The 45,378-nt window shown below is 39.7% G+C and carries 32 protein-coding genes; 10 read left to right on the top strand and 22 right to left on the bottom strand.

Annotated features, from left to right (window positions below; translation table 11 throughout):
- Positions 1 to 728 precede the first annotated feature (728 nt).
- The 3 genes from CWD91_RS21930 to CWD91_RS21920 form a co-directional block, all read right to left on the bottom strand.
- Entirely contained in the window at positions 729 to 2,264 is a 1,536-nt protein-coding gene (locus tag CWD91_RS21930; protein WP_192877709.1) for a PAS domain-containing sensor histidine kinase, read from the bottom strand.
- Between the two features lie 173 nt (positions 2,265 to 2,437).
- Complete coding sequence (locus CWD91_RS21925; protein ID WP_103443118.1) at positions 2,438 to 2,956, bottom strand: RidA family protein; 519 nt, start codon at positions 2,954 to 2,956, stop codon at positions 2,438 to 2,440.
- A 184-nt stretch (positions 2,957 to 3,140) separates the two neighbouring features.
- Positions 3,141 to 3,566, bottom strand: coding sequence for a hypothetical protein (locus CWD91_RS21920; protein ID WP_103443117.1), 426 nt, complete (start codon positions 3,564 to 3,566; stop codon positions 3,141 to 3,143).
- Positions 3,567 to 3,999: 433 nt separating this feature from the next.
- Between CWD91_RS21920 and CWD91_RS21915 the strand changes: the two genes are divergently transcribed.
- Positions 4,000 to 5,781 (top strand): PQQ-dependent sugar dehydrogenase, encoded by a 1,782-nt coding sequence (locus tag CWD91_RS21915; protein WP_103443116.1) that lies wholly within the window; start codon positions 4,000 to 4,002, stop codon positions 5,779 to 5,781.
- Between the two features lie 24 nt (positions 5,782 to 5,805).
- On the opposite strand, the gene CWD91_RS21910 is transcribed toward CWD91_RS21915, so the two are convergent.
- From CWD91_RS21910 to CWD91_RS21890, 5 genes are all read right to left on the bottom strand, one after another.
- Complete coding sequence (locus tag CWD91_RS21910) at positions 5,806 to 7,095, bottom strand: Gfo/Idh/MocA family protein (protein ID WP_103443115.1); 1,290 nt, start codon at positions 7,093 to 7,095, stop codon at positions 5,806 to 5,808.
- A 20-nt stretch (positions 7,096 to 7,115) separates the two neighbouring features.
- Positions 7,116 to 8,450, bottom strand: a complete 1,335-nt coding sequence (locus CWD91_RS21905; protein ID WP_103443125.1) for an acetylxylan esterase — start codon at positions 8,448 to 8,450, stop codon at positions 7,116 to 7,118.
- A gap of 198 nt (positions 8,451 to 8,648) precedes the next feature.
- Positions 8,649 to 11,285, bottom strand: coding sequence for an MGH1-like glycoside hydrolase domain-containing protein (locus CWD91_RS21900; RefSeq protein ID WP_103443114.1), 2,637 nt, complete (start codon positions 11,283 to 11,285; stop codon positions 8,649 to 8,651).
- 366 nt (positions 11,286 to 11,651) lie between these two features.
- Positions 11,652 to 11,870, bottom strand: a complete 219-nt coding sequence (locus tag CWD91_RS21895; protein ID WP_103443113.1) for a hypothetical protein — start codon at positions 11,868 to 11,870, stop codon at positions 11,652 to 11,654.
- A gap of 20 nt (positions 11,871 to 11,890) precedes the next feature.
- On the bottom strand, positions 11,891 to 12,382 hold the full coding sequence (locus tag CWD91_RS21890) for a DinB family protein (RefSeq protein ID WP_103443112.1): 492 nt from the start codon (positions 12,380 to 12,382) through the stop codon (positions 11,891 to 11,893).
- A 314-nt stretch (positions 12,383 to 12,696) separates the two neighbouring features.
- On the opposite strand from CWD91_RS21890, the gene CWD91_RS21885 reads away from it, so the two are divergent.
- The gene (locus CWD91_RS21885; RefSeq protein ID WP_103443124.1) at positions 12,697 to 13,653 is read left to right on the top strand and encodes a helix-turn-helix transcriptional regulator; all 957 of its coding nucleotides are present in this window, start codon (positions 12,697 to 12,699) and stop codon (positions 13,651 to 13,653) included.
- Between the two features lie 198 nt (positions 13,654 to 13,851).
- On the opposite strand, the gene CWD91_RS21880 is transcribed toward CWD91_RS21885, so the two are convergent.
- The 4 genes from CWD91_RS21880 to CWD91_RS21865 all read right to left on the bottom strand — a co-directional run bounded on the left by CWD91_RS21880 (position 13,852) and on the right by CWD91_RS21865 (position 18,670).
- Positions 13,852 to 14,880, bottom strand: a complete 1,029-nt coding sequence (locus tag CWD91_RS21880) for an alpha/beta hydrolase family protein (RefSeq protein WP_103443111.1) — start codon at positions 14,878 to 14,880, stop codon at positions 13,852 to 13,854.
- A 249-nt stretch (positions 14,881 to 15,129) separates the two neighbouring features.
- Complete coding sequence (locus tag CWD91_RS23115) at positions 15,130 to 15,252, bottom strand: hypothetical protein (RefSeq protein WP_262509698.1); 123 nt, start codon at positions 15,250 to 15,252, stop codon at positions 15,130 to 15,132.
- A 209-nt stretch (positions 15,253 to 15,461) separates the two neighbouring features.
- Positions 15,462 to 16,946, bottom strand: a complete 1,485-nt coding sequence (locus CWD91_RS21870) for a mannitol dehydrogenase family protein (RefSeq protein ID WP_103443123.1) — start codon at positions 16,944 to 16,946, stop codon at positions 15,462 to 15,464.
- Positions 16,947 to 16,951: 5 nt separating this feature from the next.
- Positions 16,952 to 18,670 (bottom strand): purine-cytosine permease family protein, encoded by a 1,719-nt coding sequence (locus tag CWD91_RS21865; protein WP_103443110.1) that lies wholly within the window; start codon positions 18,668 to 18,670, stop codon positions 16,952 to 16,954.
- A 420-nt stretch (positions 18,671 to 19,090) separates the two neighbouring features.
- Between CWD91_RS21865 and CWD91_RS21860 the strand changes: the two genes are divergently transcribed.
- Positions 19,091 to 19,579 carry a YybH family protein gene (locus tag CWD91_RS21860; RefSeq protein WP_157943869.1) on the top strand — a complete coding sequence of 163 codons (489 nt, stop codon included), beginning with the start codon at positions 19,091 to 19,093 and terminating at the stop codon, positions 19,577 to 19,579.
- A 141-nt stretch (positions 19,580 to 19,720) separates the two neighbouring features.
- Here the strand turns inward: CWD91_RS21860 and CWD91_RS21855 are convergent, their stop codons facing one another.
- From CWD91_RS21855 to CWD91_RS21845, 3 genes are all read right to left on the bottom strand, one after another.
- Positions 19,721 to 21,370 (bottom strand): hypothetical protein, encoded by a 1,650-nt coding sequence (locus tag CWD91_RS21855; RefSeq protein WP_103443122.1) that lies wholly within the window; start codon positions 21,368 to 21,370, stop codon positions 19,721 to 19,723.
- A 149-nt stretch (positions 21,371 to 21,519) separates the two neighbouring features.
- A complete protein-coding gene (locus tag CWD91_RS21850) occupies positions 21,520 to 22,986 on the bottom strand; it encodes an alpha/beta hydrolase-fold protein (RefSeq protein WP_103443108.1) in 1,467 nt (488 codons plus the stop codon).
- 48 nt (positions 22,987 to 23,034) lie between these two features.
- A complete protein-coding gene (locus CWD91_RS21845; RefSeq protein ID WP_103443107.1) occupies positions 23,035 to 24,408 on the bottom strand; it encodes a Gfo/Idh/MocA family protein in 1,374 nt (457 codons plus the stop codon).
- Positions 24,409 to 24,836: 428 nt separating this feature from the next.
- On the opposite strand from CWD91_RS21845, the gene CWD91_RS21840 reads away from it, so the two are divergent.
- The 5 genes from CWD91_RS21840 to CWD91_RS21825 all read left to right on the top strand — a co-directional run bounded on the left by CWD91_RS21840 (position 24,837) and on the right by CWD91_RS21825 (position 33,830).
- Complete coding sequence (locus CWD91_RS21840; RefSeq protein ID WP_103443106.1) at positions 24,837 to 26,183, top strand: neutral/alkaline non-lysosomal ceramidase N-terminal domain-containing protein; 1,347 nt, start codon at positions 24,837 to 24,839, stop codon at positions 26,181 to 26,183.
- Positions 26,184 to 26,414: 231 nt separating this feature from the next.
- Positions 26,415 to 29,459: a PVC-type heme-binding CxxCH protein gene (locus tag CWD91_RS21835; protein WP_103443105.1), complete on the top strand. Its 3,045-nt coding sequence runs from the start codon at positions 26,415 to 26,417 to the stop codon at positions 29,457 to 29,459.
- 58 nt (positions 29,460 to 29,517) lie between these two features.
- Positions 29,518 to 31,341 carry a neutral/alkaline non-lysosomal ceramidase N-terminal domain-containing protein gene (locus tag CWD91_RS21830; protein WP_205164682.1) on the top strand — a complete coding sequence of 608 codons (1,824 nt, stop codon included), beginning with the start codon at positions 29,518 to 29,520 and terminating at the stop codon, positions 31,339 to 31,341.
- A 278-nt stretch (positions 31,342 to 31,619) separates the two neighbouring features.
- On the top strand, positions 31,620 to 31,802 hold the full coding sequence (locus tag CWD91_RS22740) for a hypothetical protein (protein ID WP_157943868.1): 183 nt from the start codon (positions 31,620 to 31,622) through the stop codon (positions 31,800 to 31,802).
- A 411-nt stretch (positions 31,803 to 32,213) separates the two neighbouring features.
- Positions 32,214 to 33,830 carry a sulfatase family protein gene (locus CWD91_RS21825; protein WP_103443104.1) on the top strand — a complete coding sequence of 539 codons (1,617 nt, stop codon included), beginning with the start codon at positions 32,214 to 32,216 and terminating at the stop codon, positions 33,828 to 33,830.
- Between the two features lie 214 nt (positions 33,831 to 34,044).
- Here the strand turns inward: CWD91_RS21825 and CWD91_RS21820 are convergent, their stop codons facing one another.
- Together CWD91_RS21820 and CWD91_RS21815 are read right to left on the bottom strand one after the other, a co-directional pair.
- The gene (locus tag CWD91_RS21820) at positions 34,045 to 34,455 is read right to left on the bottom strand and encodes a hypothetical protein (protein WP_103443103.1); all 411 of its coding nucleotides are present in this window, start codon (positions 34,453 to 34,455) and stop codon (positions 34,045 to 34,047) included.
- Between the two features lie 290 nt (positions 34,456 to 34,745).
- Positions 34,746 to 35,711: a tRNA dihydrouridine synthase gene (locus tag CWD91_RS21815; protein ID WP_103443102.1), complete on the bottom strand. Its 966-nt coding sequence runs from the start codon at positions 35,709 to 35,711 to the stop codon at positions 34,746 to 34,748.
- 250 nt (positions 35,712 to 35,961) lie between these two features.
- On the opposite strand from CWD91_RS21815, the gene CWD91_RS21810 reads away from it, so the two are divergent.
- Positions 35,962 to 36,495 carry a DOMON domain-containing protein gene (locus tag CWD91_RS21810; RefSeq protein ID WP_103443101.1) on the top strand — a complete coding sequence of 178 codons (534 nt, stop codon included), beginning with the start codon at positions 35,962 to 35,964 and terminating at the stop codon, positions 36,493 to 36,495.
- 330 nt (positions 36,496 to 36,825) lie between these two features.
- Here the strand turns inward: CWD91_RS21810 and CWD91_RS21805 are convergent, their stop codons facing one another.
- The 5 genes from CWD91_RS21805 to CWD91_RS21785 all read right to left on the bottom strand — a co-directional run bounded on the left by CWD91_RS21805 (position 36,826) and on the right by CWD91_RS21785 (position 43,343).
- A complete protein-coding gene (locus tag CWD91_RS21805; protein ID WP_103443100.1) occupies positions 36,826 to 38,676 on the bottom strand; it encodes a hypothetical protein in 1,851 nt (616 codons plus the stop codon).
- Positions 38,677 to 39,221: 545 nt separating this feature from the next.
- On the bottom strand, positions 39,222 to 40,604 hold the full coding sequence (locus tag CWD91_RS21800; RefSeq protein ID WP_103443099.1) for an FAD-binding oxidoreductase: 1,383 nt from the start codon (positions 40,602 to 40,604) through the stop codon (positions 39,222 to 39,224).
- Positions 40,605 to 41,024: 420 nt separating this feature from the next.
- Positions 41,025 to 42,434 (bottom strand): sensor histidine kinase, encoded by a 1,410-nt coding sequence (locus CWD91_RS21795; protein WP_192877708.1) that lies wholly within the window; start codon positions 42,432 to 42,434, stop codon positions 41,025 to 41,027.
- A 292-nt stretch (positions 42,435 to 42,726) separates the two neighbouring features.
- Entirely contained in the window at positions 42,727 to 43,041 is a 315-nt protein-coding gene (locus CWD91_RS21790; protein ID WP_103443097.1) for an HPF/RaiA family ribosome-associated protein, read from the bottom strand.
- A 116-nt stretch (positions 43,042 to 43,157) separates the two neighbouring features.
- Positions 43,158 to 43,343, bottom strand: coding sequence for a hypothetical protein (locus CWD91_RS21785; RefSeq protein ID WP_103443096.1), 186 nt, complete (start codon positions 43,341 to 43,343; stop codon positions 43,158 to 43,160).
- 367 nt (positions 43,344 to 43,710) lie between these two features.
- Here CWD91_RS21785 and CWD91_RS21780 point away from each other — a divergent pair, with 367 nt between their 5' ends.
- Entirely contained in the window at positions 43,711 to 45,030 is a 1,320-nt protein-coding gene (locus CWD91_RS21780) for a dienelactone hydrolase family protein (RefSeq protein ID WP_192877707.1), read from the top strand.
- Positions 45,031 to 45,378 lie beyond the last annotated feature (348 nt).

Raw genomic sequence — 45,378 nt, 5'->3', positions numbered from 1 at the left:
AATTTGGCTATTGCTATGATAGTCGTAAAATGTGAAGGGAAATTAGATCATTTTGAAACATAAAAAAATGGTCGGAATTTCTTCCGACCATGACTGGGCTTATTGGCCCTCTTTTTTTATTCGAAAAATCAGCCATTAAAGAGTTTTTTTCCGATTCCATTTTTCAAGTCCTTAATTAGTGGGCAATTTTCAATAAATTACAAAATATGCGCTGTTGGAATCGCTGGTTATTAAAACAAGGCTGTCCCCTTTAATTAAGTCCGGATTCAAAAAGCATTGGTCGCCAAAATCGCAATTATTAGCTTTTTTTTAATCCTATAAATGTTCTTTTGATTGTCAAAGCTTCAATCTTTGTTCCAGATCAATATATTTTTCAAAGATTCACTCCCAAATATAAAAAAGGTAAGGGGAATTGGAGATAAAGAAATGTTGCCATTGTGGTCGCATTAGTAGTTATAAATCCTTCAACCATCAACTGATTTTTACCCTTACGGGAAATGGGGCAACGTATCGTCTAAATGGCTAAGAGGTATTTCATTGGATGCACCATAAGGGACATGATTTGGAACTATTGCACTATCCGAAGCTATCCTTTGCGGAATGTTATCATTTTAAACTAAACTGGACTATATTCCTTGAGGTTCAAATAACTATATCAATAATTAATGATCCTGTCTTATAGCCAATTTATTTCCCTTCGTTGACCCATGGCCATTTAAATTGGAGTATTATTTAAAATGCTTTTCAATTAAAGCCAGCAATTCAGGTTTGTTAATTGGCTTTGAAATATAATCATTGCACCCCAGTTCTATTGCCTTTTCTTTATCTCCAGTCATTGCAAAAGCTGACTGGGCAATGATAACTAGGTGATTGTTGAATTTGCGAATTTGTTGGGTTGCTTCCAACCCATTCATGTTGGGCATCTGTATGTCCATTAATACCAAATCAAAATCTGTGTTTTTTTTGCAGGCTTCAACCGCTTCAAGACCAGAGCTGACCACTACTACCTCTTTGGTAAACTTCTTAATAAAATGGCAAATTAAGTGCTGTGATATTGCATCATCTTCAGCAACCAATATTTTGAGGCCTTCGCTTAAATTACCCTCATTTAATGTTGGGCTATCATTGCCAACAATGGTTTCCGGTTCATATACGGGATGATATAGAATAGTAAAATAAAATGTAGTTCCTTTCCCTTCATCACTCTCCAACCATATGCTCCCACCAAGCATCTCAATGTATGCTTTTGCAATTGCCAATCCAAGACCAACTCCTTGTCTCGCTTCAATATCACGAATATCAGCCTGCATAAACCTTTCAAATATGGCCTTTTGTTTATCTTTTGGGATTCCAATTCCGGAATCATTTACATAAAACTCAATGAAATCCCCTTTTATGTTATATCCAAATTCTACGGAACCGTAATCAGTGTATTTAATTGCGTTTTTTACCAGATTCGTAAGAATTCCATGCAATTTTCCATTATCAGTTTTAATCCTTACTTCTGTGTCCGGGAGACTGTTTTTAAAAGAGAGTTGTAGACCTTTTTGTTCAGAATCAAGTTTTAATAATTTATAAACGTATTCTATTATCCCATTAACATTTACTTCTTCAAAATTCACTTTAATTTGCCCTGCCTCAATTCTGGAAATATCAATAATCTCCTGAATAATATTAAGCATCCGTGCTCCACTTTTCTCAATCATAGCTACATACTCCTGCTGACTTTCGCCAGAAAGATTCGGTTCTTTTAATAGGCTTGAAAAGCCGAGAATACCGTTCATGGGTGTTCTTATCTCATGGCTCATATTTGCAAGAAAGGCCGATTTTAAAAGGTCGCTATCTTCTGCTTTTTCTTTGGCAATAATAAGCTCGGCATTTAAATTGGTCAACAGTATTTCATTGTTTTTACTTTCTGTTATATCATTAAAAAATATTGTTATACCTTCATTTGAAGGGTATATTTTGTTTGTAAACCATTTTCCCCATGCCTCATAATGTTCCTCTATATAAATAGGCTCCTGAGTTTCCATAGCTTTTTTATATGCTCTTGCAAATAAAGTATTATGGGCTTCAGGATATTCTTTGTAGTAGTTTTTCCCAATCAGATCTTCAATAGTCCTGCCCAATAATTGCGCTCCTGCCGGGTTTATATAAGTGTAGTTGAAATCTTTATCGAAAACAACAACCCCATCGCTAACTCTTTCCAATGAAGATTTTAAGGCTTCACTTACATTATGAGCTTCACTTATTGCTCTTTCCAACTCCTGATAGGACGGTTTATTCCTATTCATATCCATTTCTTTTTGGTTGGCCCTAACGGTTTTGTGTGTGATTTATAGGCGTGGTTAAGTACCTAGTTTAGCTAAACGAGTTGAATTTCCGATTAGAAAACTCAGTCATTATTGAACTAAGACGTTACTGTGAGGTCGTACTTCTATTCCGATTTATGAACTTCCAGTTCAATTTCAATCATAAAATCTGGAATAGCCAATTCCTTTACGCCAAGCCAAGAACCTGTGGGAAATTGTTTTTTGTAAATTTCATTTCGGTATCCTGCTTTTTCGAGAAATAGTGGCATATTGGTCGTAAAAATGTTTTCCACAACTACATCATCAAAGGTGCAACCATAATGTTTTAAAATCTTTTCCAAATCGGAATAACAGTTTTTCATTTGTTGTTCCAAGTCTCCAATAGCAGTTGGGTTTCCCTCATCGTCCATGCTTACTGCTCCAGAGATTTTAATGTCATTTCCGATTTTCACAGCGTGCGAATATCCATAGGCCTTTTCTACTTCTGGTCTTAGTAAAAAGTATTCAGGTTTCTCTGATTCAACCATCACTTCTTTTTCAACTTCTTTCGTTTCTTCTTTTTGTTTTTGTTCACAACTTTGGAATCCAAATGCTAAAGCAAAAAGAAATGTAAGTAAGGTAATTCGTTTGGTTAGTACTTTCATAATGCTGATTATTTAGTGCCTACTTATTCGGTTTTCGGCATTCCCGTTCTTATTATGGTTGTCGTTTTTAAGTTTTACACACAACGGTTGGTGTAGGATTGGTTGCAGACTTTTTCAACGGAAAGTGTTGGCCTGGCCATAAAGATAATTGATTGCCGGAATTTCCAAGAGGAAATTTTAGCAATCAATTATTAGTTATGTCCACAAACGGTGTTTTTTCAGGAGGCAGGTCCAACTTACCGAGTATTTCATTCAAATCAGAAAGGGATTTTTTATCAATTATCTGGGTGTTGATTGTCAATTCGGTTTGGTCAGTTTTTAAGATATAGTCCCCTGCAAATTTTTTGATGTACTTTATTTCTTCTAGTTTTATTTTATTTCCAAAGGGATAACTTTTAGAAATAATTCCTCTTTCTATTGTCAAATATTGGTGGGTGTATTCATAAAAATAAGTTCCCATTGAAAGTCCAGCTATAGCAAACCAAGCATAGTCAATACCATTTAAAGGGGTATCCGTAAGCATTTTCAATATTCCCAATATCAACCAAGCTATCCCAAAAAACAGGTTGTAATTGAGTCTCTTTCTAGTAAACCTTATTTTAGTTTTCATTTTTTTGCACTGATTGCTACCGTGACTGTATAGGATTGGTTCCGGTGATTAAGCAACTAATTTAACAAATTCAAACCGAACCTACCAGCTGGTAGGCAGGTAGAAAATTCAACTTGCAACACTTTTGGGCATGGGAGTATATTGGAAGTTGACGGGAACAAGCAGTCCTTCCGCACCAATAGGGTCGGTGACCGGAACGTCAAAGTCATAAACGAGGTCCAATGGCGATTTGGCTCTTCTTAATTGTTCTCTTTTAAATTCTTGTTGGCTGCCTCTATTTTGAACTATATTTTGATTTTTGGGCCGATCGGTAATTTTCTATTAGGGAATCAAATTTTTAAAATCAAATAATTAATACTAATTTTAGTAACGAAGCTTAAATGAATTATGAACTGATTTATTGATTTTTTATTCCTCACCTCAGTCTCGAAAAATGAAACATAAATTAGTGACAATTCCATCTGGCTCTAAAATAATCCCATATATTTTCCTAATTGCCGGTGTTTTGGCACAGTGCACTGAAGCCTTGCCTCCGGGCGACCCTGATAATGGGGGATTGGCACTACCCGAAGGTTTTGAGGCCGTTGTGGTGGTAGATAGTATTGGACCTGCCCGCCATCTTGCCGTAAATAAGAATGGGGATATTTATATTAAAATGCGGTTTGCCCATGAAGAGGGCGAAAATATTGGACTTCGCGATACCAATAATGATGGGAAAGCGGACGTCATAAAGCGGTTTGGGGTATTTGATCAACGCGGTTACTATGCCACTGGAATGCGCATTTATGAGGATTATTTGTATTACAGCACCGCCAGTACGGTGTATAGACAAAAACTGACGAGGGGTAAACTTATCCCGGAAAGTGAACCGGAAGTTATGCTCACGGATGATTATCAAAATTCCAAATATGGATATTCCCATATTGCAAAGCCGCTAACTTTTGATGATGACGGCCATATGTACGTGCCATTTGGATCTCCGGGCGATGTTTGTCAGTCCAAAGAGCAAAATCGAATGCCGGGCGCATTGGGTTTGGATCCATGTCCAGAGTTGGAATGGCATGGTGGCATTTGGCAATTTGATGCCAATAAACCCGGGCAGGTCCAAAAGGATGGCTACCGCTATGCTACCGGAATTAGAAGTGTTGTTGGAATGGACTGGAATCACCACGACAATACCTTGTATGCCCTGCAGCACGGAAGGGACAATATGAACCGCAATTGGCCGGAATACTATTCTCCGTGGCAAAGTGCCATGCTGCCTTCGGAAGAATTTCTTCGGATACAGGAAGGGACCGATGCTGGTTGGCCATATTATTACTACGATCATATGCAGGGTAAAAAATTACTGAATCCGGAATATGGCGGGGATGGTAAAAAGGAAGGCAAAGGTGCCGAATACGAGCAGCCCATAATTGGTTTTCCTGGGCACTGGGCTCCCAACGACCTTCATTTCTATCAAGGAAATCAATTTCCCGAACATTACAAAAATGGAGCCTTTATAGCTTTTCATGGGTCGACCATAAGAGCTCCTTTTCCACAAGCCGGCTATTTTATTGGTTTTGTACCATTTAAAAATGGAAGATTTGGCGATTGGGAAGTGTTTGCCGATGGTTTTACACAAGTGGATAAAATTGTTGATACGGATGATGCAGGATACAGACCAATGGGAATAGCCATGGGCCCTGATGGTTCTTTATATGTAAGCGAAAGTGAGAAAGGAAAGATATGGCGAGTCATGTATAAGGGGGATAAGAAGACTTTTGGCCCAGGGCGGCTTGTACAAATGGAAGAACACAAAAAATTGCCACATATAAAAACTCCCGATGAATTAAAAGACGATCTTACACCGATTAGGGCAGAGGCAGGAGCAATATTATATAATAAATATTGTGGTACATGTCATATGGGCAACGGCAAAGGTGATGGCAGTAGGTTTCCACCGATTGCTGGATCGGAATGGGTAAAAGGGGATCAACAAATTCTAATAGATGTTGTATTGAGTGGTTTAAGCGGACCTATAGAAGTAAATGGTAGATCTTTTGACGGAGTGATGCCACCGGTAGACTATTTGGAAGATGAAGAGATTGCCCAGATTCTGACCTATATAAGGAGGGAATTTGGAGATAATTCACCTCCTGTGGGGTCCTATTATGTAAAACAGGGCAGATACTTTGCAAAAAAGAAAAAAGAGGAACAAAATAAAGCCCTTTAAAAAGGGCTTTTATTATATGAACGGTTATTTTACCAATCTCCAGGGTTTACGAGGTTTTCTGGACAAAAGGGCATTGGCTTCCGAATCTCCGATAAATTTTTCCTTGTCCGAATCCCAATTTAGTTTCCTTCCCAATCTGTACGAAATTAATCCCAAATGCATGGGTAGGGTCATGGTACGGGCATAGGCCAGATTTGATTCGGGTTGGATTCTAGATTTTACAGAATCCACAAAGTTTTGCTGGTGCCCTGGAGAGCGGATAATGCTTTGTGGTATTTCGGGGATATCGGTCATGGTTTCACCGTTGATTGTTATTTCACGGGAATTGTAATCACAGATCAAACTCCCCTTGTCGCCTTCAAAATAGGCGCCAATTCCGCGCTCCGCAGCACCAGGTACATTTGGTGGTTCACTGGTCCAAAATAGTTTTAAACCGTCGAACTCATAATCGATTTCAATCCATTTTGGGGTGTCTGCTATACCTTCTGCCTTCTCCCCACGGGCAACAATACTTTTTAGGCCCTTGGGTTCCAAGGCCCAAAAGGCCACATCGGCAATATGGCACCAGAAATCGGCAAAGAAGCCTCCGGAATAATCCAAGAAATAGCGATAGGTAAAGTGGCATTTCTCAGGAATATAATCTACATAGGGTGCAGGTCCCAGCCACATATCCCAATTCAGGTTTTTGGGTATGGCCACACTTTTAGGATTGCCCAAATTTGGTGGAGCCCCAGTTTTCCATAAACGAACCGTATGTACATTACCAATAGCGCCAGACTTTATAATTTCAACGACACGGTGGTAATTGTCGGTAGCATGTATCTGTGTTCCCATTTGAAAAATACTATTGTGCTTTTCCAAATTTTGGAGCATCATTTGCCCTTCTTTAACATCATAGGACAGCGGTTTTTCGCCGTACACATCCTTTCCCGCCTGAAAAGCTAAAGTTGCGATCTGTGCATGCCAATGGTCCGGGGTGGCACAGGTGATGGCATCAATGTCCTTGCGGTCCAGAATATTTCGGAAATCACCATAGCCTTTCACTTTTTTTCCGGGCTGAAGGGTTTCCATTGTTTTTAAGCTGCTCGCCAGGTGCAATTCGTCTACATCGCAAAGTGCTACAACATCCACTTCCGGCAACCCACTGAACCATTTCATATGGCTGTTGCCCATTCCCCCAACGCCAATGTGGGCAATTCTTAGGCGATCGCTAGGAGCGATACTTCCGTATGCCGAAGGTAATAAGGTTAGCCCCAAAAGGCCTAAACCACTTTGTTTAATGAATTCTCTACGATGCTGGTCTTTTGACTTCATGTATTTTTGGTTTGGTTCAATTAAATATAGGAAAAGGTCTTGACATAATATATGGAGGCCGATCTATCTTTTTTCCTGAGTTTCGCGAATAACCATTCCTTTCTCAATTCCTGTTGTTCTGGGTAAGTCCAATGTTGCGTTTTTTGAAAAAGATGAAGCTCCTTTGGTGCGGTTAATACATTATAGGCGGAATAGGTAGAGGCAGGTGGGCATACATTGTCATTATAGCCCCAACTGTACCAGCCCGGTACTTTTACGAAGCGTGCAAAATTTACGACATCATAATATTTGGAAACTTCTATTTTCTCTGGTTTGTTGGAAAATTCGTCCACGAAAATCTGTGGCCAACCTCCGGCACGCCCATGTAAAAATCCTGTCATATCGGATAGGGCAGGGTAAAAGGCCGCCAAATAATCAATCCTATCATCCAAACTTGCGGTAACAATGGAAAGTGCACCCCCTTGGCTACCCCCGGTAACGGCAATATCTTCTCCATTAAAACCATCCACACTTTCTATAAAATCGACAGCCCTAACACAGCCCAGATATACACGGCGATAGTAGGCAGTATCCCTATCATCTAGATTGAAGGTCTGGTAACCGTTCAGGGCACCTCTTCCAAGATCATCATAAACACTTTGATCCAGGTTTAGGGGTATGCCATGAATACCAATGGTAAAAGAGATGAATCCTTCCGCAGCTTCGTCAATTTCCCCATAATAGGGCCGTATTCCAGCACCAGGAACGTGTAGTATGGCGGGGTATTTTCCAGGCTTTTTGGGTTTGGTAAGAATGCCATAGATTTTCCCTTTTATGTTGTCCAACTTCACATGGTAAACCTCTACCTTGTCGGTGCAACGCTCTGGCATCAAAGTGATTGTGGCGTTCATAGGTACTTGATCCAATTCTTCCTTGCCTTTTTTCCAAAACTCCTCAAAATCTTTGGGTAAGGTGGTCGTGGGCTGTATTTTATCAGGTGCAAAACCTACGGTGGTATAAGATGAATACTCCTTGCCATCTACCATAACTGTTGCGGTACAACGGAGAAATCCCGGTTCGGTGAATTTTTTAGTCTTAATTTTTGTGGTATTGTTTTTAAGGGTTCTCGTGCCCTCATCCCAAATTTCTATGGTTCGGTACCCGGGATCGGGTTGAACGATGTATTTAATTTCTATATCGTCCAAGAGAACATTGTTTCTAAAAACTGAAATTGAAAATTCGGCCTGTTCGCCAAGAGAGTAGGTCCAGTCGGTATGGTTGGGACTTACAATGACTTCCACGAGTTCTTGGCGGGGTTGTGCAATTAGAAAAGCACTAAAAAGGAGGAAGCATATAAACGATTGGAATATTTTCATTTTTGTCTTTTTGGATTGGTTTGCGTTCAAAATTGGAGCAATACGGGGGAGCATGCCTAGATTTTACGTGGAGGTAATTGGTAATGATTCCCTACCACTGTAGAAAGATAATAAATAAGGTTGGAATTTTGGTCCCTAAATGCAATAGACCCCACAAGGTGAGGTCTATATTTTATGGCTGTTTAGAAAATGTCCGGTTTAGGACCCGGATTCTTCCATTTCCATGATGAGATTGGCGATCAATGCCGTCCATCCTGTTTGATGCGAAGCACCTAGGCCTTTACCATTATCACCGTCAAAAAATTCATAAAAGAGATGTTGGTCCTTAAAATGCCCATCCTTTGAGAACAAGTTATTGGGGTCTTCTGCGTGATATTGAAATTTGCCTTCCGCGTTACGCTCAAAAAGTCTTATCAGCCTCTTGGTTAGCTCATTGGCTATTTCCTTTAAGTTTAGCTTTATACCAGATCCAGTGGGAAATTCATATTGATAGGTAGGACCGTAAAACTTATAATATTTTCGCAAAGATTGAATAATCATATAATTCAATGGCATCCAAATGGGCCCTCTCCAATTGGAGTTGCCCCCGAACATATTGGATCGACTCTCACCTGGCTCGTAGTGAATGCTATAATGACCATTGTGTTGAAATACAAAAGGATGATCCTTGTGGTATTTGGATAGGGATCTAATACCATAGTCCGAAAGAAATTCGTCTTCATCCAAGAGCCGTTTCAGGAGCTTTTCCAACCTATAGCCGCGCATGATCGAAAAAAGATAGTTACCATCCTTATTGGTCTCTTCTATATTGGAAATCAAGGAGGCTAGATCTGGACGTGTTCTAACAATATCGACAGCCCTTACTTTAAATTCCTTTAATTGTTCAAAGAGATCTTTATGTATGATCTCTACAGCAAATAAGGGTATAATACCTACTAAGGACCGCACTTTCAATCGGCTTGTTTCCCCTGAGGACAGTTCAACTACGTCGTAATAAAAATCGTCCTCATCATCCCAAAGTGAGATATCTTTTTTTCCTATGTGGTGCATAGCCCAGGCAATATTAAGAAAATGCCTGAAGAACTTGGCCGCAGATTCTTCATACACTTTATTGGTCTTCGCCAGTTCTAGCGACATACGCAGCATGTTTACCGTAAACATAGCCATCCAACTGGTGGCATCTGCCTGTTGCATTCTACTAACGCCATGTGGCATATGATTGCGATCGAACACCCCAATGTTATCGAGGCCTAAAAATCCACCTTCAAAAAGATCGGTACCGTGTTTGTCCTTTTGGTTCACCCACCACGTAAAATTGATCAGTAGTTTTTGGAAAGCATTTTCCAAAAACTTTGTATCGCCAGTGCCGTTCCTTTCTTTGTCCTTTTCATAAACATTCCAAACAGCCCATGAATGCACTGGAGGGTTCACATCACTAAAATTCCATTCGTATGCCGGAATTTGTCCATTGGGGTGCATATAGCTCTCCCTAAGTACCAGTAGCAATTGTTCTTTTGAAAAATAAGGATCTATCTCTGCAAAAGAAACCATGTGAAAAGCAAGGTCCCAAGCGGCATACCATGGATATTCCCATTTATCCGGCATAGAAATCACATGCCTGTTGGTAAGGTGTTGCCAACTAAAATTTCGCGGGTTGATTCTATCTGGCTGCGCTTCACCGGGTCCTCCAAAAAGCCATTTAAAAACATCATAGTAATAAAATTGCTTGGTCCATAACAGACCTGAGAATGCGCTCTTTGCAATATGCCGGTGGGCAATTGGCAAGTCTTTCTTTAATTTGCTTTCATAAAATTCGTCACATTCCCTTATTCTCTCCTCAAATATCGCATCAAAATCCGCCCAGGGATCTTTTATTTTATTTTTGCTAAGTCGCACCCTAATGCTCTTTTCCTCACCTGCCTTAAGCTTAAATTTGTGCCAGATGGCAGATTTGGAACCATTCTTTTCGGGATTTACGGTGCGCTTGCCGTTTACTACATGGTCGTTTATACCATCTTTAACGTACTCCACCTCATTGGGCACATTATAAATGCGCTTATTGTTGGTTTCATTTTCACAGAAAAGCTGTTTGCCATTTTCATGATAAAAATAATGTCGACCGTTTCTAATGCTTCTGGATTGCACACAGTTCTCGGCAACCGATTTAATTCTCGGGCGACTAAATAGTTTGTTGTGTTTCCAAAAATTTCTGAACCAAAGGTGTGGCAATACATGAATATTGGCCCTTTTGCGGCCTCTGTTTACGATGGTGATCTTCATGAGAATATCATCCACATCGGCTTTGGCATATTCTATAAAACAATCGAAATAGGCATTTTTCTTAAAACTAGGTGTGTCCAACAGCTCATATTCCGCTTCCTCCCGACTTCTTTTATTGTTTTTCACCAAGTCCACATACGGAAATTTCTTCTGTGGATACTTATACAAATATTTGCTGTAGGAGTGTGTAGGTGTGGATACTTGATGAAAATAGAGTTCCTTAACATCCTCCCCGTGATTACCTTGATTGTTGGTGAGACCAAATAATCGCTCTTTTAAAATATCATCCTTCCCATTCCAAAAAGCGGGTGCCAGGCATAATATCTCCTTTGAGTCGCAAAAGCCTCCAATACCTTCCTCTCCCCATCTATAGGCGTTACTACGTGCTCTATCGTGATCTACAAAATTCCATGCGTCTCCATGTGCACTATAATCTTCCCTTACTGTGCCCCATTGTCTTTCGGCCAAATAAGGTCCCCACTTTTTCCAATTTTTGTAGTTTTCGGGAACTGCCAGTCTTTCTTCCTCAGCAATTTTCGGGGTCAAATATGCCATTCAGATTTTATTAAATGTATTGCGATTGTTAAAACCATAGCATACAAAAGAATTTGGTTCCTTACAGTTCTATACAGTATAGAGATCGATCTTTTTTTGCCTGGTTGGACGCAAAAATAAACCTTATTTTGAACAGTGAGCAACTAAAGTGCCTAATATTATCTAATTGATACTACAGTTCATGATCTTTTACCAACCTGAAAATATAAGCTTCATTAATTGATGAAATCATATTTCATTTAAACAGGAAAAGGCATTCTGAATGGCATTAATTTAATCCACTAGTCTGCACCCAGCTACAGAATATGGTAAAATAGGGCAACAATACTATTGACTCTGGCTTAGCCAGAATCAATAGAGGTTTTTTTATACCAATTCCTCGCAATAAAAGCCGTGGTTTTTTAGTGCTCGAATTACCGAGTCTACCTGAACCAGTTGAGTTTCGACCCGAAGGATATTATCGCAATCCTCCAGGTCAAAATTCCAATAGTCATTTTTGGTAATTAATCTATTTAAAACGGGTTTTAGGGTTTTTACCTCCCGTTTTTTTGCTACGGATGTTTTAAATACCAATATGGTTTTCATAATCTTACCCAAATTTAATTTTAATGACGGTCATAAAATGCAGGTGGTTCTATGCCCAAGGAGCGTAAATAGACATATCCCTGTCCGCGATGGTGAATTTCATTATCTATAAAGTAGAAAACGGAAGACCAAACAGTGCCTTCATATTGTCCAAATAGCTTTATGGTTTGCTGAAATTGTTCTTCCTTAATTTGTGACCAATACGTGTTGATTTCGTCTGTGGCACTATCCCAAAGTTCAAGTATTTTAGCTTTTTGGTTTCCGTGTTCTATATTTTCATTGAGCGGAGCAGTTATTCCTGTGGCAATTTCCTTTAGACCGGGGGCAGCAATTCCCAGAAGTTCCATAACCATTTCAGAAAACGGACGCATACCGCCAATGGTATGGTTAAAGAAGGCTTTTTCAGGGAAAGCATCAATTGCTCGTCGTGTCAAGGCTCTATGACCTTGCCAATGCTTCAATAATTCTTCTGTTGAAATTACTTGGGTTGACTTGTTTAGTGTAGTTTCCATAATTGTACATTTTTAAGTGATTAATATTTCTGAATCAAAATTAATCCTGGGCAGTGACAGCCCTATGTCAGTAGCAAAAAAATGAATTGTAAATAAATTCCAAATGACTTAAAATGAAGTGATTAATAATTGTTTTTGGTACTGTTGACAATGGGTTGTCACTTGTTGGTCTTTAATTTGTGTACTGACTTTAGGAGCATTGGTTTTTGAATGTCTTTTGTTGCAAATGATGAACCGTTATGTATAAATCGAAGGTAAATTTTGGATTATACTTTTATTTGAAGTCCTATCTTTGGGAGATATGTTATGCAATTATGGGTATGGATACCGTTAACAGATTTGATCGTATTGTGGCCATTTTGGTACAGCTGCAGTCGAAACGTATAGTAAAGGCACAGGAGTTGGCGGATCGTTTCCAGGTAAGCCTCCGTACCATTTATAGGGATATAAGAACCCTGGAAGCCTCTGGTGTGCCCATAGTAAGTGAGGCCGGAGTTGGCTATTCCATTATGGAAGGTTATCGTTTACCACCGGTTATGTTTACTAGAGAGGAAGCGGGAAGCTTTGTTGCTGCCGAAAAATTAATGCAAAAGTTTGTGGACAAATCGCTTGGCAACTATCATCAGTCGGCCATGTTTAAGGTTAAGTCGGTTTTGAGAGGTAGTGAAAAGGATTGGATTTCGGCCTTGGAATCACAGATAACGGTAGATCCTTCACAACAATTGTTCAATGAAAATATACCCGATGCCCTTGAGATTCTCTTTGAAAGTATTGCTGAAAAAAAGCAGGTATTCCTCAAGTACCACTCAATGCAAAGTGAGAATCCTACGGAAAGATATATTGAAGCCGTAGGACTTTTTCATGAAAATAATTTTTGGTATGTGTTGGGGTTCTGCCATTATAGGAATGATTATCGGCAGTTTAGAACAGACAGAATGTTGGCCATTAAAAGAACAGCACATCCCTTTAGCCAGGAGCATGGCAGTTTGGATGACCATTTAAGTAAAGAAGTAAATAGGGAAAAAGTAAGGATTAAAATATTGGTGGATAAAGGAGTAGCGAGGTATATTGGTAGCAGTAAAAAGCAATATGGCTTTATTTCGGAGAAAATAAAGGATAACAAGGTGGAGATGACATTTATGTCATCAGATTTGGAGCATGGTTTTCCAAGATGGTATCTAATGTTCGGGGATTATGCCGAAATATTGGAGCCGGAAAGTTTAAAACTTAGGGTAAAGAACATTTTGGAAAAGGCTATTTCCAAGCTATAGCCGTTAGTGGTACACCACTGAAAATATAAATAGGATCCTTTAGGTACCTATGACAGCGCATTACCAGGTAATAATAATCAGTCCCTTATGTGGTTGTTGTATTCAGATTTCCCAATTATAGGATAGGGGACCTACTTGTTTTGTGGATGGACTATTCGTTTTTACTAATATCAACACTTGGTTATTGGCTGCATAATGTTAATCTTCAAGTAAATCATTTAATGCAAATTCGGTCAGCATTTCGTGATTGCCTTCAAATATGGTCAAACTTATATTTTCAAATTTCTTTCTTAAAAAAATTTTTCTATTCCCAATAGTGCCAAAATCACCCAGTGCCTCTCGTTTTTCAAGTAAGTTCAATTTTTCAGAAAGTGATACATATTGTAAAGTATCGGACACTGACATATCGGTCAATAACTTATTATAGAAATTGATTGAATGGGTAATAGGTACACTTCCTTGTATTCCGTCATATATACCGGCATAAATAGATAGTTCGGAATTTTTTAATTTTTCTGTTGGTGTATTCCAATAAATAGGTGATTTCTGTTTCGCACTTTCAATATTAAGAACATATTCAGAACCAGTGCAATCAAGAATATTTGCTGCATAGTTATTGTCCCTTATTATACTTTCCTTATACCATGCAATTAAATCACTAATCGATGCCCAAGCTGAAAATTTTCTAATCTTATGTTTCGATTTCATAAAAGTACTCAGTGTCGCATAGCCACCGCCACTAACACCAACAACGTATATTTTAGAGGTGTCAACGTTGGAATTTTCAATCGCATAAGTTATTGCATCGTCAATGTCCGTTAATGCCAATTCACTGGCACAGGCATTTATTGTTAGGTTTGCGCCTCGAAAATCTGGATGGATATAATTCAGATTTTTTTGCTTGCACATTTCTGCCAAATCATCATTTTGGTCATAATAACCACTCCAAGTGTGTAGGCTTACAATTAAAGGTTTGGGCTTGTTGGATGGTGATTTAAAGAAATAGGATTTTTGAAAACTATTATCCTTAGAGGATTTAATTTTAACAATTCTAAAATCTTTGCCCCATCCTATCTTTCGCGTATCGTCAAACTTTAAAAAGGCTTCTTCGTAGGGTTTTTTAATCAACGACCAAGTCGATTCATTTTTACTTAGAAATATACCCAATGCTATCCCAATTAATAAAATCAAGATAAAAGTTACCAATTTAAGAAGCCTATTTTTCAAAGTTTGTCTTTTACAATTACCGCTAAGGTCTAGGCTTTGATTTGCTATTTGGGATTTAATCCAAATAAAATCTAGCAGAGTATCGGGGCCGGTTAAATTTACAAAAACTTTTGAATTGAAGTAAGTAAGGCAAACAATACCAAGGACGGTGATTTTTTACTAAATGGATTCTTAAGAATAACTATTTATGTGGTGCATATATTGGAACGGACTAAAATTTTAGGTGTAATATCCAATTAGCTATTTGGATTATACCAAATCACCATTGGCACCTATGACTAGACCTGAAATCCATTTGGAATCGTGGTTTGCCAAAAACAGCACTACCCGGGCAATATCAATTGGTTTTGCCAATCTGTTAAAAGCATTCATGGCACTTGGCCTATCTATGGTTTCTTGCTTTTTCCCTTTAAAAACAATTCAGTTTTCGTGGCCCCTGGAGCCAGGGCATTTACTGAAATTCCTCTACCGGCTACTTGTAGAAGCCCCAATTACCTACTTGCGCTTGGGCAAAGAGGCAAATTTGGGTATTTCAATTTATTAATTTTCATTATTTAATCCTGAAAAGGGAAAATTTCCTTTTAAAGCATATCCTGCATATACTTTTTGATATTGGCATCCTTATATATTTTCTGAACCATAACAGAGTATAAGTCCGTAAAGCGTTTATTTTTGGCAAGATTACCAAAAAGTGATTCCTGTTTGATAAACGCTAGTGGATCCGATGTGGTTTTAACCGCGGCTTCGTGAAGTTCGTTGCGCATGGCATCTATAATTTCCAGGGGTTGCCCATCTTTATCAGCTTGCTTGTCACTATAATGGCACCAGGCCGCAATAACAAGAGTTGCGTATTTAATGCTTCTTCCTGCAGCTAAATTTTCTTCAAGGGTAGCTATTAAAAATTTCGGCAGTTTGGCGGAGCTTTCCGAACAAATGCGGCTAACACTGTCCTTTATGTTAGGGTTGGCAAAGCGTGCCTGTAAACTGTCTTTGTATTCATTTAGGTCAATCCCCTTTACCTCATCCAAGACCGGAGTTGCTTCCTTGTCCATAAACGTTCTTAAATAACTAACGAAGGTATTGTCTTCCATACAGGCGTTAATGGTTTTGTGCCCATGTAGCGCTCCCAATAAACCCAACACTGAATGACCTGCATTTAATAATCGGAGTTTCATTTTTTCATAGGGCTTCACATCTGGAACAAATTGAACTCCTACCTTCTCCAGTTCGGGGCGCCCATCCGAAAAACTATCCTCAATTACCCATTGTAAAAATGGCTCACAGGTAACTGGCCACTCATCCTTTATTCCGTAAGTTTTTGCCAAGTAATCTATATCCGATTGGGTAGTTACCGGTGTTATGCGGTCTACCATACTATTCGGGAAGCACACCTCCCGTTCTATCCATTCTGCCAAGGCTGCATTTTGTTGCTTGGCAAATGAGAGGAGCATTTCCCGAGCTACATCACCATTGTGCTGAATGTTATCGCAAGACATAATTGTGAACGCTGGTAGTTTGGCCTCCTGACGCTTTTTTAAAGCTGCCGTTAAATACCCATAAACGGTTTTGGGGCTATGGGGATATTTTAATTCGTGTTGGATATCTGGATTATCAAAGTCAAATTCACCTGTGGAAGGATTAAAATTATAACCTCCTTCGGTTATGGTGAGCGAGACAATTTTGGTAGCAGGGTCTGCCATCCGCTCTATGACTAGCATGGGGTTATCAACTCCCAGTAGGAAATCGCTAATTGAACCTATCACCGTTGGTGCAATTTTTCCATCAGGATGCTTAACGATAAGGGTATAAAGACCGTCCTGCTTTTTTAGGACGTCATGTATTTTTCTATCACCTTCGCGCAAACCTATACCGCAAATGCCCCATTGAGGAGCATTGTATTTTTCCTGAAACTTATGTGTATAAAAAGCCTGATGTGCCCTATGAAAACCGCCAACACCAATATGGACCATTCCTGACTTAAGTACCTTTCTAGTATAAGTAGGACCTGGAATACGGTCTGTAATTTGAGATAAATTCTTTTGATTGAGTTGAATAGTAGTATCCATTACCTTTAGTTTTTTTGCTTTTGTTTTAAACGCTGAAATGCCCAATAAGCAGTAACAAAATAGAGTATAGTACAAATGAATGCGTATTGATAAAATTGTGCGCGATTTACGATATATACGCTTTCATCAGAACTGCCAAAAAGCACGATACAAGCCAATATCAAGGTTATGATAAGGGCAATTATCGAAATGATTTTTAAAATTCCTGAAAAAATGGAAGTATCTTTTATATGCTCTTTTTCCAGTTTTCCTTTTTGCTCCTGAAATTTTGCAATGTTGTCATTGCGGATTTCTTCCTGTTGCTCTGCTTCAGGATATGACTTCTTGGCACCATAACGTGAAGCCAGGAAAGTATAAACTAGGATTGTGAAAACCCAGGTGGGTATAAATAGATAGAAGAAGGACATTACATTAAGGGAGTTCAGCCCAAAACCAAAGAACAGGCCCAATGCCCATGAGGCCACGGCTGGAGTGCTAAAGGTTAATTCGCGGTAGGCCGACCAATACCTGGTAAATCCTATTCTTGGAAAAATCTGATGTTCGGCGAATACAATGGCGCCTACCGGAACCACAATCAGACCGGCATAGGTCAACAAGGGAAGTATTTGGGAAAAAACAAACGGAAAACATGCTATCACTATCGTTATCAACCCTACCACTATGGTAGTCTTTTTTCGGGAATGATTGTAGAAGATGGCTTGTGCTGCCAACCCGGCCCTATAAAGGTTGGTAATGGCCGTGGTCCATCCGGCCACTATGACAATGACAAACCCGGACCAACCCAAGGCGTAATAGGCAACATCCCCAGGGTCGAGTTCCACTATAGATTTCCCTAAGATTACTGCGGCTCCGGCTCCCATAATACCAGCGGCGATCCAGGCGACATAATGTCCAAACATCATCCCTGTACTTGTAGCCAGCCCATAAATTTTCTTTTTTGCGAAACGTAAAAGGGCCATGTCAATTAAACCAAAGTGGGTAATGGTATTGGCGGCCCAAGCGAAACCAATTACTTCTATCAAACCAATACCAGGCTCACCATCACTATCAATTCCCGTCCAAATAGATTGATTGCCCAAGGCTATAAAATCATCCCAGCCTGATGGTATGGTTTTCGCTAAGACATCTAGGGATAAGGCAGGCAAAAGTACCATGGCGCCGCTAGTGAACATTACGAATAGCCAAGGCGCACAGATTCCTGAGAATTCGGAAACAGCATTGAAACCGTACAGTGCAATGGATACCACTACAATACCTACCCCAAATACAATCAAAATAAACCAGAGATTGGTAGGGTACCAGTTAAGTTGTGCAGGGATATCAAAGGCAAAACGTACCGCTGTTGCCGATACCGTGATCATGGCGGCGGATATGACGGAAAAGATGATCACATTCGCCCAATTGTAAAGTTTGGTCATGGAATCGCCCGCAATCTTGTTAAGATAGGTATAGAGACTAAGACGGGTATCCACTGCAATTGGGGACGTTATAAAGGTCCAGCTGAGCACCGCTAAAATATTGCCAATCAACAGTCCCAATAAAATGTCCATTGTTTTGGCACCCAGCGCCACAAATGTTGCCCCAATAACAAATTCGGTAGCGGCTACATGCTCGGCAGCATATAGTCCTGCAAAATGGGTCCAATCATGTAATTTATGTTTGGGAACAGGTAGTTGTTCCTCTTCCAGGTTTTCAAATTGCTCAAAATCTTTGGTCGTGTCCATATTTTAAGGTGGTGTTGATATTTGGCTTCGTGCATAAAGTTGATATTGGAATCGGGGCAGTTGTAATAAATGATAAAGCTTAAGTTAGCAAAACGGGTCTGTGTTGGTATAAATTTCAGAAAAATGCTTGATTGATTCCTATAGCGACATCAAGGTAATAAAAAGGTGATAATTTTTGGTAATAAATTAAATCTTCATTGCAACTTCTTCATTAATATCATTTCCTTTTCGGACTTGGAATCAAGATTATGCACTAAAATTCCAACAAATTGGGCCATTTGTGAACAGAGTCCACCTTAAATTGACGGATACAGGGTGTTTTCAGCCTTATTCCATTTAATTCAGGTATATAGGTCAGATTAATCTAGTTATTATCATGCTTAAGTTGTACTTTCAATAACAAACCAAAACATGATAATTATGAAACAAAAAATTGGATTATTCGGATTTTTAGTAGGTATGGCTTTGACCTTTGTTGCCTGCGCACCTGCCGAAAAAAAGGAAACAGTTGATATGGAGAAAATAACGAGCGAAATTCAAGCTATGGAAGACGCGTATTCGGCAGGTGAAAAAGCCAAGGATGCCGATGCCGTTGTTGCCTATTACAGTGACGACGCCATCAGCTATAGCCGAAATAGACAGCCTATTGTGGGTAAGGCGGCAATAAGGGAATATATTGCAAATAATATTGCAAAGGATACAACTGGGAATTACAGCGTTTATAAAATTGTCGATCTATTCGTGGAAGGGGCTTCAGCGGTTGAGATAGGATCCTGGACCAATTTTGATCCTTCCGGCAAGCAGGTGGAAAATGGAAATTATATGTCCTATTTTCAGAAAAGGGATGGTAAATATATTTGTATCCGGGATATGAGCACGACTACTGCAGCAGTTAAATCAGGAATGTAATTCCGAAAAATCTCCTTCTATTTTTATTTATTTTGGAAGGTTTAATTTATGATTGGTGGCGGGCATTTCCAACGGAAATTGTCCGCCATATCTATTTAAATATATCAACTTCCAAGTAATCGGGCTCTTTATGGGTGCAGGTTAATAAATGGAGACTTTGACATCTTTGAACATGAATGGATTACTACTTATTATTAAATCTTTACCACTAGCGGTGGTAACATTCCTAAGAACGATCTCATTGGTTATGACATAGGGAAACTTCTCTTTATAGGAATCGTCGGTCATTTCCTCATTGAAATCTTCAAAAATGGCAGGACCTACATAATCTTCCGGATGATTGGAATCATCTATATGAAGATTTTCAATGGTAATTTGTTCAGGCATATAACAGGTGTAGCCAAAATCGTGCTGCCCGGAATTGGAACCGCCAATCAAGCTGGCACTGGTTGGCTTGCCACCTTCTGGGACGAAAATACAGTTTCGTATTACGATTTCTCCCTGCCAGGTACTACCATAATCAGATCGCAGATTAATTAGGTTATTTCCTCGGATGGTGGAATTCTCAACAGTTAGGGTTCCGCTACCAATGGCATTGATACCCATGTGTCCTAGGGTAGAGTTACGGATAGTAGTATTTACAACCCCCTTGTGGGCATCAAACCGGGAAAACGTACAATTGTCATAGACGAGATTTTTGGAATAGTTGGAACTCTGTATTCCCCAAAATGTTTTGTCGTTGATATCATTGGTCTGACTACAGTTCACAAATGATACATTTAGTGTACGGCTAATCGAAATATCATAAGTTCCCATGGAGACCGGCTTTCCCGCCGAACCTATGGTGCTATAGGTTTTGTGTCCGGTAAGGATGCAATTCTGCACCGTTATGTAGGCGCAGTCACGTGTGGTGATGAAGCCGCTATATGGGGCACCATGGTCTCCCTCACCTATGATACGGTGTTCCAGCCCATCCAATATTACATTGGAACGCCTGATTGCGATGTTACGGCTATAATAAGTGTACTTGGATTCAGCTTTATTGGCAATGGTGGTAAAACGCCCACCGTTGATATTAAGTGTTGTCTGGTCCATGGGTAAGGCAGTCACATCCGTAACCTGGTCGAAGTCCCAGATAATGGGAGCTTCCTGATCCACATTACCGTCTTTATCAACGACAAAAATATCTGTTTGCTGAGATCCATTATCTTGATTCAGTCCATATCGGATATAATGCTTTTGATGAGCATTGGTAACCGTAATCAGACAGGATGTTGGCAAGGAGACGTTGATTTTTTCCTGGTTCTTCCGAAGGGAAGAAATGCCTTCAAGTTTAAAGGGTTGTTGGCTGGAACCGACCATGAAAATAGAAGCACTGCGGTTTTGGACCTCGGTATCGTCGATGAGGAACTCTGCTGTGCCGAAATCGGTATCCGTTCGTATGATTGCGGTGCGCTCCTTTCCTCCAATGTAGTATGTGGCCCCCTCGTCTGCTTTCACCTTAAGGCCATGCAGATTGGCAAATGCATGGGCTGCGGCTATGGCATCTATATCATCGGTATTGCCATCTCCACTGGCTCCAAGATCACTATAGCGCACTAAACCGTTGTTTTTGAACTTGAGGGCATCTTTGGTGGATACATTTACATGCAATTCCCCCTTTTCATTTGTAGAAACATGGGTTTTTTTCTTCTTGATAGTGATCACTACATTTTCCAGTGGGCTTTCGGTCTGACCCTGTGCTGCAAATAATAAGGAAAAGAAGAAAAATATTAATAGGGAATATTTCATTTTGAACGCTTGAACTTGGATATGTTTATGCATTTGAATAGTTGCCGATTTGAGTGTTGGGATCTTACAAAGGAAAATCAGATTTAGCATATTGGCAACGACATTTTGAAAATCTAAACTAGCAATTATTTTTATACTGATCAGCTCGTTTATTTCTTTTCCTTCAACCATCTATTATAGCATTTCTCCAAAAAAGCAAGTCCCTCCTTATGATACTCTTCGGTAAATACAGTAAAATGATCGCCTGGATAATATTGAAACTCAATTCCGGCATTTCGTTTTTTCATTTCGCCTTCCAATAATGCAACGGATTGATTTAAATAGAAATTATCACTCGTACCTACAGAAATTCTTATCCTGTCATCAAGGTCATCCTTTAAAGAATCCCAATTTTCCCTTAATTTAATAGATAGGTCGTATCTTTTCCATAGAGGAAGTGCAGCTTGATTTACCTCTCCATCGGGAAGGTTGACCAATCTAATCCTAGTTCCGTTTTCATCATAACCTCCAAAAACTGCATCAAATGAATGCATCTGGGAGCCTCTATATATGACGTTCTCCGTCCTATAAAAATCTTTGGCGCTAACTATTGGAAATCTACCTGCTATAGTGACATCTGCCAATAAATTACCTTTATTATCATAAAACATATTTTTAGTTTCGTATATGTTTTTATTCTGGTAATTTCGAAAATCTACCTGGTCTGGAGAACTTGACCATGTACCGGAAAATACCTTGGGATAATTTATTTGTAACCATAAACTGGACCAACCACCACTGCTATGGCCAAATAAAAAGTTGGCACTATTGCTTTGGTACTTTTTATTAAGTGCTGGAATAAACTCCTCTACAAGTGCATCGCCCCAAGGACCATTTATATCACTATTGGCATAGGTCGAGTGCCCTTCAGGACAGTTCCCATCCAAATAGACAACAATAGCAGGTTGATCTCCTAGATTTGTAAATTTATATTTGCCCAAACCAGCATGTAATTTATAATTGGCACCAAATCCAAAAATGGAATAGATTACGGGATATTTATGATCGGGATTTTCATAATATCCTTCAGGCAATACTACAGCGGCTTTTACAAAAATATCCTTCTTATGGAAATCACTTAATAATTTTGATTTTACACTTAATTCTTTTAAAAACTCTGTTTCTTTAAATGGAATTGGGGGAACAATTTTTTCGGCCTCTAATCTAAATACCTCATCGAAGTTCTTTGTTAAGCTTACCCTAAGTGGGTCTGAATATAGGTTTCCCTCACTTGTGCCTATATTGAAATCACCCATGTTTCGATCAAACACCACTTGTGCGTAATAGGAGCATCTTTCGATATTTGAAAGTTCTACAGGATAGGAAATAGCCTTATCATTAAATGTGGCCACTTGATTTGCTTTTAAATTGTTTACCTCTATTCTATAAACAGGAATTAATTCCAGACCCACAAATACATCTTTCGGGTATTTGTTTTCTTTTGATAAATACAAAAGTATGTTTCCTGAAAAACTTTCTTTTAGTACATCTTGTTTAAAGCTGACATCAAATGTTTGTGCATTGATTTGAAACCCAAATGTTAAAAGTAGAAAAAGAATGATGGTTAGTTTTTTCATATTTAAATTTTTTTATTTCTTTTTAAAACCATCCATTTGTCAGACCCATTAAAACCCTGCTACACTCCAGCCTTTGCGATACTCACGCTGAAGATATTTATTGGCCTCTGGATGCTTAGGAAATAACATATTGGCCGCGTCCCATTCCAGGACCTTGTCCGGTATACGTATGGCAACCGTGCCCAATAGGATGGCTTCGGTCATGGGGCCAGATTGAGCGAAATGTGATTCTGTTTTCTCACCGCCCAAACAGGCATCCACAAAATGGTGGTAGTGATTACGGTCATCCAATTTTGGCATTTCGTAATCCGTATATTTATTTTCTGGCAATAGAACGGGCATATCGCCATGTGGTATGAGCAGGGCTCCTTCGGTTCCAATGAGGATGGCCGATTCTGCTGGATATGGTTTCCCATGAAACAAGGCTTGTATTTCCCAAGGCGGGTAAAACTCCCCGTCAAACCATTCCAAAGGTAGCACATCCGATTCTGTAAACTCGTTGCCAGGGAACATCCAAGTGATATGATCGCCCTGCGGCCATGTATCAACGTTTCTTTGCGAAGAAGTCTTCCAGGACTCCTGAACCTTGGCCACGACCGACATAGGTGCTTTTAAACCAAGGCCTTTCCAAACGGCATCAAAAATATGGCAACCTATATCTCCTGACCAACCTGTTCCAAAATCTTGCCACGCTCGCCATATGGCCGGATGGTAGATTTTGGGGGCATAGGGGCGCATCGGAGCAGTCCCCGTCCAAAGGTCCCAATTTAAATGGGAAGGCACATCCTGCCCTTGAGGTGGGCGCGGGCCTGGCAGCCTATAGGTCTCAATGGCTGCAGGACGGTTGGAGCAGAGGTAGGCGTGCTTTATTTTGCCTATAACACCATCCTTTATTATTTGAACCGCCGAACGATCGCCTTTGCCCGAGGCATGGTGGGTGCCAAGTTGGGTCATTACCCCAGCCTTTATTGAAGCTTCGGTAAGTTTGCGAACTTCAACCACATCATGACACAAAGGTTTTTGACAATAGACATGTTTTCCATTTTGAATCGCCTGATAGGCAATGGCGAAATGATTATGGTCCGGTACCGTGACATTGACCGAATCAATATTGTCGTGCTCTTTTTTAAGAAGTTTGCGCCAATCGGAATATGTTCTGGCATCTGGAAAAAGTTCCGCTGCCTTTTGCAGGTTTTTGGCGTCCACATCACATAGTGCTACAATCTGAACGTCAGGATGTTGCTTGAAATTTTGGAGGTCGTGCCACCCCATTCCACCGACACCTATACAGGCATGTTTTAGTTTGTCCTTGGGTGATGCCAAACTTATGGCTGAAGTTCCCAAAAAGGGTACAGCGAGTGCCGCTGTAGTAATCGAATCCAAGAATCTTCGTCGCGATACCGATTTTTGTTGCTTTTTCATTGAGATATAAATTTTAGGATCGAATTACTATAATCCCATGGTTGATTGGTCGAAAATTTATAAAAGGTAATAACTAAAATCTAATAGAGACCTATTAATTGCAGTTTTTTTGATTCTATTAGACAACAGTATTGGCACAATATTCATTTATTAAGTGCTGACCAAACTTGGTGCAATCGGAAAACATCTAAACTTTAGGTGATTATTATTGAATACAGTAACTTCTGAACAAAATTTGATTATTGTTGCCTGAAACAACTTTGGTTCTAATTGAATCAAAAGGGCTATGAAGGGCTATGAAAACCTTTTTGGTTTTACAGAAGTTGTCGAAGAAATGGCTATCTAAGTAATCTGAATAATAATACCCAAAAAATATGATTATTTTTAAAATACAATTTATTAGGTATATGACTAATATTAAATCCCACATGATATTGAAAAATCTTTTTGTTGTTTGTTTTCTTTTGTTTGCTGTTAAGATGGGTTTTACTCAACAGTCCAATACTTCTGTTCCTATTAAAGGAAAATCACTTTCTACTTTGTTTCGGGCGTCTGTAGAGAAAATAAACATTACTCCCAAAAGTCCCCAATGGTTATTGGGTTATGGAGCTCGAAAATCGATGGGAGTCAACGATAGTATTTACCATCGTATTGTCGCTTTGGACGATGGTGCCAATAAGTTTGTTCTGGTATCATCGGATATATGCGTTCTTTCGCCTGCCGAGTATGATCGTGTCGCAGCCAAACTTCAAGATATATGTGGAATTGATCCGGTTAATTTCTGGTGGACAGTTACCCATACGCACTCTGCCCCGGAACTGGGGTCACCCGGTCTTCCTGCAATTTTTATGGGTGACCGCTACCAACATGAAGCTAATCCCGAATATACAGCCGAATCGGAGGAAAAGCTGATCAATGGTATTTTAGAAGCGCTCAAGAATCTTGAACCTGCACGCTTAGGTGTGGGCTGGGGTTTTTCAAGGGCCAATATTAACCGCCGAGCTTTGGATGTGGATGGCAAGGCTTCCCTTGGCATGAACCCTGATGGAGCGGTTGACCGACGTATTGGGCTGTTACGAATTGATAGGGAAGACAATAGCACTTTAGCTCTGATTTCTAATTACGCCATTCACGGTACCGTTTTGGGAGGGGAGAACTTGGAAATCAGTGGTGATGCACCAGGAATTGTCGCGGATTATGTTGAGCAGAAAATTGGAGCCCCCGTTCTATTTATCAATGGAGCCGCAGGGGATATAGCTCCTATCTACAGTGTATATCCTAATCCAATTCAGGGGCACTTGAAGGAGTTCCGAGTGCTACTTGGAGATAAGATCATAGAGGCTAACAGTAGGATTTTATCCACGACCAATGAGGTGAAATTAAATTCCGGGGCAACTGTTGTTGAAACCCCGAGAAAACCGGGTCTAGGCTGGCCTACGGAACTCGGAAGCTATACAAGAACCAATGATGATGGGAAAAAGATAGTACAACTTCCAATACGTTTCTTAAATATCAACGATGATGTGGTAATATGGAGTGCTCCCTTAGAGTTGTTTAATGAAATATCGAACGAGATTCGCCATCGTTCCCCTTTCCCTTTTACTTTTTATTTTGGGTACACCAACGGTTGGCTCGGCTATTTGCCAACTGCTGCTTCTTGGGAACAAGGGGGGTATGAGGTGGAAACAGTTTCTCCCTTTACACCTTCTGCGGAGAATGACCTTAAGAAGGCCGTACTAGGTTACCTTGAAGGGCGATCGGAGGAAGGGTTCTAATCGATTTAAGCGGACGAATAATCAGCTACAAGAACTATTAAGTAGATTGAAAGAATGTTTATTTAGAGCAGTGAAAAATTAAAATGAAATAAGGGCTACGAATCGATGGTTGATATTTACACAGTAATAAGAGTAATACTTTTAAAGCTAAAAAGTCATTATTAACGGGCAATATATAGTAGTGATAGAAAGTATGAATTTATAACCTTTGGTTAAAACTGAATATAAAGAATGAAAAAGAATTACCACTCTCCCCTTAAATGTTGTCTTCTTTTTTTGCTATGTTCTTTACTATTTATTTCCGTAAGCTGTCGGAATGAACCTCACTTGCCATTTAGTGAATCAGCCGTAAACGCTCTTTCTACCTTGAAGATTGCGCCACCATTCCAGATAGAACTGCTTGCTTCCGAACCATTGATATCAGATCCTGTAGACATGATGATAGATGAAAATGGAGAAATATATGTAGTAGAAATGCACGGATATCCACTTGATGAAAGTGGCACCGGAAAAATTAAATTGTTAAGGGATAGCAATGGAGATGGACAAATTGATACTAGTATTGTTTTTGCAGATGGACTAACGCTTCCCACAGGAATCATGCGTTGGAAAAAGGGTGTCATAGTCACGGATGCTCCCGATGTAATTTATATGGAAGATTCGGATGGTGATGGTAAATCCGATATTAGGGAAACCATACTAACCGGGTTTGCGTTGTCAAATCCACAACACAACCTCAATAATCCTTTGTATGGCCTGGATAATTGGATCTATCTGGCCCATGAATCTTCGGTGGCTACCCAAGCCTACAAGAAGGAGTTCGGTGATGAAGGAGAAGCTATTTTTAATCCTTTACAACCTCAGGGGCCACGTTTACCAAAAAATGCCAATGGCAGAAATGTCCGTTTTCGACCTGATAGCCATGAACTGGAAATGACCTCTGCCGCCTCTCAATTTGGCCAAACATTTGATTCATGGGGCAATCACTTCCTACTTAACAATTCCAATCACATTTACCAAGAACTTATAGCCGATCGATATCTCCAACGAAACCCTAATCTTCTTGTAACAAGAGTTACTCGAAACCTTTCAGACCATGGGCAACCGGCAGATGTGTTTCCGATTACGAAAGACCCACAACATCAATTACTGACTACCGTAGGAGTTTTTACCTCTGCAGCAGGCCTTGAAATGTATCAAGGGGGCGCTTTTACAGAAGATTTTGATAAGGTTGGTTTCGTAGCAGAGCCTGTAAATAATCTTGTACATGCAGATTATATAAAGGATGATGGGGTCAGCTTTAAAGCCTCCCGTGTTTATAATCAAAAGGAATTTTTGGCATCTACCGATTCATGGTTTCGTCCCGTCAATATATATACCGGACCGGACGGAGCACTTTATGTACTCGACTATTACCGGAAATTCATTGAACATCCTGAGTGGATGGCAAAAGAAGTTGTAGAATCGGGCCAACTTTATGAAGGCACGGACAAGGGTCGAATTTATCGCATTACTCCAATTGAATCAAAACCTGCAGATTTATCCAAAAGGTTGAACCTGGCAGGAGCATCTATTGGGCAACTTGTAGAGGCTTTGGCCAACAATAATATTTGGTGGCGTAGAAATGCCCAACGTATATTACTGGATAGGAACGAGAAAGAGGCGATACCTTTATTAACGGAAATGGCAAAAAACATTGACGCTCCATTGGGTCGGCTACACGCCCTATGGACCCTGGAGGGATTGGGACAGCTATCCACAGAAGCCATAAAGCACGCACTAAAGGACCCAGTTTCGGGTATAAGGGAAAATGCCATCAGATTGGCTGAGTTGCACCTTTATGATGCTCCCGATCTTACAGATGCCTTGTTGTCACTAAAGGAGGATACGGATATTAAGGTAAGGTATCAATTGTTACTGACATTAGGATTTGTAGATACACCATCCGTTTCACAGGCACGGCAAGACATTCTGTTTAAAGATATAAAGGATGAGTGGTTTCAAATTGCGGCACTTTCGGCTACTTCCGTTCAGCATAGTGCCTTGTTGGATGCCGTAATCGATCACTCCGAGGGGGATGTTTCTGCATATGCTTCAATAATCCATAGATTGAGCGCTATGATAGGCAGGTCTGGACATCTTAAGGAAATCCAACGGCAAGTGCAAAGAGCAACGAAGAAGGATACAGAAGAGGTAGCTGAGTGGCAGGCTTCAGTCCTGAAAGGTTTGGCGGAGGGTATGAAAAGCAAGAAATTGGTTTTTTCAGATTTTCAGGGAATTCAAAATTCACTAATTCGAGCTTTTTTTGAACATCCCTCAAAATCCGTACAGGAGGGATCTTTACAAATGTTGAGAGAAGTAGGTCTTCCTGATAGTCCTATAACAACAACTGCCTTAGATCGTGCCGAAAAAACAATAGGTAACAAACACCAATCTATAGAACAAAGGGCTGGAGCGGTATATTTCTTGGCTCTTGACAATCCTGAAAGACATACCCCATTGCTTAAAGGACTAATTACACCTGGTGAGGCATTGCCGGTTCAATTGGCGGCATTGCGTACCCTTAGTTCTGAACCCGGACAGATTATTAGCGAATATCTATTGGAGCAATGGAAAATATTGTCTCCGGAAGTAAGAAAGGCCGCTATTCAGACTTTTTTAAAGGATCCGATTAGGGTTAAATTACTCCTGGATGCTATTGATGCAGGACAGATTCAGAAAACGAACATAGATCAGGGTCATAAAATTCAACTTATGACCCAGCAGGATCAAGCACTTAAAGATCGTGCCCGTACCATGTTTGCTGAAAATGATGATCATCAACGCCAAGAGATAATAGAACGTTATAAAAGTGCCTTGGACCTAAAGGGGAATGCATTAGAGGGTAAGCAAGTATTCCTTCAAAACTGTTCTTCCTGCCATCAAATCGGGGGCGAAGCTGGAAGAGATTTCGGTCCTGATCTGGCCACCATAAGAAATCGGCGACCTGCTTCCATTCTAAACGACATTATAAATCCTGCACAATCTATCGCCGATGGTTTTGATCTGTGGACCGTTATGCTTAATAATGGTGAATCAATTCAGGGAGTTGTTTCGGCGGAAACTCCCACTGCAATCAGCCTGCACCAAATAGGGGGACAGGAAACAACTATTTCCCGTGCGGATATTAAGTCACTAATTCCACTAGGCATGTCAGCTATGCCAGTTGGACTCGAGAATAGTATTGATCTACAGGAAATGGCAGATCTGTTGGCCTATATCCGGGATGTTAAATAATAGTATTATCGGTTAAAAATAAAGCAGGTAGAACAATTTCAATTCAAATGATATAATTATGGCTTCACTAAAAATCAAATTATCACTTGCACAACCAAATCCAAAAAAGTTCTTTAGTGGACATTCAAGAATATGTAGTATTAGCTACCTAATCACTATTTTTTTTCTGTTGATTTCATTCCAGTCTATGGCTGGAAATTCCTTCGTGCAAGATGAATTGTTAGTGCGGCCGGAATCCAATGGCTCGTTAAGGTTAAATGCGGAAAAAGGTAAGGCAATAGGTCCGGAGATCAAGTATATGCCAGAATGGAAAGCTTTCGGTTGGTTTACAGCAAAGGATAGGGTAGAATGGAACGTTTTGGTAATCAAAAGTGGAGAATACGAGGTGTTTTTGGAATGGTCCGTTTCGGATATTGAAGCCGGTAAGCCTTTTGTTTTTATGGCCGGAGACAAGGCTTTGAAAAATAAAGTAACAAAATCCGGTTCATGGGAGACCTTTAAAAGTAAAAAAATAGGAAGTGTCCAACTTTCGGCTGGTCGGCAGCTGATGGTTTTTAAGCCAGACTCTAAGTTTAAAGAAGGTGCGCTGTTGGATTTGAAGGAAATAAGATTGGTCCCAAAGGAAACCAATGTTGGTGCGCAGAAGGCTACAACTGGTCATGAATTTAGAGCGGCCGTAGTCAAAAAAAGTATTACCCCATCGGATAGCCAGTATCTTCTTGGCTATGGGGAACGAAAATCGGAGAGTGTTCACGATAGTATTTTTCATCGGATTGTTGCCATGGATGACGGTACAAAACAATTCTTTATCGTATCGACAGATATTTGTTTGTTTTCCCCATCGGAATATGATAAAGTTGCAGATAGGCTCCAGAAACAGCATGGAATAAACCCAATTGATGTATGGTGGACGGTTACCCATACCCATTCGGCACCTGAAGTGGGAGTGCCAGGTATCTATGGCACCTATATGGGTGAACGAATTCAACACGAAATCGACCCCGCTTATACTGCCATGGTGGAAAAGAAATTAATAGATGGAATCCTAGAAGCCAGGAAAAACCTGGAACCAGCACGTTTAGGAGTGGGCTGGGGCTTCTCACAGGCCAACATTAACCGTAGGGCTTTGGATATTGATGGCAAGGCATCCCTTGGAATGAATCCGGATGGAGCTGTAGATAGGCGTATTGGCCTAATGCGAATTGATAGGGAAGATGGAAGCCCGTTGGCTTTGATCTCTAATTATGCAATTCATGGAACGGTTTTGGGGCATGGTAACTTGAAAATTAGTGGCGATGCCCCGGGAATTGTCTCGGAGTATGTTGAGCAAAAAATTGGGGCACCGGTTCTCTTTATAAATGGTGCCGCTGGTAATCTGGCCCCCATTTATAGTACTTACCCAACTCCGGGTTCTGGCCATTTAGGACAATTCAGAGTGCTCTTGGGTGACAAAATTATTGAGGCGAACCGAAGGATTTTATCCACGACCAATAAGGTAAAATTAAATTCCGGCGCAATGGTGGTCGAAACCCCTCGGAAACCAAATCTTGGATGGCCATCGGACCTCGGGAACTACACACGGACTACTGATGATGGATTAAATATTGTACGACTTCCAATTCGTTTCTTAAACATAAATGACGATGTGGCCATATGGAGTGCTCCCTTGGAATTGTTCAATGAGATATCGAACGAAATTCGCGATCGTTCCCCTTTTCCTTTTACATTTTATTTTGGGTACACCAACGGCTGGCTCGGGTATTTGCCCACAACGTCGGCTTGGCAACACGGAGGTTATGAAGTAGAAACAGTTTCTCCCTTTACATCTACAGCTGAAACAGAACTTAAGGAGGCAGTTTTGGGATATCTATTGGGATTGTAAAGAAGGTAAGATGGATAAGCTATGAAAAATGCCAATAAAACGAGATTAATAGTATTTATTTCATTGGTATTTATTGCATCAAGGAGCTGAGTTCTTAACTGAAATCCCATTAAGAGCTCAATTCAATGCAAATCCAAAACGCTTGTGGTTAACATATAAACCTTATTAAAAATTACCATAGAAAACTGCTTTTCATTTTTAAATTCCCCCCTTATTTTTTTTAATTCTATTTGCATTTGGCTTTCAACAGTCTTCTTAGAAATACTCGTACTTAAAGTATGACCGGGAGCAATCCTTATCGGATTTTCTTTAAGATGTCGACTGCGGGCTATGAAAATGAAAGAATTTATTCATTTCAGGCAACATCGTTAATTGAGACTACCACCAATGCCAATATGTTCCACTCTTATCCAGAGAGTAACTACAAGTCATTGGTCAACAGTGATGATGTTAAACTGTAGGACCAATCCATTCCTGACACCAATAATAGGATCTACAATTTTTTCTATAATTCCTTGGATCCGACCGATGATAGAAAAAAGCAAATTATATACCAATACCTCAATTCTGGGGATGAGATTATATAACTAGACTGGATAAAAATGCTATCTTTAAATACGGGCCAGATCTCCACAGCGAGAAATTGATGTTAATTAAAAATTATCCATCACTCTTCTAGAATTTTATTTAGTTTATAAAGGAATAAAGGTGAGGTAGGTAATTGAGGTGAAGCAAGGATAATCAGGGAATATCATTTTTTGAGGAAACTGCTTCGTTTCTTGTACAATTTTCGGCACTTTGAAAACAGATAAAAAACAATTTTGATTCAATACCAATTAAAAAGGGTAAAATCTTAAAACCTAAGTTATAGAATGAAAAAATTCATCTTTCTAATTTCTTTTTCAGCCGTATTACTCATTTCCTGTAAGGATAATAGTGTTCAAAAAAAGGACGGGGATCAGAATACCATTAAGCCCAATATCCTTTGGATATATTTAGAGGATACTGCTCCACTTATGGGGAGTTATGGCGAGACGCTTGTTGCTACTCCCAATATTGACAGCCTTGCTATGAAGGGTGTTCTATACACCAATGTTTATATGCCCGCCCCGGTCTGTTCGGCCAGTCGCTCAAGTATCATTACAGGTACCATGGCGACCACTTTTGGAGCCCAAAACCATCATAGCTCAAGAACTTTGGAATCGGCAATATATTTACCGGCGGATTTGAAGACCATTCCCGAGCTTTTTAAGGAGGAAGGATACTTTACATTTAACAATGGCAAGGATGACTATAATTTTATTTATGACAGAAGGGAACTTTATGATCAAGATTATACCTATCATCCTTTGTATGGCAAAGGCGGAGTACGATTGGATCTAGCAACGCTATCGGGAAAGGAACCATTTTTTGGACAAATACAGATGTACGGAGGAAAGGAAATTTTCAATTCCAAGTTTAAGGAAAATGTCACTTCCCCTGTAGATCGATTTAAAATTCAACTGCCTCCCTATCTCCCCGATCACTCTGCAATTGTAGAAGAGTATGCCAACCACTTGGATGCAATTCAGATCACAGATGAAAAAGTAGGTGAAATTATGGATAAATTAAAAGAAAACGATCTGCTTAAAAACACTGTTGTTTTCTTCTTCTCCGATCACGGGATGCGCTTGACCAGGAACAAACAATTTCTTTATGATGGCGGCCTTCATGTACCTTTGATTATTGCAGATTTTAGGGACGGCAATAAAAAACTTAAACCGGGCAGTGTTAATAATGATCTCGTCGGAGGCCTGGACCTTGGAACCAGTTCATTGGCTTTGGCCGGTATTCCGGTACCTGAATATATGGAAGGCCGGAACATTTTCAATGATTCCATTGCACCAAGGGAATATGTAATTTCAACCAGGGACCGCTGCGATTTCACCATAGACCGCATTAGGTCTGTACGATCAAAGGAGTATAAATATATCCGGAATTTCATGACGGATAGGCCTTATTCCCAGCCTACTTATATGGATTTTGACAAGGTGGAGTTCGTAAAGGTGATGAAGCAATTGCATGCGGAAGGAAAGCTAAATGAGGTACAAGATCGATTCATGTCAGATGAACGCCCTTCGGAAGAATTATACGATTTAAAAGCCGACCCTTTTGAATTGTACGATTTGGCCGAGAATTCGGAATATTCAGAAGTATTGACAAAATACCGCTCCGTATTGGATCAATGGATCGTTGAAACGGATGATAAAGGGCAATATGCTGAAAACGAATCCGGTTTGAAGTTTATGTTGGGGATATGGGGAAAGGAATGCGTTAATCCAGAGTATGACGCTCTCAGGGAAAAATATCCCAAATTTGAGGGGTCATTGTTCTATTTAAAAAGTGAATCCTCTATAACGATCGATCCTGATTTCGTGGGCACACCACTTTTTGGGGTAGAGGCCAATCAACCGGTCAATACCATAATTGAACAGCCCGTGAAAAGTTGATTAAATAACCACGGATTAAGAGAATTTTGACTGAATAAAGGACAATAACAAAGAGACTATTTTGTTTAGTTGTACTGGAATATTTTAAAGGTTTATACTGTTTTTTACTGCATTACCCCTATAAACGGGCGGAGGTAAATAAAAGTAGTTCAAATAAATGCCTAAAACTTTAACTCTGAAACTCGCAATAATTACCACGATATTCTAGCAATACTCATAGGACACCTTGTTGTGCCTTTGTTTTTTCTTTTTTAACTATTATAAAACACAGAATAGCCGAAATCATCGTTACCAAAGTTCCAAGAATCAATTCAATAATACTTTGTGCAAATAGATTGCCAAGGGTATTTAGCGCGAAAAAGGCGGCAAATATCCAAATAAGAATATCAATAATCTTATTTCTTTTTCCTCTCTGTAACAGTTTGTACTTAATGATCAGGACACACAGCATAAAGACATTGAACAGAATTGAAAATGTTTCAAATGATTTCATTTCCTCAACCGAATTGAGTTTTCCCGCCCAAACCTTATCATAAGGAATTTGTTCTGTGAAAATTAGAAGGTGGAATACCAACACAATTCCAAGTATAAAAAACATAATTATTAATGCTGCTTTCTGACTCATATCGCTAGTATTTTTCAAATGAAGCACAACGGTTTAAAAAGACAAGGCTACTATTTTACTTAAATGTTGTCCCTTCTGATTGGCAGTTAAATATAGCTATTATTATAATTTCCTGTCTACACTACTATTTGCTTTCATAATCTTCCCTGGGCCTGACGGGGTCTGTGCCCATTTTTTCACATATGCCCAAAGGGACTGCCTAAATTGCATTTTGCGTATAAATTTGGGGTTTTCGGGTAATAAAACTGGAATTGGAATCAAAGCGATTGTCAAATCCAGTCACAAAACCTTTAAAAAGTGCTTTTCACTTTCATTTCCGAATTTATAATCTCATCCACAGCTAGTCTATATTTTACGGGATTTGAAGCCTTTTTTATGGCTTTGTAGGTTTTCTGTGGGTTGGATGTAGATTGGGAAAAGAACTCCCAAAATCCTAGCATTTTCATTTTTATAGGAGTTGGCCCGGACAGGTACTCATCGTATTGCTGGTAAATGGTGTCATGAAATTCCGAAAAAATGGACCATCGGTCTGCGGGATATTCCGTTGTATTATTTTTGATCATACTGGGTAAAAAAGGATCGGCGATCAAACCACGGCCGATCATAAAATGATCAATATTGGGAAACCGTTTTTCCATGGCCTTAAATGCGAATACACTCGTAATGTCCCCGTTATAGTACAACTTGTGTTTGGTGCTGCCAATACATTTTTCGAATGCCTCCAAATCTACTGGTCCTTTGTAGAGCTGCTTTCCAATTCGGGCGTGAATGGCAATGTTTTTAAGCGGGTATTGATCCAAAATACCAAAGGCGTCCAGAATTTCTTCCGGATTTTCGTACCCCATTCTCATTTTCATAGACACCAAAATATCTGTTTCGTTGTGTGCTCTGTGCAAGACCTCGTTAATTCTATTGGTATTGCAAATTAAACCAGAGCCCATTCCAGATTTGGCAACCATAGGGTAGGGGCACCCTAAATTCCAATTCAATTCTTTGTAGCCCAAACTTTGCACGTATTTGGCAACAAAAACAAACTCCTCTGGATCACTGGTAATTATTTGCGGAATCACCTCTAAAGAGGTGTTGTTTTCCGGTAATATATCGTTTTGATAGGACTGCTTAATTTTTAGCTTTCCATTCAGTCTAATGTAGGGCGAATAAAAAGTATCGATACCCCCAAAATAACGATTGAAGGCATTGCGGAACCTGAAATCTGTAAAACCTTGTAAGGGTGATGAAAGTAGGGTAGAGGCCATCTTTTTGTTTAGCTGGGCAAAGATAGGATAATTGATGGATGGTTTTCACTTAATTATTAAATCAATAAATCGGTTTCACATTTGGAGTTCATCCAATTTTTCCTTCTCCAAACAACTATAGTTCAGTAAAATATAGTGGAATTATACAACACTTGGTCATAATTATATAACATGGGAGCTAGGTAATATTCTCACCTTTGTATGTTGGCATCTGAAAAACGGCAACACTAAAAAATTAAAAAACAAACAAATGAAAAATTTATCATTTATTACAGTGCTTCTAATTTCCGGAACGCTATTGGCACAGGAAAATCCTAAGGAAGTAAAACAAGAGACAGAAGTAACAACTGTTAAAACAAACCATGGTAATAAAATATCAGCAAAGAGTGTTAAAGTAGTTACTAAGGAAACATCCGATATTACGTTGGATAAAAGCAATCAAGATCGCGTAAATTCAGAGACAAAAGTAGAAAAAGAGGTTTATGTTGATAATGATGACAATACAGGCTATAAGTTTTTAACCAAAGAGACGTATTATATTTCCGATGGCGGTAATTATGCTTTTTCTCCCAATGACCAGGGTTTTGGGATAAATTATAACCCAGACAATTCTACATCTGTAGAAAGTGCAAAATCGTGGGCCTCCAGTAATGAGGACTATTATATTGTAGAAGGAGAAACACATTCTGGTATTGGTCATTTCAATACTAATGGGGATTTTGTTGTAGAATATTATAACAAAGACACCCAACAAGTTGATGTGAAAATATATCAGAAAAACTAGATCATTGTTTTCATATAATTTAAAGAGTCCTGATTTATTCAGGACTTTTTTGTGTTTTAGAGGTTTAATTATATCAGCAGTGGCATTCAGAAACGAGTTCTGGATTGGGTCGATAAATGATTAAAACCACAACTGATTTAATTAAAATAAGTCGGCATGTAAAAGCCTTTAAAAGGAGGCTCGTTTTTCTATAAAAATCCATTTGATACATGAGCAATACTCACCCTAGCCACCTTTTTGTTTAGCTCCTGTAACCCTGTTAATGGAGGGTTGTCCGGTATTAAATCCAATTAAAAGGAGGAAGGGAAGTAAGGGGTAAACTCTCATGGGCTAAGGGGTATTCTTAAGCCAAAGCCTCGACCTCGGTTTCATTTTCAATGTACCTGATGTCGTATCCAATTTTTGACCAGTAAAAGCATCCAATAGTCCAGAGCCTGCCAATACGTTCATTTGTACTTCTACGTCTTCCGTGTTGTAATTGTGCAAAATGAGGTCTCCATTTTCCATAGGTTGCATGGTGATTCTGGTGGGAGCATTAAGTTCTATCTGTAATTGTTCGTTGAAAACATTGCGAAGAACATTGGCCCAGGAAGTGGGCAAATCCAGCAGACCCAGTGGACGAGGGCAGAGCAAAACTTCCCCTACAGCCTTAAAATCGGCCTCGGAAAATGTATGGGAATTTAATACATATAGCTGCCCATCTTTGCTTTTGGTCAGGAAAGGAATGGTGTTGTTGCCCGTTTTAACTTCCAGCATGGCCAGGGCTTTTTTGACTTCCAATGTGGCCTCCAAGTCCAATGGCCTTTGCAAAGCGGTTTCACTATCATCCAGGATTATTTTCTCCGCACTTAATACCCCAACCTCAGGCTTTAGGATACCGGCCAATTTGGACAGTTTCCCTTTGTCATCTACGTTTGCCAAAAATCCCGCCGTCATAATGATTCTTTTTCCCTGCCTGTGCGATGCCATTACCTTCCCCACAATGTTGGGATCGGCGGCAGCTTGTGTGGGTAGAAAAATGGTTGCTGCATTTTCGGGATAGTATGCCGTTGGCATCAAGGGAATCCCAAACATACCAATAAAATCCATAATGTACAGATCTCCTCCTGCGTCGCTGTGTGGGGGTTTATACCCGGCTATTCCATGAATTGGGGAGGTCTTTAAGGCTTTGGCCAGCCTTGCCAATTTTTCAAAATCCATTCGCAACAAATGGTGTCCTGCATGGCCATTTACAAAACTCCCATAATTAAAAATAACCAATTCGTTGGCCCCGGCAAGTACGGATTGATACGCCTGCTCCACAAAATCCAAAGCATCGCAATCGCCATGATCAAACCAGGCTCCCCCGATCTTCTTTCCTGCCATGGACTTGATCCAACTATAGTTCACAAAACCTTCATAAGGCTGCACAAATCCAAAGCGCTGAGTGTATTGTCCCCGTGTTTCCGTTCCTACCCACACCTCGTCAAATAATTTTGGACCGCTTTCCACATCATAACCGAACATATGAAAACGATCGTACCACTGTGGATATTTAATGATCATATGTATATCAGGGTTAACGGACTTCGCCGGATCTATGAAGATAGTGGTTGCCAATTCTGTCAGCAATTGTCTGCGGTATTCGGACCAACTGCGGTCTCCCTTGGCGGCCTTGGATTCCAAGCTGATATCTCCCGTACATAAAAAATCATCAACAATAAAAGTGTCAAAAATAGGGGCTGCGTCCAACATCACTTTCTTCATGTCCTCTTGGGTCTTTGGATTCTGCCAATTGAACCAACCTAATTCGCCCTCTTGTTTTACCCCTATATCACCTCCAGGTACCGTGGCAATTCCGCCTACAACTTCAAATCCGTTTTGGGTAAAATATTTGGTGGTCTGGGACAACAGCTCCGGCGAAACAACCAAACCGCCACGGTACACCTCCAAATATACTTTGGTGATGCCATTGGCCATCATGAGCGAAGTGGCCTCCCTTCTTCCTTCAGGGGTCGAAAGCAAGCGCTCAACAGAATGCGCTGTGATATATACGCTCAGTGTTAAATCGTTCTGATGTTGTTTGGCAAAAAGGAAATTGTCATCCATTGCTGTGCTCGATTGGGAAAGCCCGGAAACGGATATGGCTATCATTATTCCGGAAACAAACAGCTTTCTTAAAAAGTGGTTGGGTGTGGTCATATGTGAAATTAGGTCTGTATTAAAAACATCAATTTATGGAATAAAAAGCTGCTATAATTGGTAAATATTACCGAAACCTGACTTATGGTTACCCCAATAAGAAGGATTAAGTAGTTTATAGATAATGAAACCGACCCAGGAGGTTAATGGATACCTCGTTTGTTCATTTTACTCAAGTGGTTTTTATTGTTTTTTATCGGTTTTCGTGAATCTTCGATTTAGTTCATTGATGTCTACTTGTTATTTCAAGGAATTCATGAACCTTCGGTTTCTTTGCTTTCCAACCCTTTGACTCCGCTCAGGATTCGGTCATTTTATTCTTACAATGGAAGAAGACGGAACCAACTAAGGGTTTTGAAGACAGTGTTCAATGGTAATCAAAAAGGGTAAATGATTAATCGTAACTAGCTGGGTTGAAGGAACAAAGGACCGGCCAATTTTTATTTAAGACATTGGCAGCAACTCTTTTTTTGGCGACGTATTCCACTAATTTATTAAATCCATGGATTAAGTCGTCATTATTCATATTTTGGCACTCTTATAAATCAGGTTTTTGGCGTTATATTTTGATTATTTCTAAAGAAGTTATCAGGGTCATATTTATTTTTAATATTCTGTAACCGCGAAAAATTTGAACCAAATGAAGCCTTTATCTTATCGCCATCATCATTATCAAGGTAATTACTGTATACACCACCAGATGCAAAAGGTGTCATTTTATTGTAAAATTCACGTGTCCAATTCAGGTTTATTTCGTCATCCTGAGGCTCAATCCAACCGGACCATATCCCTAAAATATAGGAGGCACTTCTTTGAGGGAATGCCGTGGCACTTTCTGCTACCCGATTGATTGCACCCCCAAACGGTTCAAATCCTATAACAGAAAGTGGCCCTGGAATGTCTTTAGTGTTATTAACAAAAACATCTATTGCTTCGTCAGAAAGATGATCTATGTAATGTGCCTTCCAGTAATATCTCATTCCCTTAGGCGCACCCTGGTCAAAACTTGTCTGTAGTGCTATATATGACATGGGCATTAAAATACGAAGAATTGGATTTCCAAAGTTTTCAAGTGGCTCTAAGGCTATTTTTCCATCATCCAAACTACCTGCATAGCTTACCACGAGGGCGATTGCTGTTTTTCCTCGATGTTCTTCTGGAAACGGGTCTGTGGGTGGAACTCTTACAACTAAAGCATAACCCGCAAGTTCATCTGCCGCATTTGAAGTAAACTCCCTATAAAACTTAAGGACATGTTTAACATCTTGAATGGGATAAAATACCTGTGCCGTCATGATTTCCGGACCTACTTCATGCAATTTGAACTCAAAAGAGGCAACCACTCCAAAATTTCCACCACCGCCTCGAAGTGCCCAAAACAGATCTGAATTTTCAGTTTCGCTTGCAGAGATCAAATCACCTTTAGCCGTTACAAGCTCAACGGATAGTAAATTGTCGACCGTAAGACCATGCTTACGCGCCAAATAACCAAAGCCTCCTCCCAAGGTAAGACCTGCTATTCCGGTTTTTGAAACAATGCCAACGGGAGTTGCCAATCCATATTTTTGAGTTTCCTTATCTAGGTCACCAATTGTTGCTCCCGATTCCACTTTTACTGTTCTTTTAACCTGATCAACATGGACAGCATTCATTTGCGAAAGATTGATCATTAGCCCGCCATTGCAAACTGCCCTTCCTGCAACATTATGTCCCCCACCTTTAATGGACACCAATATATCCTGACTACGGGCAAAATTAATGCAGTTTTTTATATCATCTATATTTAGGCATTTTGCTATCATTGCCGGTCTTTTGTCAACCATTCCATTCCAGACAGAACGATCTTCGTCATACCCTGGATCAATAGGCATAATCAAAGGTTGACTTAAGGTTTTCGAAAATTCTTGAATTGTTATTTGATCTAACATGGGTTAGAATTTTAAGTGAATGTCTGGTCACTTTTCTGTAAGCACGGGGTTTGGGATTTCCTATATTTCCATCACGCTTAAATGTTGCCAACGAGCGTATATGGTAATTGGTAGTTGCATACCTAAATTAGCAATTTTTTAATTATGTTGTATGCTTTAATACTGGTTTATTTACTTGTAACCTAGTAGATTATGTAAAGTCTATTCCCTTTTTAAGTATTCAGCCAGCATTATTTTTTTTTGTACCAAAAAAGCCAAGCAATTTTTCTAGTTGCCCGTATTGGTAAGTGCATTTATTCTTCTTGTAAAATTAATGGAAGGAAGCCAACAATACTGCACCCCAAAATGAAGATTACGGGCTTAAAAAACTGGAACATTAGTTTAATCAACTGAATTCATTGTCTTTTACGGAATACCCTGTTAAGCAACTTTTACCATTTTTTGTTTTGAAACCGTTAAAGGCAGCATAAATTTGAAATTACTCCCTTTTCCTTCCTCACTTTCCACCCAAAGATGCCCATCCAGTTTTTTCACAAATTCCTTGCAAAGAACCAAACCTAAACCTGAACCATTTTCGTTCGCAGTGCCTCTGGATGTTAAGTTGGCGGATAAGTCGAAGATTTTATGAATGGTTTCCTTGTCCATTCCAACTCCATTGTCGGAAATGGAAATTTCAACTTGGTTTTGATTCACTTTCGCTACAACTTCTATATGCCCATCAAGGTTAGTAAATTTAATGGCATTCGAAATTAAATTCCGTAAAATAGTTCCCAAAATATTTTTGTCGGTATGTAATTCAATTTCTTCCGTTGGGGAATAATTCAAAGAAATGTTTTTAGCTTTTGCGAGCGACATTTTAAGTTCCAATATTTCCAAAATAACTTTTGATAGTCTTATTTTTTCCGGGCTGAAACCAAGTTCTCCAGTTTGTGATTTTGCCCAATTCAATAAATTGTCGAGTAAACTGAGTGTGTTTTTGGCGGTTGAATTTATTAATTCGGTATATTTTTCAGATTCCGGATCGTCGGAATCCTTTATATTTCCTACGAGGAGGTCGGAAAGTCCCAAGATGTTGATGAACGGACTTCTTAAATCGTGTGCAATAATGGAGAATAGCTTGTTTTGGGTTAGGTTTAATGCTTCTAGCTTCCGTTTATCCTGTTCAATGATCATATTTTTTTTAAGTATTGTTTTTTGATCTACTTCTTTTAGAAGCATAATAAAACCTATGCTGATAGCACTGATTACAAGGACAGACACGACTAGAAACCAATTGTTAAAAGTGGAATTCTTAAGGAAAACAAAGGAATCCCCCATTTGGTATATCCTAAAAGCGCGAATAAGCTGAAATACGGAATAGATTAAAAGTATACCGCTTAAAAGGATCGAAAACTTGTATTTATTTTTATTGATAAACAGATAAAAAGCACCTATCCCAAAGAAAAATGAACAGGAAATTACCCGTATAACACTTAATTGGGTGTAGTTTTCCTCTACTACCAAAATGGCGGAATAAAATAGAAAGGCAAGAACAAGGTAAATCCGCATAGGAGTCTTTCGGATTTTACCGTCAAAAGAAATAAGTCCAAAGGATGTCAAGGCAAAACTGGCAATCAAAAGGAAATTATTTATTCGCAAAGTAAATAAAGGAGGTAAAATCTCCCTATTGGCATACAGAACAATGGCAAACATTTGAAAGGTAATACCCAGTGCCACTAGCAATAAGCACCATTGTTTGTGTTGATAAAAATATTGATAGATGAACAATGCAATGATAAATAGATTATTGAGGGCTAAAAAAAACAATATCGAGGGGTAATCTAAGGTCATATTCATTTTCTTTTATTGTGATAAAGATTAAAAAAAAATGTTCAATATTGTGTTTTTTTAATGTTTGTTTGGAAATTTTAACGTGGTCATGTCAAAGAAACCCCTTATCTGGTTGAATATAAGAATAGTAGCCCTGTTGGGCTTCAAACGGTCCACCAACATGTGAAATGAAGAATATTAGACTATCTATTTCTGGTTAAAGTGCCATTTCCACTAAGTAAGAAGACCGACCCAACAACAGACTTTGAGGATATAGTTTAAGGGTATTCAATAACGGACAATTGTTTATCAGTTAATGTTTTTGGATTTTTCCAACAATGGTTTCTAGAGCACTCTTTATTTTGTCGATTGCACCTGTTACAGCAAGATCAATAGTATCTGCCTTGTTTGTGACGGCAATGGGTTGTCTGCCTTCAAGTCTGGCCTCCAACAGACACGAGATGTCTTTAAACCCATCCTTTTTTCCATTTTCATCTTTCAGGTGTACCTCTATTCTGCTAATATGGGATTCGAACCTTTCTAGGGCTTCGTCAATTTGAGAAGTAAAAAAATCGGCACTTCTTTGTTCTCCGGTAAGCGTTTTATCGGTATTTATTTTAATTATCATGTTTTACAGTTTTATAATCCGTTTTCGGATAAGTTTCTAAAAGGCCATTTAGATTCCCTAAATAGCCTTTTAGTTCTTTGTTATGTAATTCTAATTCCATTATGGATAGGAAATTTTTATTTCTTTTGGTCATCTCCTGGTCTCGGGGACTTAAATACGTCCATTCCCTCTTTTCTATGTTCCACCACTTGTTCCTTAATAAATTCACGGAACTCCCTGTTACTCTGACCGGCCTGTTTGGAGAATTCAGCTACTGTTTTGGTTATTCCTCTTAACTTGGTATTCAAAAAAGTTTTACTCATATATTATTGTTTAAATTGTTAAGATGCAGTATACAGGTTTAATAGTGGAACTTTACCAATACTGTCTTAAAATCCAGAGATTAACTTAACAATGCCCTATTTTTTTACTTTTCTTACTAAAAGATCAACTTCTTCATAAACCTTAAAAAGGGCAAATTATCGAATTTCCAAAATTCAATTTCGCGATAACCTTTTTCTATAACACATACAATAGCAGTCCGATTAGAAGGTGGATTCCAAAAAGAATAAGGATCAATTTCAGTATATGCAAAGAATAGGCCATTGCCGGCTGTTTAACACAAAACCAACATTAGGGAATAATTGAAAATAATTGGTAACTTTAAATGTCCCCTAATTATTATAGAAAATGAAAAAATCCAAAAACACGGAGACCGAAATCCAGGATTCCAGGAGGGCCTTTATATCCAAGACCGCTTTGGCTACGGCGGCCTTGCCGTTTATGCCCAGTACAATGACCGCCGCTTTTGAAAATATGGCACAAACCATAAACCCTATCCCTATGAATCAAGATATCCCGAAAAGTCTTATAGGCCAATACGGCCCTTGGTTGGCCGATCAAATGCAAGATCCGCCCAAGCTGTCGTTCCGTAACGATCATTGGTCCAAAATTGAGGATTGGAAACCTAGCGCCTATGCCAAGGCCGAAGAACAGGTGGCGGAGCCGTTGATAAAAGATGCCATAGCAGTCACCATTAAAAGGAAATATAACTACGACGGACTTGAAATAGAGGAACTTACATGGAAAATGCCCTACGGTAGACCTGTGGAGGCTATTTTTTTAAAGCCAGAAAACAGTACAGGGAAGTTGCCCGCTATCTTGGGCCTGCACGACCATGCCGGTAAAAAATACTTTGGCAAGAGAAAGATTACCAAGACTTCCGATACGCAGCACCCGCTCATGGAAGCGCACCAAAAAAGCGATTATGAGGGTAGGGCATGGGCGAACGAGATGGCCAAAAGGGGCTATGCCGTTTTGGTACATGACGCCTTTTCATTTGCCAGCAGGCGGGTATTCTATGAAGATATGGCCGGTATAGAATGGGGACCGTTGAAAGCGGAAGGGCGCACTGATGAAAACTCCGAGGATGTCAGGAACATAGAAGCCTATAACGAATGGGCCGGCCACCATGAACACCTTATGGCGAAGTCCCTTTTGTCCGCAGGCACCTCATACACGGGTATGGTGTTGGCCGAAGACCGTATTGCCTTGGATATTCTGAGTGCTAGAAGGGACGTAGATCCTGATCGTATTGGTTGCTGCGGACTCTCGGGCGGTGGACTCCGCACTGTTTTTTTGGGGGGAATGGATGCTCGGATAAAATGTGCCGTTTGCGTAGGGTTTATGACCACTTGGAAAGATTTTTTACTGAACAAGGCCTACACCCACACCTGGATGACCTATGCGCCGGGCCTGGCGAATTATCTGGATTTCCCTGAAATTTTAGGGCTGCGTGTACCGCTTCCTACCATGGTGCAGAGCAATAACCAAGACCAACTCTACACTTTGCCCGAAATGAAAAAAGCGGATGGGATACTGGCTACGGTCTTTTCAAAAGCGGGCCATCCTGAAAGGTATAGCGGAAAATTCTATGATGGTGGACATAAGTTTGATATTCAGATGCAAACCGATGCGTTTAATTGGTTCGACAGCTGGTTGGGGAAATAAGGGGTTTTCTTTAAAAAATTATATGAAATAGTGTAGTCCTAGTATTGTTCAAAATGGGTAATAACAAATGACTTCGGAATTACAATGGATCAATCCTAAAAGTTGTGTGTGAATTAGAAAAAGATAGGATAGACTTGCCCAGAGTTTGTGTTCTGTTCATTTTTTGCATCGCCCAAAAAACGACCAGGGCTGAATAACCAAGGTACGGTGTACCTTGGTTAGGAGGAGCCAGCTGTTGCAGAGGCTAGGCTGATTTTAAATTTCTTTAAATCTACGCACTTTCCACGGCCGCACCGTCCAGACCGCTTTCACTTGGGTGAAATGCTCTTTGGACGGCTACCAACACCC

It is taken from the genome of Arenibacter hampyeongensis (genome assembly GCF_002909255.1).
GTDB lineage: Bacteria > Bacteroidota > Bacteroidia > Flavobacteriales > Flavobacteriaceae > Arenibacter > Arenibacter hampyeongensis.
The sequence above is the reverse complement of the archived record's forward strand: the minus strand, read 5'-3'. Positions and strand labels throughout refer to the sequence as shown.

What these genes read in the sequence shown, in the direction of transcription:
- CWD91_RS21860 (WP_157943869.1), top strand. Translation starts at nt 19,091, where the DNA reads ATGAAACAAAAAATTGGATTATTCGGATTTTTAGTAGGTATGGCTTTG.
- CWD91_RS21815 (WP_103443102.1), bottom strand. Translation starts at nt 35,711, where the DNA reads ATGGCCTCTACCCTACTTTCATCACCCTTACAAGGTTTTACAGATTTC.
- CWD91_RS21800 (WP_103443099.1), bottom strand. Translation starts at nt 40,604, where the DNA reads ATGTTAGATCAAATAACAATTCAAGAATTTTCGAAAACCTTAAGTCAA.
- CWD91_RS21890 (WP_103443112.1), bottom strand. Translation starts at nt 12,382, where the DNA reads ATGGAAACTACACTAAACAAGTCAACCCAAGTAATTTCAACAGAAGAA.
- CWD91_RS21845 (WP_103443107.1), bottom strand. Translation starts at nt 24,408, where the DNA reads ATGAAAAAGCAACAAAAATCGGTATCGCGACGAAGATTCTTGGATTCG.
- CWD91_RS21925 (WP_103443118.1), bottom strand. Translation starts at nt 2,956, where the DNA reads ATGAAAGTACTAACCAAACGAATTACCTTACTTACATTTCTTTTTGCT.
- CWD91_RS21920 (WP_103443117.1), bottom strand. Translation starts at nt 3,566, where the DNA reads ATGAAAACTAAAATAAGGTTTACTAGAAAGAGACTCAATTACAACCTG.
- CWD91_RS21900 (WP_103443114.1), bottom strand. Translation starts at nt 11,285, where the DNA reads ATGGCATATTTGACCCCGAAAATTGCTGAGGAAGAAAGACTGGCAGTT.
- CWD91_RS21895 (WP_103443113.1), bottom strand. Translation starts at nt 11,870, where the DNA reads ATGAAAACCATATTGGTATTTAAAACATCCGTAGCAAAAAAACGGGAG.
- CWD91_RS21805 (WP_103443100.1), bottom strand. Translation starts at nt 38,676, where the DNA reads ATGACCACACCCAACCACTTTTTAAGAAAGCTGTTTGTTTCCGGAATA.
- CWD91_RS21865 (WP_103443110.1), bottom strand. Translation starts at nt 18,670, where the DNA reads ATGGACACGACCAAAGATTTTGAGCAATTTGAAAACCTGGAAGAGGAA.
- CWD91_RS21790 (WP_103443097.1), bottom strand. Translation starts at nt 43,041, where the DNA reads ATGATAATTAAAATAAATACCGATAAAACGCTTACCGGAGAACAAAGA.
- CWD91_RS22740 (WP_157943868.1), top strand. Translation starts at nt 31,620, where the DNA reads ATGACCGGGAGCAATCCTTATCGGATTTTCTTTAAGATGTCGACTGCG.
- CWD91_RS21820 (WP_103443103.1), bottom strand. Translation starts at nt 34,455, where the DNA reads ATGAGTCAGAAAGCAGCATTAATAATTATGTTTTTTATACTTGGAATT.
- CWD91_RS21840 (WP_103443106.1), top strand. Translation starts at nt 24,837, where the DNA reads ATGATATTGAAAAATCTTTTTGTTGTTTGTTTTCTTTTGTTTGCTGTT.
- CWD91_RS21835 (WP_103443105.1), top strand. Translation starts at nt 26,415, where the DNA reads ATGAAAAAGAATTACCACTCTCCCCTTAAATGTTGTCTTCTTTTTTTG.
- CWD91_RS21915 (WP_103443116.1), top strand. Translation starts at nt 4,000, where the DNA reads ATGAAACATAAATTAGTGACAATTCCATCTGGCTCTAAAATAATCCCA.
- CWD91_RS21780 (WP_192877707.1), top strand. Translation starts at nt 43,711, where the DNA reads ATGAAAAAATCCAAAAACACGGAGACCGAAATCCAGGATTCCAGGAGG.
- CWD91_RS21810 (WP_103443101.1), top strand. Translation starts at nt 35,962, where the DNA reads ATGAAAAATTTATCATTTATTACAGTGCTTCTAATTTCCGGAACGCTA.
- CWD91_RS21885 (WP_103443124.1), top strand. Translation starts at nt 12,697, where the DNA reads ATGGGTATGGATACCGTTAACAGATTTGATCGTATTGTGGCCATTTTG.
- CWD91_RS21905 (WP_103443125.1), bottom strand. Translation starts at nt 8,450, where the DNA reads ATGAAAATATTCCAATCGTTTATATGCTTCCTCCTTTTTAGTGCTTTT.
- CWD91_RS23115 (WP_262509698.1), bottom strand. Translation starts at nt 15,252, where the DNA reads ATGAATGCTTTTAACAGATTGGCAAAACCAATTGATATTGCCCGGGTA.
- CWD91_RS21830 (WP_205164682.1), top strand. Translation starts at nt 29,518, where the DNA reads ATGGCTTCACTAAAAATCAAATTATCACTTGCACAACCAAATCCAAAA.
- CWD91_RS21855 (WP_103443122.1), bottom strand. Translation starts at nt 21,370, where the DNA reads ATGAAATATTCCCTATTAATATTTTTCTTCTTTTCCTTATTATTTGCA.
- CWD91_RS21795 (WP_192877708.1), bottom strand. Translation starts at nt 42,434, where the DNA reads ATGACCTTAGATTACCCCTCGATATTGTTTTTTTTAGCCCTCAATAAT.
- CWD91_RS21850 (WP_103443108.1), bottom strand. Translation starts at nt 22,986, where the DNA reads ATGAAAAAACTAACCATCATTCTTTTTCTACTTTTAACATTTGGGTTT.
- CWD91_RS21825 (WP_103443104.1), top strand. Translation starts at nt 32,214, where the DNA reads ATGAAAAAATTCATCTTTCTAATTTCTTTTTCAGCCGTATTACTCATT.
- CWD91_RS21910 (WP_103443115.1), bottom strand. Translation starts at nt 7,095, where the DNA reads ATGAAGTCAAAAGACCAGCATCGTAGAGAATTCATTAAACAAAGTGGT.
- CWD91_RS21785 (WP_103443096.1), bottom strand. Translation starts at nt 43,343, where the DNA reads ATGAGTAAAACTTTTTTGAATACCAAGTTAAGAGGAATAACCAAAACA.
- CWD91_RS21870 (WP_103443123.1), bottom strand. Translation starts at nt 16,946, where the DNA reads ATGGATACTACTATTCAACTCAATCAAAAGAATTTATCTCAAATTACA.